We start from the raw sequence: 56014 nt of genomic DNA, 5'->3' as shown, positions 1-56014 counted from the left end.
ATGCCGAACTCAGAAGTGAAACGCCGTAGCGCCGATGGTAGTGTGGGGTCTCCCCATGCGAGAGTAGGACACTGCCAAGCATCAATTAAGCCAAGAGGCCATCCGCAAGGATGGCCTTTTTGCTTTGTATCAACCAAAAATATACGTTTCCCCGCCTCTTCCCATGCAATGAAACATTTTCACCTTCCCGTTGAAGACTCGACTTTGTGCTAAAAAAGCGTTATCTTCGGGCATCTAGAAGTCTAAACGTTTAAACGGATGTGTGAGGATTAAGCAATGCCGATTCGTGTTCCTGATGAGTTACCTGCGGTTAGTTTCTTGCGCAATGAGAATGTCTTTGTGATGACATCCTCACGGGCAAAAAACCAGGAAATCAGGCCGTTGAAAGTGCTGATCCTTAACCTGATGCCAAAGAAAATCGAGACGGAAAATCAGTTTTTACGCCTGCTTTCCAACTCTTCGCTGCAAATTGACATTCAGTTGTTACGTGTCGACAGCCGTGAATCGAAGAACACGCCTGCCGAGCATCTGAACAATTTTTACTGTGATTTTGAAGACATTCAGGATGAGAACTTTGATGGTCTGATAGTGACGGGGGCCCCGTTAGGACTGGTTGATTTTTGTGACGTGGCCTATTGGCCCCAGATTGAACGGGTTATCGATTGGGCAAAGAACCATGTGACGTCCACATTGTTCGTGTGTTGGGCAGTCCAGGCCGCATTGAATATTCTGTACGGTATCCCGAAGATGACGAGAGAGGTAAAGCTCTCTGGTGTTTATCAGCATCAAACACTGCAACAACATGCGCTGCTGACCCGTGGCTTTGATGACACCTTCCTGGCACCGCATTCACGCTATGCGGATTTCCCGACGGAAATTATTCGTCAGTACACGGATCTGGATATCTTGGCAGAGTCGGAGCAAACCGGGGCTTACTTATTTGCCAGCAAGGATAAACGACTGGCATTTGTAACCGGTCATCCGGAATATGATGCTTTAACGCTGGCTGGCGAGTATTGTCGTGATAACGAAGCCGGTCTTGATCCTGTTGTGCCACTGAATTACTTCCCTGACGATAACCCCGAACTCACACCAAAAGCCTCTTGGCGCAGCCATGGACACCTGTTGTTCACTAACTGGCTCAACTACTATGTTTACCAGATCACCCCGTACGATCTGCGTCATATGAACCCGACCCTCGAGTAACACTTCTTCCTTATCGGCGGCTGAATCGAGGCCGCCGACGTCATGCCTACCCAAAAAATCTTCCTTTATATCCTCCCAATTCCAGAAAAAACCATTCTATAACAAGCAATTAACCCATGCTTTCTACATTAATGGAACCGGTTTCCTTACTCAGTATTGTTGTTGTTTTTATTAACCGATTGATAATAAAAGGTTAATAAAATATTTAATAATAAAATGGAAATCGTTTTTGATTTTTATTTATAGTTGAGTATTCTTAGATCCAGAAAGAAGACATCTGACCAGTTGAGGATCCTTTTATTCGTCCTGATCCGTACTGATTTCTGATGAAGATGCGCCGTCTTGGCTTACAGCAACGGTGCGCAATGATGGGAAGGAGCAAGACAATGACGCAACAGATAGTAGGCACGGAGTTAACGTTTACGCAGGGTTTTGGCGCTGCTGAGCGGCAGGTGTTGACGGATGACGCGGTCGAATTCCTGGCGGAACTGGTGAGTAAGTTTACTCCACAGCGCAACAAGCTTTTGGCTGCGCGCGCCTGCTGGCAACAAAAGATCGATCAAGGCGAACTCCCTAGTTTCATTTCGGAAACTGATTCCATTCGTAATGGCGAGTGGAAGATCCGCGGTATACCCGAGGATCTGCGCGACCGTCGGGTCGAGATCACCGGTCCGGTTGAACGCAAGATGGTAATCAACGCCCTGAATGCCAATGTGAAGGTATTTATGGCGGACTTTGAAGACTCACTGGCGCCAAGCTGGGACAAAGTGATCGACGGCCAAATCAATCTTCATGACGCGGTGAACGGCACCATCTCTTATACCAACGACGCTGGAAAAATTTATCAGCTGAAGCCTAACCCTGCGGTCTTGATTGCCCGAGTGCGTGGTTTACACCTGCCGGAAAAACATGTGCTGTGGCAGGGGGAAGCCATACCCGGTGGCCTGTTCGACTTCGCGCTGTATTTCTTCCACAACTATCGTCAATTGCTGGCCAAAGGCAGCGGCCCTTATTTCTATCTGCCAAAAACCCAGTCTTGGCAGGAAGCGGCTTGGTGGAGTGAGGTCTTCAGCTTTACCGAAGATCGTTTTGATCTGCCGCGTGGCACCATTAAGGCGACGGTGCTGATCGAAACCTTGCCCGCGGTGTTCCAAATGGACGAGATCCTGTATCACCTGCGAGATCATATTGTTGGGCTGAACTGTGGCCGCTGGGATTACATCTTCAGCTATATCAAAACGTTGAAAAATCATGCTGACCGGGTATTGCCGGATCGTCAGTCGGTCACCATGGACAAATCATTCCTCAGCGCCTATTCCCGGTTGCTGATCAAGACTTGCCACAAGCGCGGTGCTTTCGCGATGGGCGGCATGGCGGCGTTTATCCCAAGTAAAGACGCCGAGAAGAATGCCTGGGTGTTGAATAAGGTACAGGCGGATAAAGAGCTGGAGGCCAATAACGGCCATGATGGCACCTGGGTAGCGCATCCAGGGCTGGCAGATACCGTTATGGACGTGTTCAGCCGGGTGCTCGGCGAACGCCGTAACCAATTGGAAGTGCTGCGTGAAAATGATGCGCCGATCAGTGCTGCACAGTTGCTGGAACCCTGTGAGGGTGAACGAACCGAAGCGGGCATGCGCGCCAATATCCGCGTGGCGGTGCAATACATCGAAGCTTGGATCTCTGGCAATGGTTGCGTACCGATTTACGGCCTGATGGAGGATGCGGCAACGGCGGAAATTTCCCGTACCTCAATCTGGCAGTGGATCCATCATGAAAAATCTCTCAGCAATGGGCAATTAGTCACTAAAGCACTGTTCCGTCAGATGCTGGCCGAAGAAGTTCTCGTTATCCAAGAAGAACTCGGTGAGCAACGTTTTAGCCATGGGCGTTTTACCGAGGCCGCACGCCTGATGGAGACAATCACGATTTCGGATGAGCTGATCGATTTCCTGACGTTACCTGGCTATGAGCTCCTGGCCTAAATCTGTTCCTGACCATTAACCCTACATTATTGAAAAGGATAAAATTATGTCTACCTCTCGTGCTCAACAGATTCAACAACTGGAACAGGAATGGAAAACGGCCCGCTGGGAAGGTATCACCCGTCCGTACAGTGCAGAAGATGTCATTAATCTGCGTGGTTCGGTTAACCCGGCTTGTACACTGGCGCAAAACGGTGCCGCCAAGCTGTGGGAGCTACTGCACGGTAAATCACGCAAGGGTTATGTCAACAGCCTGGGCGCGTTGACGGGCGGCCAGGCGCTGCAACAGGCCAAGGCGGGTATTGAGGCAATCTACCTGTCTGGCTGGCAGGTGGCGGCGGATGCCAATACCGCGTCTGCAATGTACCCGGACCAATCGCTCTATCCTGTTGATTCTGTCCCGGCAGTGGTTGAGCGGATCAACAATACCTTCCGCCGCGCGGATCAGATTCAGTGGGCCAATAAAATTGAGCCGGGCAGCAAAGGTTACACCGACTATTTCCTGCCGATTGTTGCCGATGCCGAAGCCGGTTTTGGTGGCGTGCTGAATGCTTTTGAATTGATGAAAGCAATGATTGAAGCCGGTGCTGCCGGGGTTCACTTTGAAGATCAACTGGCCGCGGTGAAGAAGTGCGGTCATATGGGCGGCAAAGTGCTGGTGCCAACCCAGGAAGCGATCCAAAAACTGGTTGCTGCCCGTTTGGCGGCAGACGTACTCGGCGTACCGACGCTGGTCATCGCACGTACTGATGCGGATGCCGCAGATTTGCTGACCTCCGACTGCGATCCTTACGACAGCGAGTTCGTGTCCGGCGAACGCACCGCCGAAGGCTTCTTCCGCACCCATGCAGGCATTGAGCAAGCGATCAGCCGTGGTCTGGCGTACTGCCCCTACGCTGATCTGGTGTGGTGCGAAACCTCGACCCCGGATTTGGAGGCAGCCAAGCGTTTTGCCGATGCAATTCATGCCAAATTCCCAGGAAAGCTGTTGGCGTACAACTGTTCACCGTCATTCAACTGGAAAAAGAATCTGGACGATCAGACTATCGCCCGTTTCCAGCAGGAGCTGTCGGCGATGGGCTACAAGTACCAATTCATCACGCTGGCGGGCATCCACAGCATGTGGTTCAACATGTTTGACCTGGCACACGCTTATGCACAGGGCGAGGGCATGAAGCACTACGTCGAGAAAGTCCAGCAGCCGGAGTTCGATGCCGTGGCTCGCGGTTATACCTTTGCTTCACACCAACAGGAAGTGGGCACCGGTTACTTCGACAAGGTGACCACCATTATTCAGGGCGGAGCTTCTTCGGTAACGGCATTGACCGGTTCGACGGAAGAGCAGCAGTTCTGATGCAGTCACGCTGATAATAGGTACCCCAGAGCCTGCTTATGCAGGCTCTGTTTCCTGGCGGGAGGTAAGGATGGCGGCAAAACTGGAGCTGTTGATCGCACAGACGATCCTACAGGGCTTTGATGCACAATATGGCCGCTTCCTGGAAGTGACTGCCGGTGCGCAGCAGCGTTTTGAACGGGCTGATTGGCCGGCGGTGCAGCTGGCGATGAAAAAGCGTATCCACCTGTATGACCATCATGTGGGTCTGGTGGTGGAGCAGTTGAAATGCATCACCGGGCAAAAGTATTTTGACGCGGATTTCCCAAGTCGGGTGAAAGCGGTATATACCGATCTGCTGCCGGAGTACCCGCGCTTTGAGATTGCCGAAAGCTTCTTCAATTCAGTCTACTGCCGTTTATTCAGGCACCGAGATCTGACGCCGGAAAAGCTGTTTGTGTTCAGTTCTCAGCCGGAAGGGCGCTTTCGTGATATCCCGCGCCCGCTCTCACGGGATTTCACCGCCAATGGCGATCTGTCGGAGATGTTATATACCCTGCTGACCGATTTGCCTTTGCGACTGCCGTGGGAAAACGTATCGCGCGATATTGATTACATTACGCTCGCGTTGCAGCAGAACTTCAGTGCACAGCAATTGGCTGGTGCAACGTTCCAGATTGCCAATGAGTTGTTTTATCGTAACAAGGCGGCGTGGCTGGTCGGGAAGCTGCGTGTGGCAGACAGGGTCTATCCTTTCCTGCTGCCGATTCATCACAGTGATTCCGGCGCATTGTTTATCGATACCTGCCTGACCAGCAAGGCGGAAGCCAGCATCGTGTTTGGTTTTGCCCGGTCGTATTTCATGGTGTACGCCCCCCTGCCAGCCGCCATGGTCGAATGGTTGCGCGAGATCTTGCCGAGTAAGACGACCGCCGAGCTGTATATGGCCATCGGCTGCCAGAAACACGGAAAAACAGAATGTTACCGCGAATACCTGACGTTTATGGCGGGTTCTCAAGAGCAGTTCATTATTGCCCCTGGGGTCAAAGGTATGGTGATGCTGGTGTTTACCCTGCCGTCGTTTGATCGGGTGTTCAAGGTGATCAAAGACGAGTTCGCGCCGCAAAAAGAGGTCACGCAGGCACAGGTCATGGCCTGCTATCAGTTGGTAAAAGAGCACGACCGCGTCGGGCGCATGGCCGATACCCAGGAATACGAAAATTTTATCGTCGACAAGGCGCGTCTCAGTCCGGAGCTCTTGGCCGAATTACAACGAGAAGTGCCGGACAAGCTGGAGGATCTGGGCGATCGCATCGTGATCAAACACCTGTACATGGAACGACGCATGACGCCGCTGAATTTGTATCTTGAGCAGGCCAATGAGCAACAGATGCGCGACGCAATTGAAGAATACGGTAATGCGATCAAGCAATTGGCCGCCGCCAATATTTTTCCCGGCGATATGCTGTTCAAGAACTTCGGCGTGACCCGACACGGACGGGTGGTGTTCTATGACTATGATGAGATTTGCTATATGACTGAGGTGAATTTCCGCGATATACCGCCGCCGCGTTACCCGGAAGATGAGCTGGCTAACGAGCCATGGTATAGCGTGTCGCCGAATGATGTGTTTCCAGAGGAGTTCAGGCATTTCCTGTGTGGCGACCGCCGTATCCGGCAGGTGTTTGAAGAGATGCACAGCGATCTGTTTGAGGCCAACTATTGGCGCGGGCTACAGCAACGTATTCGCGATGGCCATGTGGAAGACGTCTTTGCTTACCGCAAAAAACGACGTTTCAGCCAACGCAGCGGTGTGGCGTTGCCCGCGACATCGGCAACGGCCTAAGGGCGCGGTTGGTATACCGCGCCCGATACGATTAGGCTTTCGCACCTGCAACGGCGGCACGTGCCAATTCGGTGATGCGTGCGTAGTCGCCTTTTTCTAAGGCATCTGCCGGCACCAGCCAGGAACCGCCGATGCACAGCACGCTTTTCAGCGCCAGGTAGTCACGGTAGTTACTCGGTGAAATGCCGCCGGTTGGACAGAAGCGCACCTGTGGGAATGGGCCGCCGATCGCCTGCAGTGCTTTTACGCCCCCGTTGGCTTCTGCCGGGAAGAATTTAAACTCACGCAGGCCGTGGTCCATGCCCAACATCAGTTCCGAGACGGTGCAGATGCCGGGAATTAACGGGATCGAACCCGCGGTAGCTGCCTTCAGCAAATCGGCGGTCAGTCCCGGGCTGATGGCAAACTGCGCGCCAGCGTCGGTCACTTCCTGCAGCTGCTGCGCGTTAATGACGGTACCGGCCCCGATAATTGCGTCTGGTACTTCTTTGGCAATGGCGCGAATCGCATCCATCGCGCAAGCGGTGCGCAGCGTCACTTCCAATACACGTACGCCACCGGCAACCAGGGCTTTTGCCAACGGCACCGCGTGCTCCAGTTTGTTGATGACAATCACCGGTACCACTGGGCCTGACATCAGGATCTGCTCTGCGCTTGTTTTCCAATTGTTCATTAACGGTTTTCTCCAGTTTGACCGCCGCCGTTGGGCTACACGGCCATGCGACGGGTTAAAATTTAATGCAGCAGGCGCCTTGTTCAGCACCGGAAAGCTGGCTGCGTAAGGCACCGAACAGTTCACGGCCACAGCCGATATGTTCCGCACTCAGGTCAGGCTGATAAGGGGCGCGCTTAGCCAAAATGTCGGCATCGACCAATAATGCCAATTCGCCGGTGCGGCCGTTCACGCGGATCACGTCGCCGTTTTGCACCTTGGCGAGCATGCCGCCGGTGTAGGCTTCCGGGGTCACGTGGATGGCAGAAGGGACTTTGCCGGAAGCGCCGGACAGGCGGCCATCGGTGACCAGCGCGACTTTAAATCCGCGGTCCATCAGCACGCCAAGCGGCGGCATAAGTTTGTGCAACTCGGGCATACCATTGGCCTGTGGCCCCTGGAAGCGGACAACCACCACGCAATCGCGATCCAACTTGCCAGCCTCAAACGCCGGTACGATGTCATGTTGGCTTTCAAAGACGACTGCCGGCGCTTCGATAATCTGGTTGTCTGCCGGGACCGCCGAGGTTTTCATGACGGCTCGGCCAAGGTTGCCGGCCAATACCTTGGTGCCGCCGTGGTGTTCAAAAGGCTCGGCGATGCTGGCGATCACTTGGGTATCGAGTGAATGATCCACGCCTTCACGCCAGGCCAACTGGCCGTTATCCAGCCACGGTTCTTGGGTGTAACGCTGTAGACCAAAGCCGGCAACGGTGTGTACATCCTCGTGCAGCAGGCCGTGCTTAAGCAGCTCGCGCACCACCAGTGCGACGCCGCCTGCGGCTTGGAATTGGTTGATGTCCGCCGGGCCATTCGGATAGATGCGGCACAGCAGCGGCACGGCGTCTGACAACTCGGAGAAGTCATCCCAGTTAATGATAATGCCGGCGGCGCGAGCCATCGCCACCATATGCATGGTCAGGTTGGTAGAGCCGCCGGTGGCCAGTAGCGCAATAATGCCGTTCACCACCACTTTTTCATCCACCAGTTGGCCAATTGGCAGGTAGTTGCCTGCGGTTTCGGTCAGGCGGGTCACCTGACGCGCAGCGGCATCGGTGAGTGCATTGCGCAGTGGCGTATCCGGATGAACAAAGGAGGCTCCTGGCAGGTGCAGACCCATCACTTCCATGACCATTTGGTTGGTATTGGCGGTGCCGTAGAAGGTACAGGTGCCGATGCCATGATAAGACGCTGCCTCGGCCTCCAGCAACGCCAGGCGATCGGCTTTGCCTTCGGCGTAAAGTTGGCGTACGCGCACTTTCTCTTTGTTCGGCAAGCCGCTGCTCATCGGGCCGGCTGGCACAAACAGCGACGGTAAATGACCAAAGGACAGGGCAGACATCACCAAGCCTGGCACGATTTTGTCGCAAATACCGAGGAACAACGCGCCGTCGAACATATTGTGTGACAGGCCGATGGCGGAGGACATGGCGATCACGTCACGGCTCATCAGCGACAGCTCCATACCATCCTGACCCTGGGTCACACCGTCGCACATTGCCGGAACACCACCGGCCACCTGACCAACCGCGCCTACCGCATGCAATGCCTGCTTTAGCCGTTGCGGATAGTTTTCGTAAGGCTGGTGGGCGGACAGCATATCGTTATAGGCGGTGATGATGGCGATATCGCTGCGCACCATATTTTTCAGCGCGGTTTTGTCATCCGGTTGGCAGGCAGCGAAGCCGTGCGCCAGGTTGCCGCAGGCCAGTTGTGCGCGGTGTACGGTGTGTGAGCGAGCTGCATCAATGCGTGCCAGGTAGGCGGTGCGGCTCTGTTTAGAACGGTCGATAATGCGTTGTGTGACACGGGACAGGATTGGATTGATCATACCTTCCTCACATGGCTATTGTTATATATGCCGTCTGTGGCGGTGCCCCCGGTGTGGAATTGCAGCCCTGGTGTGCAAAGGCCGGGGGCGATGTTGTGGGTATTTAAAACAGCGTGAAAGCAATCATGCCGATGATGCCACCCACGCTACCCAGAATGGTTTCCATCACCGTCCAGGTTTTCAGCGTTTGCAGCTCATTGGCGCCGGTAAATTTACCGAACAACCAGAAACCGGCATCGTTGACGTGGCTGAGTACGATGGACCCGCCGGCAATACAGATAGCCAACGCGGCCAGTTGCCCGCCGCCGAGGCCCAATTGGCTGGTTACCGGTAGCACCAGGCCGACAGTGGTCAAACAGGCTACGGTAGCAGATCCTTGAATGACGCGTACCATGGCGGACAGCGCGAAAGCGGCCACGGCGATCGGCAAGCCGGTGCCGATCATGGCGTCACCCAAGGCAGGGCCAACGCCGGAATCCACCAAAATTTGTTTGAAGACGCCACCAGCGCCCGTCATCAGCAGGATAATCCCGGCAGGCTGCACCGCCGCAGAGCAGATGGCCAGCGTTTGTTCGTTGGTCATGCCGCGCGGTTTTGCCAGGCCGTAAATCACAATCAGGCAGGCGATCAAAATGGCCGTAAACGGGTGGCCAATAAACTCCAGCCACTGTTGTAACTGTGAGCCTGGCGTTACCAGACGGGCACCAATGGTCTTCATACCGACCAACACCAGTGGGCAGAGAACCAACGCCAGACTAAGGCCAAATGACGGCAGGTTGGCGGTGTTCAGCGTCGGCTCGTTTTCATCCTTCGGCATTGACCAGTTAACGTAACGGCTGATAAAGCTGCCGTATAATGGGCCTGCAATCAGCATGCCGAGGACGGCGGCGACCAGGCCGATGGCAATCATCCAGCCGAAGTCGGCCTTCATTTGTGAGGCCAGCAGCATCGGTACCGGCCCCGGCAGCAAGAATGACGCAGCGGCGGCGACGCCGGCAAACAGGGGAATGGCCAGCTTAACGATGTTGCCGTCGGTGCGGCGCGCTACGGCAAACACGATGCCGATCAGTAGCACCACGGCTACGTCAAAAAACAGCGGCAGGGCACAGATCAATCCGGCAATGCCGAGTGCGTAATGGGCTTTACTTTGGCCGAAACGTTTCAGCAAATGTGCCGCAATTTGATCGAGCGCACCGACTTCATGCAGTATCTTACCGAACATCGCGCCCAACGCGACGACAATAGCCAGGAAGCCCAGCGTATCGCCCATACCTTTCTGCATGGTATCGGCGATGCGGTCCAGCGGCATGCCGGAGAAAATACCTGCGGCAATAGACACCAGCATTAACGCGACGAAGGCGTGCATGCGTGCCTTCATCACCAAAAACAGCAGTAAAAGAACCGAGCCGACTGCAGTACCGACCAGCGTTACAGTATTCACGCGCAGACGTCCTGTGGCAGGAAGCTCTGAATGTGCTTCAGGGTATCGGCGATAACGCCTTCCAGGGGTTGGTTGATGTCGACGGACATGACGTCGCTCTCGTCGGCCCCCGGCTGTTCCAGCGCGGCAAACTGTGTCACCAGCATCTGTGGTTTAAAGAAGTGGCCATTACGGGCCGCCAGACGGGCTTCGATAACCGGGAAATCACCGTGCAAGTAGATGAACGACAAATTGCCATTACCGGCGCGCAGGCGATCGCGGTAGTGTTTTTTCAGCGCTGAACAGACGATAACCGAAACATTATTCGTGCGTTGCATGGCGAAAGCGGCGTCGTTGAGTGCGGCCAGCCAGGGGGCACGGTCGTCATCGTTGAGTGGTTCGCCAGCGGCCATTTTTAGGATGTTGCTGCGGGGGTGCAGAAAATCACCGTCGAGGAACCCGGCAGACAGCTGTCGGGCGGCGGCGGCGGCCACGGCGGACTTACCGCTGCCGGAAACGCCCATAATGACGTAAATACGGTTTTGATTATTGGTCATGGCTTAGCTCCAAAACGACACGTGGCGTTACCGCGCGCTTATTGTTACCGGTAACATGTTATCGGTAACATTGTCGGAGGAAGTTTCGCCAGTTGCAATCGCCTTTAACAGGCAGGATCGTTAACTGTGATCGGCTTCAAGTTTTTACTGGGCGAGAGAAACAGGATTGGGGCAGTGTTTTACATGCTGACAACAACGAGAAAATCATGGGCGCAGAGTTTGCGCCCAGTGCCGGGATTGAGGCTTAACGTACGCCACCATACTCCAGGCTGATTTCTTTTGCTGCGTGGATCACCAATGCGCCCAGCTCGATCACCCGGTTGTCGGTGATGCGTGACACCGGACCGGAAATAGAGATAGCGGCAAAGGCCTCGCGATGTTCATCGAAGATGCAGGCTGCCACGCAACGTAGGCCGAGTGCATGTTCTTCGTCGTCAAACGAAAAGCCTTGTTTGCGGATTTGCGCCAACCCTTCCTTCAGGTTGTGCGGTGTCAGGGTGTGCTGAGTATAGGTTTGCATACCTTTCTTATGCAGCAGTTGGGTGACCTGCTCATCCGGCAGGGTAGAAAGAAAGGCTTTGCCGGCACCGGAAGCGTGCATTGGCAGTTTTCCGCCGATCGGCGCGGACATACGCATCAGCGCGGTGCATTGAACCTGATCGATAATAATCGCCTGGTACTCACTGGTATCCAGCACGGCCAGGTTGACGGTTTCGCCGGACTCTTCCATCAGGCGGCGTAGCGTTGGGTGTACCATGGCCAAGAGATTGCGGCTCTGCAAGAAGCTGCTGCCAACGACAAAGGCATGAGAACCGAGGGTCCACAGGCCTAAATCACCGACCTGCCGTACAAATCCTTGCTGTTGCATGGTGGTGAGCAACCGATGGGTCGTAGAGTTGGGTAACCCGGCTTGTTGAGCCAGATCGGTCAACGCGACGTTGCCCTGAGCTTCAGCAATGTATTCCAATAACTTCAGGCCACGGGTTAACGACTGCACCTGGCCGGTTGCCGCACTGGCGCTCGGGGATGCAGCACGGGGCTTTTTGCCACGCTTGGCGGGAGCAGGGGTGACCATAATCCACATTCCTTTTTCCGTATGATGGAATTCATTTTCGTTTTTTGCGTATGAATTGCAAGTCGTCAATCTGCTCATCGGATCTGTTACCCGGCAACCTGAAAAACTCTCAATTGCCGTGCGCCACTTTGCCCCTACAAGCTGTGCTAGGATGGTCGATACCCGTCGTCTTTCAAGCCGCAACTTGAAATCCATAGGGTATGCAACATTTGAGTGTCGGTGAAAGAGTGTGGCCTGAAAGATAAAGGGGATCATGGGTGACTAATCGAGTAGAACAACTGCGCCAGCAGTTAGCGCAGCGCATTTTAGTGTTGGACGGCGGCATGGGCACCATGATCCAGAGCTATCGTCTGGAAGAGAGCGATTTTCGCGGTGAGCGTTTTGCCGACTGGCAGAGCGATCTGAAAGGCAATAATGACCTGCTGGTGTTGACCAAGCCCGACGTGATCACCGCCATTCACTACGGCTACCTGGAAGCCGGGGCCGACATTCTCGAAACCAATACCTTCAACTCCACTTCTATCGCGATGGCCGACTACCATATGGAGTCGCTGTCCGCCGAGATTAACTATCAGGCCGCCTGCCTGGCACGTGCCTGTGCTGATGAGTGGACTGCGCGCACGCCAGAGCAACCGCGCTATGTGGCCGGGGTACTGGGCCCGACCAACCGCACTGCCTCTATTTCTCCGAACGTTAACGATCCGGCGTTCCGTAATGTTTCTTTCGATGAACTGGTGGACGCCTACCGCGAATCGACCCGTGCGCTGGTGGAAGGCGGCGTCGATCTGATTATGATTGAAACCATCTTCGATACCCTGAACGCCAAGGCTGCCGCCTTTGCGGTGGAAACCGAATTCGAAGCCCTGGGTGTCTCGCTGCCGATCATGATTTCCGGCACCATCACCGATGCCTCCGGCCGTACCCTGTCCGGGCAGACTACCGAAGCCTTCTATAACTCGATGCGTCACGTCAAGCCGCTGAGCTTTGGTCTGAACTGCGCGTTGGGCCCGGACGAACTGCGTCAATACGTTGCCGAACTGTCGCGTATCTCGGAAAGCTACGTCACTGCGCACCCCAACGCCGGTTTACCTAATGCGTTCGGTGAATACGATCTGGACGCGCAAGAGATGGCGAAACAGGTCGGCGAGTGGGCGCAGGCCGGCTTCCTGAATATTATCGGCGGCTGCTGTGGGACCACGCCGGAGCACATCGCCGCCATGGTCAAGGCCGTGGCGGGCGTGCCGCCGCGCCAACTGCCGGAGATCCCGGTAGCTTGCCGTCTGGCGGGTCTCGAACCCTTGAACATTGACGCCAAAACGTTGTTCGTCAACGTTGGTGAGCGTACCAACGTCACCGGTTCAGCGCGCTTCAAGCGATTGATCAAAGAAGAAAAATACAGTGAAGCGCTGGCCGTTGCCCGTCAGCAGGTGGAAAGCGGCGCTCAGATTATCGATATCAACATGGATGAGGGGATGCTCGACGCCGAAGCGGCTATGGTGCGTTTCCTTAACCTGATCGCTGGCGAGCCGGACATTGCCCGGGTGCCGATCATGATTGACTCCTCCAAATGGTCAGTGATCGAAAAGGGCCTGAAGTGCATCCAGGGCAAAGGTATCGTTAACTCTATCTCGATGAAAGAGGGCGAAGAGGCCTTTATTCACCATGCCAAACTGGTACGCCGTTATGGTGCTGCCGTCGTGGTGATGGCGTTTGACGAAGTGGGTCAGGCCGATACGCGTGAGCGCAAATTCGAGATTTGTCGCCGTGCCTATAAGATTTTGACCGAGCGTGTTGGTTTCCCGCCGGAAGACATTATTTTTGACCCGAACATTTTTGCCGTCGCTACCGGTATCGAAGAGCATAACAACTATGCCGTCGACTTTATCGAAGCGTGCGCCGACATCAAAACTCACCTGCCGCATGCGATGATTTCCGGCGGCGTGTCCAACGTGTCGTTTTCATTCCGCGGCAACGATCCGGTGCGTGAAGCGATCCACGCGGTATTCCTGTACCACGCGATCCGTAATGGTATGGACATGGGGATTGTCAACGCAGGGCAACTGGCGATCTACGATGATCTGACTGCCGAGCTGCGTGATGCGGTAGAAGATGTGATCCTCAACCGCCGCGACGACGGGACCGAGCGCTTGCTGGAACTGGCGGAAAAATACCGCGGCAGCAAAGGCAACGACGTGGCGGTGCAGCAGGCGGAATGGCGCGGCTGGGCAGTAGAAAAACGGCTGGAATACTCGCTGGTGAAAGGTATCACCGAGTTTATCGAGCTGGATACCGAAGAAGCCCGGCAGCGGGCGGATCGTCCGATCGAAGTGATCGAAGGGCCGCTGATGGCGGGCATGAACGTGGTTGGCGATCTGTTCGGCGAAGGCAAAATGTTCCTGCCGCAGGTGGTGAAGTCCGCTCGCGTAATGAAACAGGCGGTGGCCTATCTGGAACCCTACATTGAGGCCAGCAAGCAGAAAGGCTCTACGGCGGGCAAAATCCTGCTGGCGACGGTGAAGGGCGACGTGCACGACATCGGTAAAAACATCGTTGGTGTGGTGCTGCAGTGCAACAACTACGAAATTGTCGATCTGGGCGTGATGGTGCCGACGGAGAAAATCCTGAAGACTGCGCGTGAGCAGAACGTGGACATCATCGGCTTATCCGGGTTGATCACGCCGTCGTTGGACGAGATGGTCAACGTGGCGAAAGAAATGGAGCGTCAGGGCTTCACTCTGCCGTTGCTGATCGGCGGTGCGACGACCTCCAAGGCGCATACCGCCGTCAAGATCGAGCAGAACTACAGCGGCTCGACGACTTACGTGCAGAACGCATCCCGTACCGTGGGCGTGGTGTCGGCATTGCTTTCCGACATACAGCGCGACGATTTTGTGGCGCGAACCCGTAAAGAATATGAAACCGTGCGCATTCAGCACGCACGTAAAAAACCGCGCACCCCGCCGGTTGATCTGCAGAAAGCGCGCGATAACGCCATGGTGTTGGACTGGGAAAACTATCAGCCGCCAGTACCGAAGCAGTTGGGCGTCTACCCGGTCGAAGCCAGTATCGAGACGCTGCGCCAGTACATCGACTGGACACCGTTCTTCATGACCTGGTCGCTGGCGGGTAAATATCCGCGGATTCTGGAAGATGACGTGGTGGGCGAAGAGGCCAAACGGCTGTTCGCCGACGCCAACCAGATGCTGGATATGCTGGCCGCTAATGGCAGCCTCAACCCGCGCGGTGTGTACGGGCTGTTCCCGGCGAACCGGGTTGGTGACGACGTTGAAGTGTATCGCGACGAAAATCGCGAAGAGGTGCTGGTGGTCAGCCGCCATCTGCGCCAGCAAACGGAGAAAACCGATTTCCCGAACTACTGCCTGGCTGACTTTGTCGCGCCGAAAAGCAGCGGTAAGGCTGATTACTTCGGCGCTTTTGCCGTGACGGGGGGGCTGGAGGAAGATGAGCTGGCGGCGGCCTATGATGCACAACACGATGATTACAACAAAATCATGGTGAAAGCATTGTCGGATCGCCTGGCGGAGGCGTTTGCTGAATACCTGCATGAACAGGTGCGTAAGCTGCACTGGGGTTTTGCTACCGAAGAAAACCTGAGCAATGAAGAGCTGATCCGCGAAAATTATCAGGGTATCCGTCCGGCGCCGGGTTATCCGGCCTGTCCGGAGCACACCGAAAAAGCGGAAATTTGGCGCTTGCTGGACGTTAACCGCCATACCGGTATGGTGCTGACCGAATCTTTCGCCATGTGGCCAGGGGCAGCCGTGTCTGGTTGGTATTTTAGTCATCCGCAGAGCAAGTATTTTGCGGTGGCGCAGATCCAACGCGATCAGGTAGAGGATTACGCGACGCGTAAAGGCATGAGCGTCAGTGAGGTTGAACGTTGGTTAGCGCCTAACCTTGGCTACGACGCCGACTGATTCATCTTCTCTTTGGGGGCGCGGTTCGCGCCCCTGTCATTGCGCTTCCACGTCAATGTGCAGCGCGTCGTAACGCCAATATTCCAAATCACAATCAATCACCCGGTCGTGCTGATCGCGGTTAACCCGGGTAATAAACAGCGCCGGGCTGCCGTAGGTCACTTTGAGCATTTCTGCCGCTTCCTGTGGCAGCAGTGTCGGCAGCATATCGAAACGGACTCGCCCATAACGAATCCCATAGCGCTCGGCATACAGCCCTGTGAGCGACTGGGTTAAGTCTTCGTCCAAAATACCGGCAAAGTAGGCGGGATTAAGGTAATGCTCGCAGTACAACACCGCGCGGCCGTCGATATAGCGTAGCCGACGAATACGGTAAACCTCGGTGCCAGCCGGCAAAGTGAGCTTTTGACTCAAGGCAGCGCACAGCGGCACGGTGGCGGTGTCGATAACCTCTGTATGGGCATCACGCCCCTGTTGCTGCGCCATGGCATGAAAATGACTGCGCTGTAAGGGGTTATACACCAGCCGGGGCGGCGAGATAAACCAGCCGCGCCTGACCTGACGGTAAATGACACCCTGAGCCTCCAACTGGCCGAGCGCTTCCTGCAAGGTGATGCGGGTGGTGGAGAATTGCTCGCTGAGGGTGCGCTCAGAAGGCAGCTTGCCACCGGTGTTAAATTCCCCCTCGGCGATACGGGCAGCCAGTGTCTGGCAAATGGCTGCCACGGTTGTTGTTCCTTCACTCATGCCACAGATGCCCCATTTCAGTGCGTTTATACCCGTCGACTTTCAAGCTGCAGCGTCGCTCACCCCATTGACTGACTAAAGTAAGCGCCTGGGGACGAGTGAGCTGGATGCCTGGCCGCAACTTGACGTTCATAGGGTATACCCCGCTAAAGGTAGACCAGCGACAGGCTCCGGGACGCGCTAAATGCGATAAAAATGCTGCTTTTTTAGACTGACATATAATTATCACATTCGTCCGTTAGATTGGCTTGGTTCTTGCTGGACTAGTCCAGCGCCTCTACACACTACCACCCGGAGCATCAGTTATGAAACGTTTGTGCGCTTCTGTGTTAAGCAGTGCCATTGTACTGACCAGCCAGATGAGCTGGGCCGCAGATACCGATCTGGCGGCGTTGGAGCAGGCAGCCAAGAAAGAAGGTGAAGTTAACAGTGTCGGCATGCCGGACAGCTGGGCAAACTGGAAAGGCACCTGGCAAGACTTGTTGAGCAAATATGGCCTGAAGCATGTCGATACCGACATGAGTTCAGCGCAGGAAATCGCCAAGTTCGATGCAGAGAAGGGCAACGCCACTGCGGATATTGGTGATGTGGGCGCGGCATTCGGTCCGATTGCGGTCCAGAAAGGGGTGACGCAGCCGTACAAACCCTCCACCTGGGATCAGGTACCGGCCTGGGCGAAGGACAAAGATGGCCACTGGGCGCTGGCCTACACGGGCACCATCGCCTTTATTATCAACAAACAGCAGGTAAAAGAGATCCCGCACAGCTGGGCCGATCTGCTGAAGGGCACTTATCAGGTCACTATCGGTGATGTCGGCACTGCCTCGCAGGCGGCTAGCGGCGTGCTGGCGGCTACCTATGCCATGGGCGGTAATGAGAAGAACCTGAAGCCGGGCCTGGAGTTCTTCGGCAAGCTGGCCAAGGCAGGGCGTTTGAGCCTGACTAACCCCGTGATCGCCTCGCTGGAAAAAGGTGAAGTGCAGGTTGGCGTGGTATGGGACTTTAACGGTCTGAATTACCGCGATCAGATCGACAAGACCCGTTTTGAAGTGCTGATCCCGTCTGACGGCTCCATCACTTCCGGCTACACCACCATCATCAACAAGTACGCCAAGCACCCGAACGCCGCCAAGCTGGCGCGTGAATACATTTTCTCTGATGCAGGCCAGATCAACCTGGCGCGTGGTTATGCCCGACCAATCCGTGCGGAGCATCTGACGCTGCCTGACGATGTAAAAGCCAAGCTGCTGCCAGCCGAACAGTATAAAAACGCTCACCCAATCGCCGATCCGGCTGCCTGGGAACAAAGCGCGAAAACGCTGCCGCGTCAGTGGCAGGAAAATGTCATTATGTTTATGCAGCAGTGAGTTAAGCCATCATGAAAACGATCCTCGTGCTGTTGGACGGTCTGAACTACCAGGTGGCGCATGACGCTATGGGTTATCTGCAGGCCGAATGTGCGGCAGGACGTGGACGGTTGTATCAAGTGGAGAGCGAGTTACCCTCGCTCTCCCGACCGCTGTATGAATGCATCCTCACCGGCGTGCCGCCGGTGGAGAGCGGTGTCGTGCATAACCAGGTGTCGCGTTTGTCGCACCAGCAAAGCGTGTTCCACTATGCGCGTGCTGCTGGCCTGACGACCGCTGCGGCCGCCTACCATTGGTTCAGTGAGTTATATAACCGTACCCCGTTCGACGCCGCGCGCGATCGCCATACCGACGATGCTGAATTACCGATCCAGCACGGCCATTTTTATTATGACGATCGCTACCCGGATTCCCATCTGTTTGATGACGCCGAAAGCTTACGCCTCCGCCATCAACCCGACTTTTTGCTGATTCACCCGATGAACATCGACGACGCAGGCCATCGCTTTGGTCTGTCTTCACCGCAATACCGCAATTCGGCCCGCAATGCCGACGGCGTGCTGTCGCGCTATTTGGCAGGCTGGTTAGCCGACGATTATCAGGTGATGATCACCGCCGATCACGGCATGAATGATGACCGCAGCCACGGCGGTGTTTTGCCCGAAGAGCGCCAGGTGCCGCTGTTTGTCTTTGGCAGTGCATTCAGCCAGAACGATGCCAACCCGCAGCAAACCGACCTGTGTGGCACGCTGTGTGAGGTGCTGCAAGTGACACACGACAAGCCGCGTTGCCGTGCGTTGTTGGTATAAGGGCGAATAACATGAAAGCTAAGTGGATTGCCGCGCTGTGCTTGCTGCCGTTCATCCTGTTGTTCGGCGCGTTCCAAATCGCACCGCTGGTATGGATTGCGGTCAACAGTTTTTTCAGCCAGAGCAGTGGCTGGGGGCTGGGCAACTATGTTGATGTGCTGACCTCGCCGTTCTATTTGCAGGCGTTTCAGTTCTCGCTGGAGATTTCCCTCTGGTCGAGCGTTTACGGACTGCTGATTGCATTAGTTGGCAGTTACTCACTGCGCCAGCTGGGCCAGACCCGATTTCATGACTTCGTGATGTCGTTCACTAACATGACCAGCAACTTTGCGGGCGTGCCGCTGGCGTTCGCCTTTGTCATTCTGCTGGGGCTAAATGGCTGCCTGACGTTGTTACTCCGTAAATACGGTTTGATGGAGGGGTTTAACCTTTACTCCAAAACCGGGCTTATCGTGCTTTACACCTACTTCCAGATCCCGTTGGGCGTGCTGCTGCTGTACCCGGCGTTCGACGCATTGCGCGAAGACTGGCGTGAATCAGCGTCGTTGCTGGGGGCCAGCCCGTGGCGCTATTGGCGACATATTGGCCTGCCCGTGCTGGCACCGGCGTTGATGGGCACCTTTGTCATTCTGCTGGCGAATGCGCTGGGCGCTTATGCCACGGTATACGCGCTGACCACCGGTAATTTCAACGTGATTCCGATCCGTATTTCGGCATTGGTCGCGGGGGATATTTCCCTTGATCCTAATCTGGCCAGTGCGCTGGCGATGCTGTTGGTGGCGATGATGGCGTTCATCACCTTGATTCACCAATGGCTATTGCGTCGGAGCTACCTCAATGCACGCTCATAACGTTCTGGAGGGCCGACATGTCCCGTTTTGAAACCGGTTATCACCGCGTAGTGAGCAGCTTACTGCTGCTGATCCTGCTGTTGCCGCTGGCGGCGACGCTGATTTACGCACTGGCCACCCAATGGGGCGCCACCATCCTGCCGGACGGTTTGACCCTGAAATGGCTGGTCGCGCTATGGAGCGATCCGCGCTTCCTGCTGGCGTTGTGGCATTCGCTATTGATTTGTTTCGGCACCCTGGTGCTGGCGGTGGTAGTGATATTGCCGATGATGTTTGTTATTGCTTACTACTTCCCAAAATTGGATGCCGTGATGAACGTGCTGATTCTGCTGCCGTTCGCTGTCCCGCCGGTGGTGTCCGCGGTGGGGTTGATGCAACTGTTTGCCACCGATCCGCTGCCGTTGCTCGGAACACCGTGGATCCTGATCGGTTGCTACTTCGCCATTGCGCTGCCGTTTATTTACCGTGCTATCAGCAACAACATGCAGGCGATTAACCTGCGGGATCTGATGGATGCTGCACATCTGCTAGGTGCCAGTACCTGGCAAGCCGCACTGTTGGTGGTGCTGCCTAATCTGCGCAAGGGCGGCATGATTGCCGTTTTGCTGTCGTTCTCTTTCCTGATTGGCGAATTTGTTTTCGCCAACCTGCTGGTGGGTAGCCAATATGAAACGCTGCAGGTCTACCTCTATAACATGCGTAACGGCAGCGGCCATTTTACCAGCGCACTGGTCATTTCTTATTTCGCCGTGGTGCTGATTGTTACCTGGTTGGCGAATTTACTGAATAAAACTAAGGGTTAACCGCATGGCTTATCTCAACGTCACCCGACTTAACAAACACTACGGCCAAACCCAGGTGTTTCAAGATATTGACTTCACCGCTGAGGAAGGGGAATTTGTCACCCTGCTCGGGCCGAGCGGCTGCGGCAAATCCACGCTACTGCGCTGCCTGGCGGGGCTGACGTCAGTCGATAGCGGACAGATAGTGCTGCAAGGTCAGGATCTGGTGCCGGTGCCGCCGCAAAAACGCGGTATTGGCATGGTATTCCAAAGCTATGCGTTGTTCCCGAACATGACTGTTGAAGGCAATGTGGCGTTTGGCCTGAAGATGCAAAAATTGGGCGGCGCGCAGATCCAACAGCGGGTGCAGGAAGTCCTGGCGTTGGTGGAGTTGACCGAGCTGGCCAAGCGTTATCCACATCAGCTTTCCGGTGGCCAGTGCCAAAGGGTGGCGCTGGCGCGCTCGCTGGTGACGCGTCCGCGGTTGTTGTTGCTCGATGAGCCACTCTCGGCGCTGGATGCCAGGATCCGCAAACATCTGCGTGAACAGATCCGCCGGATCCAGCGCGAACTGAACCTGACGGCGATCTTCGTCACCCACGATCAGGAGGAGGCGTTAACGCTGTCGGATCGCATTGTGCTGATGAACAAAGGGCAAATTGTGCAAAGCGGCGATGCGGAAACCCTGTATACCCAGCCGGCCGATGTCTTCGCCGCTGGATTCATCGGCAATTACAATGTGTTAAGTGCTGAACAGGCGTCTGTTTTGACCGGCAGCGCATACCACGGTAAGGTGGCTGTTCGCCCAGAGTCCATTGGCATACTCCCAGCAGGGCAGGGAATTGCTGCGGTTATCCTGAACCACAGCCTGCTGGGCAACGTAGTACGCTATCGCGTGCAGGTGCGTGGTGTTGAGCTGCTGGTGGACGTGCTTAACCGTTCAGTTGCTGATTTGCATGCTGACGGCAGCGAAATTGGGCTACACTTAGAAACTGTTACATTACGGGAAGTTGCATGACATCGCTGCGGCATTCAATGATAACTCCAGGGTAATTCCTGCCGTTGCGTTAACCCTCCAATAGCGGTCTGCAGCCTGTTGCCGCTGTCCTGCCCTATGCACGCCTGGCAGGCAGGATAGCTTGCTATACCCGTCGCCTTTCACGCAGCAGATGTGTTGGCCGCAGGGTTTCCCCCCAGCCACTTACTTGAGTAAGCTCCTGGGGATTCACTCGTTTGCCGCCGTTCTGCAGCCCGAAATTCACAGGGTATGGATTTGATCTTTCCTGCCGGCGTTAATGGAGCGTATTTTCCGTGTTGACCCTTCTTCACCTGCTTTCCTCTGTGGCGCTGTTGGTGTGGGGCACTCACATCGTGCGCACCGGGATCATGCGGGTTTATGGCGCTAATTTGCGCCGGGTGTTGAGCGACAGCGTGGAGAAAAAACCGCTGGCGTTCGTCTCCGGCATTGGCGTAACCGCGTTGGTGCAAAGTAGCAATGCCACCGCGCTGCTGGTCACGTCGTTTGTCGCACAGGGACTGGTGGGACTCACGCCGGCATTGGTTATCATGCTCGGCGCCGACGTCGGTACTGCGCTGATGGCGCGAATACTGACTTTCGATCTTTCCTGGTTGTCACCGTTGCTGATCCTGGTCGGCGTGTTCCTGTTTCTTAGCCGCAAGCAAACCCGGGTAGGTCAAATGGGCCGGGTGTGCATTGGTCTCGGGCTGATTGTCCTGGCGCTGGAGCTGATCGTCGCCGCTGCCACCCCTATCACCCAGGCAGCGGGCGTGAAGGTGCTGTTTTCATCACTGACCGGTGATGTGATGCTGGATGCCCTGACCGGTGCCTTATTCGCCATTGTCAGCTATTCCAGTCTGGCTGCGGTATTGCTGACAGCGACGCTGACGGCGTCAGGCGTGATCTCGCTGAAGGTCGCTCTGTGCCTGGTGATCGGTGCCAATCTTGGTAGCGGCCTACTGGCGGTGATCAATACCAGTGGCCAGAATGCTGCAGGACGTCGGGTTGCGCTTGGAAGCCTGCTGTTCAAGCTGATCGGTTGCGTGCTGGTCCTGCCCTTTGTCTCTTATCTGGCCGATATCATGACTCGTTTGCCCGGAGAGAACGAAGAGTTGGTGATCTATTTTCACGTCTTTTATAACCTGATCCGTTGCCTGGTGTTAATTCCGTTGGCTGGGCCGATGGCGCGTCTGTGCGAAACGTTAATCGCGGACGTGGCTGCAGACGATCCGCGATTGCGGCCGCGACACCTTGATGCCAGTGCGCTGGACACGCCGACGTTGGCGTTGGCCAATGCGGCGCGAGAAACGTTGCGCATGGGTGACGTGGTGGAACACATGATGATTTTGCAGCGTGAAGTGCTGCACGGTAAGCAAGGACAGGATAAGGAGGTGCGGCGGCTCGACGACGATGTCGATGTGCTATATACCGCTATCAAGCTGTATTTGGCGCAGATCCAGAAGGAGGATTTGGGCGAAGAAGATTCCCGCCGCTGGGCTGAAATCATCGAAATGGCGCTTAATTTGGAGCAAGCGGGCGACATTATCGAACGCATGGCCGGTGATGTGGGGGCGAAATCGCACGCGGCGCGGCGTGCGTTCTCAACGGAAGGCTTGGCGGAATTGGACGCATTGCATGAGCGGCTGATTGCCAATCTACGGCTCGGCCTGTCGGTGTTCCTGTCGGGTGACGTTACCAGCGCCAAGCGGTTGCGCCGTTCCAAGCATCGTTTCCGCATTTTGGACCGCCGCTATGCGCATGCACACGTTGACCGTCTGCACCAACAAAACGTACAGAGCATCGAAACCAGTTCGCTGCATCTTGGGCTGCTGGGAGATATGAAACGCCTGAACTCGCTGTTCTGTGCGGTGGCCTATAACGTGCTGGATCAGGATGAAAAGGATGATGAGCGTGAGTGGGAGGATACGCCGAGCACGCTGTAAAAAATGCCCCCGGTTTAGCCGGGGGCATGACGCCGGTTATTTACCGCAACTTACTTACCTGAAAAGACGCCAGCCTTAGCGTCGGCAGCTTGGCTATTGCCGTAGCCGCCGACCGGCGTTTCCAGGTTCACCACGCTTTTACCCGCGATCCCCAGCAGCCCGCCAGCAGACGCCGCGGCATCAAGGTGCCCACCACCCTGATAGCGATTGCCTTTCACATCCTGCTGTTCCTGCTTACCGTTACCCAGTGTTACCTCGCCTTGTTGGCTGCGGATTTCACCACCGGTCAAATGGGTCGTACCCTGTACGTTCAGCGCTACGCCATTTTTCCCGGTGATGGCGGATTTCACGCCAACGGCATCGTTGTTGACGACATCGGCGTTCACCTTGAATTGGCCTTGCAGCCCGGCGGGACCGGTCAGGCTCTCCTTGGATTTGTTGCCGAGGAAGCGAGCGCCGCGATCCCATAGCGGTGCCTTCTCTTTTTCACCCACCAGGTTTTCCGGCAGCGTAACCTTACCGCCGTCGGCCTTGCTGAAGCTGACGGCACCGGTAGTGTCCTGCTTCGGATCGAGACGACGAGCCACGCTGTTGTACTTGTCGGTGGTAGCGTCAGCGACCTTGTTGATGCCGCCCTCCAGCTTCTCCTTCACCTTACCGGCATAATGTGGCGTGCCCACTTTTGACAGTTTGGATGTGATGCTGCTGGCCGGATCGTTGGTGTGGTTCAGACCGACATCGACATTGACCTTCACGCTGCTTTCACTGTCTTTGCGGCTCTCGACGTGCAGATCGCCGCCAATGTTGCCCTGTACACTTTCAGCATTGATCTGAGCGCCGGCTAAGGTGGTATCTTTACCACTATTGAGCGTGACTTCTCCGGCATTGATTAGGCTGTTGCCCTGGGTGGTTTTTTGTAGCTTATCCACGCCGACTTTCACTCCGGCTCCCAGAGTATGGGTGTCGCTGCCGCTGGTGGTATCAATCTTGCCGTTTGTGTCTTTGTTGAACGATTGACCGCCTTTGGCGTTAGCCTTCAGCCCCAGATTCCAGTTATTTTTCTGTTCCTGGTTTTGTGCCGATTCCAGCACCACGCCGCCGTTTTTGGCGTTCAGCTCAACGTGGCTACCTTTGACCTCGGTACCTTGCAGATGCACTGCACGCTCGTCATTGCCGTTGGCGGTAATGTTCACTGCGCCGCCGCTGGCGATCTTGCCACCTTGCTGAGTCGTAGAGGACTCATCCACTTTGGCAATGTCAAATGCGCCACCGAGGGAAATACCGCCCGCGCTCTTTTTGTCGCTATCGGTGCTGTTGCCGCCAATATCGATATTGCCGGAGAGGGTGTCGTCCTTACGCGTCTGCTGCGATTCGGCCGCTTGCAGGGCGACCTGCTTGCCTGCCTTCAACGAGATATCCCCCTGGCTTGCGACATCGCTGCCTTGCAGCGTCAGACTGCGGCCGGCATCCAGTTCTACCCCCTGTTTGCCGGTGATGTTGCTGACTTGCGCGCTGCTGCTGTCGCTTTCCCCTTTGCTGTGACTACCGCCAAGCCCAACACCGACGTTTTTGGTTTCCGGCGTGGAGCCGCCTTTGGCTGATACTTTGACATTAAAGCCGCTGTGGCTTTCATGGCTGCGATCGGTAGCTTGCTCAAAACGGATGTCGCCACCCTCCGCTTTTACCTTGGCTTTACCCTTGCCAGCATCCAGCGAGGTGCCCTGATACACCGCGTCCTGCTTGACCTTAACGTCGATGCCGTTAGCCGCGGTGATGCTGCCGGTGACTGCTTGGCTGCCGTTACTTTCGCTGTGCTTGTTACCCCCTTCACCTTTGGCATCGACGGTCAGATCGCTGCCGGTGGTGGTATAAACGCGTACGCCTGCGCTACCGCGGGTTTCGCTGCTGCTTTCCTGCTGGCTGTTTTGCGCCGCTTCGCTGTGGTGGCTGTCTGCCGCAAGCGTCACGCCGCCTTGAGTCGCCTGGTATTTCGTTCCGTTGTCCTGCAGCTTACCGGTGGTTTTGACATCAATTTCCCCGGCGGTGATGCTGCTGACCACGGCCTGCGAGCTGCTGCTACGCTTCTCGCTGCTGCCGCCATTGGCACCAATATCCAGTCCGACATTCGGCGCGCCGATGGTGCCAATATCGTTAATCACGCCGTTAGCGTCCAATTTGGCGACTTTCCCGACGGCACGTTCAACCGGACGGGTGACAGCGCTGTAATCCACGTTGGCGCCGATGTCTACGCCGACGTCGGTTTTGCGGGTGTTGCTGCTTTCGCTGTTGACGGCGGCCAGATGGTCAACACTGTTGGCATTTTCATGATACCTACCGCCAACCTGGTGTTGAGCGCCTTGCTGGGTCAGTTTGTCTTTGGCATTAATCGTCAGATTGCCCGCAATGTCGCTGCCAGAAACCACGGCTTTGCTGCTTTGGGCGTGCGTTTTGCTGTTCTCGTAACCGCCTTCAATACCAGAACCGACTTTGTCGATGCCGCCGGTGTAGTAAAACCCGCCGCCGATTTTGGTTTGCTCGGTATCGCTGGTGGTTTTGTTTTCGGCTGCGAGGAAGGCGACATTGTTGCCGCTGATGCTGGCATCGTCTTGCGTGGTCACCAGTTTAGATCCGCTGAAGATGACGTCTTTGTCCGCTTTCAGCGCTACGCTGCCGCCGCTCAACGTCGAGCTCTGTTGCTCGCTGCGGGTCGTTTTTTCACTGTCGCTGGTATGTTCGATGCGGAAACCGGCGCGGTATTGCTTATCGCTTTTCTCGTTGGCATAGCCGTTGATGGCGAGCGCGGTTTTTTGTTCATCGATGCGTTGCTGCTGCTCCCCGCTACTGACGTTGATATTGCCGCCAGCGTTGATATCCAGCTTACCGGTGCTGGTCACCTTGCTGCCTACCACATCGGTGTCCCGTTTGCTGACCAATTGCAGGTTGGTATCGGAAACCAGTTCACTGGCGGTGGATTTTTGGTGGCTATTATTGGACTTCTGCGAGCTGCTGGTAATGTTGAAGGCCGTGCCGGTGCGGGCATCAACCTTGTCAACGGTGGTGCTGAGGGCGTTATCGATCCGCAGGCCGCCAGCGGTGGCTTCGACAAAGCCGCCTTGTTTGCCTCGCACTTTACTGCCGGTAATGGTTACGCCCTGGTGACCGTTCAGTCGCAGAGTACCGTCGGCGGTCAGTTCGGAGGCGTTGTTGACTTCGTGGCGGTTGCTGTTGTCTTGATCACTGCCGCCACCGATACCACCCCATGAGGTTTTATTGTCGCGAACGGCCTTCGCGTTGGCGGTTTTTTGTACACCTATGGTGATGCGTTCGTTGGCGTTCGCCGTCAGGTTGCGCCCCGCGTGTACTTTGGCACCCTGCGTCCCCAACGTGTTGCCGGCCGTCAGCGTCAGGTCGCCACCGGCCTGCAAGTCGCTGGCCTTCAGGTTTTCGGTTTCGTTGCTGTTGCTCCAACTGCCGGTGCGCAGGCTGGAGGTATGGTTACGTTGATACCCCCGTTCGCTGGTTTTATCCCGTTCGATCAACCCGCTGAGCTGTACATCGCGCTTGGCTTCGATGTTTAGCGCGTCACCCGCCGTAACACTGGCGCCAAGCAGCTTTACATCCTGTGTGGTGGCGCTCAGCGTGGCATTCTTGCTAGCGTTGATGCTGCTGCCCGCTTGTTGATGCTGCTCATTTTCACGGGTGACATCGTACTGCCAGGAGTAGAACCATTGATCGTTGGTGTGGCCCTGAGTCTGCTTTAATTGCTGACCGTCAAGCGTCAGGCTGGCACCTTGCAGCTTGATCTCTTCGCCGCGAATGTCGGTCGCGGTCAGGTGGTTGTTGTTATTGGCTACCAGGCTGATGTTTTTGCCTTTGAGTTCAGTACGGGTCAGTTGTTGGCCCGTGCTGCGGTCATTGATGTAGATGCCGCCACGGTAGTTTTGGTAGTTCTCACCGCTGTTGCGGTTACTGCTCACGTCACGAATCTGGCTTTCTGCGCGGATGTTGTCGGCTTTCACCCGGATCTCGTCGCTACCTTGTAGCTTGCCAGCCAGCTTCACGCCGCTGCCGGCTGCCGTGTTGATGATGTTGATGCGTCCGGCTTGCATACTGCCAAGATAGTAGCTGTCGAGCGCGCTGACCGGTTGTGTGCTGCTGAGCACCTGCGCATCGCGCGATACGCGGTTATGTCCGCTAATGGCGTTGATATCGGACACCCTTTTTCCGCTTTTTTTATCGAATGCCGGGGTGACCATGACCTCGCCGCGACTGTCGATGCGTGGGGCGATCAAATCCAGTACGCCGCCGGCGTTCAGTTTGCCGTCCAGACTCAGGGTATTGCGATTACCCAGCGTGCTGTAACCCTGCAGCATGCCGTTTTCCACCAGCGGATTACCCACCACCAGTGAGGAACGGCTGGTATTGATGAAGCCGCAACCACTGCAACTGATCCCATTCGGGTTGGCCAACACATAGTCGGCTGCCATGCCAAAGATTTCTTGCTGACCGTGTAACAGCGACGGGTTGCGGCTGATCACTTCATTAAGGATCACGCTAGCCGCTTGGTTATTCAGGTTGGGGTTGGCACCCAATTGGCCCGCCAGTTGAGACAATCCGGCGTCGAGCGAGTTATTCAGTACTGCGCCGGGTTGGTTGACGTTGAAATCCTGATATTGGTTGTGCGACAGCCCGTGATCGTTGGGCGTCACAATATTGACCACCTGCGCGCCGTTACCCGCGGTGGAAACACCCGGACCGTTAGCGCCGTTGGCCGCAACGATCTCACCGGCATATGCGGTACCGAGTGAGGCGAAAATGATCGCCAGTGAGGCGGCCAACTTACCTGCCGCTGAAAGCCTGAAATTATTATTTTTCATCCATGTATCTCCATATATCACTGTGTTACTGCAAAACCACTGATTAAAATGTGTACGAAAAACGTGCCAGCACCTGGATGGGATCGTCAGGCATTGCGTGGCTGGACAATAACCAACCACGGCTGGCTTCGACGTCGAGCGTTGCTCGCTGATAACGCAGGGTGGCACCGGCGCTCAATCCGGCGCTGCTTTGCCAGCCCGAAGGCCGATTGTCACGGGGGAGCACCCGGCCGACGTCGCCGCCGATACGTGGGGTAAGCGTGCTTTGACCCAGGTTGAAGTGACGAGACAGGGTATTTTGTAGATACCAGCCGTTATCACCGGACAGCGTGCTGCGGCTGAAGCCACGGACTGCGCTACGATCTGTCAGGCTGAGCCATTCCACACCGGGTAAACGATCGCGGCTGTATTGTCCGTATAGCAGGTGACTCAGTTGGTAATGGGAGCCTGCCAACGTGAAACGTTGAGTGAGATTGGTGAACAGCTTGGCTTTGGTGAATTGGGCATCGGGCTGATTGGCGCCGTTGGGACGATCTGCGCCAAACCAAGGCAATCCTTGCTCTACGCTAAGGTTGGCGCTGATCAGGCCGCTGGGTAGGATTTGCAGGTGGTTGACCCCGAGTTCAAACAGACTGAGCGTCGGACTACCGAGGTTGATACGGGCGGTGTCAAAATAGTTGGCAATACGCTTATGGGTCAGTTGGCCGCTCAGCGCGTTAATCTGGTCGCGATCGCGGTAGAACACATAATCGCTGCGCAGGCCATATTGTTGGGTCTGGCCATGCAGTTTATAGCTGTTGAACACCAGCTGTTGGCGATTCAGGTATTGTGAATAGCTGGCAAAGCCGCTGAAGGTAAAAGCACCGTAAGGCAGGGAATAGAGCAGGGTATAGGCGCGATTATAACGCTGCGACGGATCTTTCAGCGTACCGGCAACGTTAAGGCTGACGAAGTCGGACAGGCCGAACGGGCTGTCTAGCGTTGCCGTACTACGGGCTAACCACTGACCGGTATTTTTTTGACCATAATTGTCCAGTGTGGCAGACAACAGCCAGGGCTTGGTATGTTGGTTGTGCAACCGAATAATTGATCCACCGGTTTGGCTGCCCGGTAATATATCCAATCGGGTTTTGTTCGATTGCAAACGATTGGCTTGATCCAATCCCTGATCAAGCTGGGTTAATTTCAGGGGTTGCCCTTCCAATCCAGGGAATAATAATTGGCTATTGACCCAGCGATCGCTGCCTTCTATTTTCTCGATGAATCCTTCTGTGATCCGTAGCCCTAATTCTCCCTCAGCATTGGGGCGAATAAATTGTACGCGGGCAGTGATATAGCCTTTATCAAGGTATAAACGGGTTAATTCACGCGTCAGCAGGTTGATGTCATTACTGCTGATACAACGCTGTGGTAATGCGGTCAACGCTGCCAAATCTTTCTCTGACAGTAAGGTAATACCCTGCAGGTACACTCCACCGATTGGCAAACATTGGGCCGATCGCGGCAGCGCGGGGACAGCAGGCTCTGGCTCTGCCAGTAATTGCTGCTGTTTAAGCTGTTGGTAGCGTCGTTGTTCTATCTGTTGATTCACCTCACGCGTACTGTCTTGCAGCGCACGGCGTGATTCACCCATCGGCGAGAAATGTTCCATTTCCGGCAGGGAAGCGGCAGGGAGTGCGGTACTGAACAGCAGCGCCAAAGCAGCGGTTTTTTTTATCATTGTAATCCATTATGAGAAGCCGCAGAGCGGCCTGCTCAATCCATGAGGTCAATAAACGGACGGCCAGCGGCCAGCCCGAGACAGCGAGTGACGATCACATTGCGGGGTTCTTTTTTGCTTGTGGCAAATAAGAATGTGGGTTTTTATATTTCTAAATAATAATTAGTCTGCTTGTTTTTTATTTTTATAAATCTGTGTTTATTACCCATAAGGAGGTAATTAAAAAAGTAAATTAATCGTTATTTACCGTTCCCGTCGTTAAACGGTTATCGGCAGCATTAAGAAGAATCTGAATTTTTATTTATCGGTGCGATAATAGAGGATGGGGATAATTCTGACAATCCGACCAGTGGAAATACGAAATTTCGTAGGAAGATGGACGCAGTCATTGAACTGCGTCCCGACGTGAAATTATTTTTTGTTGATCGGCCGACCGGACCAGTAACCTGCCAACAGCGAACCGGACAGGTTATGCCACACAGAGAACAGAGCTCCCGGCAGTGCAGCCAGCGGTGAGAAGTAGATTTTGCCTAGCGTGGCAGCCAACCCGGAGTTTTGCATACCCACCTCAATCGCCAGTGTACGGCAGGTGGACTCATCAAAGCCGAATAGCTTACCGCCCCAATAACCGCTCAGTAACCCGATCGCGTTATGCAGGATCACCGCGATGATCACGACCAGCCCAACCGAAGCAATGTGGCTCTGGCTACCGGCCACCACAGCGCTGATGATGGCCAAAATACAGATCATAGAAAGTGCAGGCAGGATCGGCTCAATGCGTTTGACTGTTTTGGTAAAGGTGTGATGGACGATCAACCCCAGACCGATAGGGATCACCACGATCTGCAGAATACTGAGCAGCATCCCCATGACGTCGACGCTGATCTCGGTATCGACATACAGACGGGTCAGCAGTGGCGTGGCGAATACGCCTACCAGTGTGGAAACCGCCGAGATGGTCACGGACAGCGCCACATCACCTTTTGCCAGATAGATCATCACGTTGGAAGCGGTCCCGCTGGCGACGCTGCCGACCAACACCATGCCGGCGGAAAGATCCGGTGGCATATGAAACAGCATTGCCAGTAACCAGGCCGCCAGCGGCATGATCAGGTAATGCAGGAAGATCCCCGCCGCCACGGGACCAGGACGAGATAATACGCGCTTAAAGTCATCCAGCCGCAGCGTGACGCCCATGGCGAACATGATCAGCATCAGCAATGGGCTGACGTAGGGGCCGATCCCGGTAAAGGTGGTGGATGTGAAGTAGGCCGCGACGGCGAGCAGCACCGCCCACAGGGGGAATAATCGGGTAAATTTTGCCAGCATGAATGCGCTTTTCCTTCAATAGGCTATCTTACTTGCCATTTTGAGTCCGGGCAGTGCTCGGAATCCTTACGTACTTTGTGTACGTTCCGGTTCCCGTGCGCTGGCCGAACCCAAACTGGCTACGACGATATACGCCTATTGGCGCAGATATTATTAAAATTATTCGAACAGATTGTGATGCAGGGTGCGTACGACTTGCTCGGCGTCGTTACCCGGCACCAGGAAGCACAGGTTATAGCTGCTGGCACCGTAGCAAATCATGCGGATATTAAACGGGTCGAGCACGCCGAACACCTCTTTACCCACGCCGCAGGCCTGGGAAAGCTTATTGCCGATCAACGCCACCAGAGCCAGATTTTCTTCGACTTCCACCCGACACAGCGACGATAGCTCGGTCAGCAGTGAGGTCGTTAACAGGCTGCCGCCCGTGGAGGTTGAACCCGTTGTATCCATGGTCAGCGCGACGCTGACTTCGGAAGTGGTAATCAAGTCTACCGAGATATTGTGGCGTGCCAGAATGTTGAACACTTCGGCCAGAAAACCGCGTGCGTGCAGCATGTTAAGGCTGTGCAGCGTCAGCAGGGTTTGTTTACGGCGCAGCGCCAATGCACGAAAGAGCGGTGGGTTCTCGGTGGTGTTGCACACCAGGGTACCCCCGGCGGAAGGGTCTTTACTCGAGCCGACAAACACGGGGATATCGCTGCGTACCGCAGGCAATAGGGTGGCTGGGTGCAAAACTTTTGCACCAAAGGTCGCCATTTCTGCCGCTTCTTCGAAACCGATTTTATCAATGCGCTTCGCTGCGGGTACTACGCGTGGATCGGTGGTGTAGATGCCCGGTACGTCGGTCCAGATATCCACGCGACTGACGCTCAGCGCTTCACCCAACAGTGCTGCAGTGTAATCGCTGCCGCCACGGCCCAGCGTCGTTGTGCGGCCTTTGGGCTCGCTGCCGATAAAGCCTTGAGTAACCACTAAAGCTTCCTGCAGGCGTGGCTTGAGTAACGTTTGGGCTAATTGACTCAGCGCTGCGCTATCCGGTGTGGCGCGCCCGAAATGGTCATCGGTGTGCATGACTTTACGGACGTCAAACCATTCCGCCTGTACGTTGCGAGCGCGAAGGATCTCAACGAACAGCAGGGTAGACATTAATTCGCCGTGGCTGACCAGTTCGTCGGTCAGTGCCGTTGAGGTCGCCAGCGCCGCGGCCTCAGACAGCATGGCGATGTTCTCCAGCATGCGGTCGATTTCATCGCGGATCACGTCCGGATTGTCGAGGCGATCAAGAATGGCGTATTGAATTCGGCGAATTTCATCGAGCTGATAGTTGCGCTTGTCGGCATCACTGCCTTCGGCCAGAGCCACCAACAGATTGGTGACGCCCGCGGACGCGGACAAGACCACCAGACGCACGGCCGGATTGGATAGCACGACGTCGGCGCTGCGATTCATGGCTTCATAATCAGCAACGCTGGTGCCGCCGAATTTGGCGACAACGGTGGAATTCTGGGGTGCTGCTTGGTTCATGTAAAAACCTCGTGTCAGGGTGGCTCTATTCAGAGAGCGCTTTTTTCGTAGCCTTGGCACAAGGGAGGAGCGATAAACAGGGGGCAGGCGTAGAGGTTAACGCTACGATACACCCAGAAGCGCCCCACCTTGCTGACTGCCCTTACGGACAATCCCTGGTGACAACTCAGGGGATTCAGCCCCTGTAGCCGATATGATGAATGCCGCGCATCACCTTACCTCGGCGTCGCTCCCCCTCAAGCGTCGTCATTGGAGAACGGCTCCTCTGACACTCTACCTGGGCGACGCACCTCTTCTGGCTTGCACACGGGATGTGCAAGTAGGCTGTTAGGAATAGCCGGTAATCGCGCTGCTGTCAACGTCCAGACGTTGAGGGATTTTCATCTTGTACCAGCGCAATCAGCGTACAGGGTATCGCCGGGACGAAACCGGTGCCTATCGGCTGCAACGTGCCGTCTTCCCGCTGACTGAATAACGGAATAACACCCTGATGTTTTTCAAGATATTCCAACCAGCCAAAGTTCTCGTTCAGCTTGGTGGCCTTGATGGTGGCACCCTGGGCGATCAGACTGCTTAACCGGCCGTAAGTGGCCTCTTGGTTAAACAAAACTTCATGCCGACGGAAGCGTGAGCTTTCGCCACTGTTGCCGCGGCCTTTCAGCGGGGCGCCGGAGCGGATAGCAAACACCTGCCCGTCGCCAAAAATATGGCCGAAGTGATAGACCGCCAGTGCATTCTGATGGCGGTTGGGCGACAGTGCCAACACCTGCGCGGTATCGCTGAGATCAAGGAAGTTTTCGGCGTGTTCGGAGTAAGCATGTCCATAATACGCGGGAATGCCGTCCATTCGTGCCTGGCGGTAATATTCCCAGCTACTGTCGGTGACAATGACCGGGATATTCATTTTCATCAGCGCCTGCGCCAGCATGCGTGCCACGCTATTGGCTCCGACGATCAGCACCCCACGGGGTTTTTGTTGCTGTACCCGCAACCAGCGCGCCATTATGCCGCTGGTCAGGCTTTGCAACACCACGGTACCAATGATAACGGCGAACACCACCGTGACCAGACGATCGGCGCCGGGGTAGCCGCTGCGTTGCAATGTCAGGGCGAACAATGAACTTACCGCTGCGGCGACGATGCCGCGTGGGGCGATCCAGCACAGCAGAAGGCGATCGCGCCAGTGCAAGGACGAGCGCCAGGTTGATACCGCAATACACAGTGGGCGCGCGATAAACTGCACCACCAGAAGCAGACCCAGCAACGGCCAGCCCATGTTCCACAGTGCCTGGATATCAAGCCGTGCGGCCAAAATGATAAACAGCGCCGAAATCAGGATTGCCGACAGTTCTTCTTTGAAGGCCAATATGTCACTGGTATCCACATCCCGCATATTGGCCAGCCAGATGCCCATCACCGTAACGGTCAGCAGACCGGATTCGTCAGCGATGGCGTTAGACACGCCAAAAGCGGTAAGCATAATGGCCAATACTGCAAGGTTTTGCAGGTAGCGTGGCAGCCAAACACGGCGGAGTGCCAGGCCCAACAGGTAACCGAACAATGCGCCAGCGACCATGCCGACAGCGGCGGTAATGCCCAGCGTGTAGAACAGGTGGGTATAGGATTCCGAATGCTGCTTCAGCACGATAAATTCAAACACCAGCAGCGTAAAGATGGCGCCGACCGGGTCGATCACGATGCCTTCCCAGCGCAGCACCTGATTGATATTGGCATTTGGCCGCACGACGCGCATCAGCGGGGCAATGACGGTTGGACCGGTGACGACGGTGACTGCGCCGATCAGTGCCGCCAGCTCCGGCGGAAAGTCGAGCAGCCACCAGCAGGCTACGCCGATCACCAGGAAGGTCATCAGCATACCAATGGTGACCAAATTGCGCACCACGCCGCCGAGACCGCGTATCTCTTCGACGCGTAGCGTCAGCGCGCCTTCAAACAGAATAATGGCGACCGACAGCGACACCAGCGGGAACAGAAGATCGCCGAACAATGCATCCGGTTGAACCAGATGGACCACGGGGCCTAACACAATGCCAAATACCAACAGTGGCAAAATAGCCGGCAGGCGCAACACCCAGGCGACCCACTGCGCCAGCAGCGAGCTCAATCCAATAACCACCAACATCAATGGGGCAGATAATTCCATAATCATGTCCTTCGTCTTTCAAACTACAGCCTGGTTGGCCGCGCATCCTTAGCCTAATTACGTCAATGACGTGGTGATAATCTGCCACAGTTTAGTGACAGTTAAGTAACCCTGATAACAGGCTATTATCCAAAAGTATAGGGGAAGAGCTGAAACGATGCGGCTGGGTTTAACAGTTAGCACCTATCGCAAGAAAAGAGATCATAATCACAGTCGAACAGGCTACAATCGGACAACCACGTCACATTTATTCTCAAGCCTAAGAGTGTTGCTATGAAAAATATCAATCCTAGTCAAACCGCTGCTTGGCAAGCCCTGCAGCAACATTTTGAACAGATGAAAGACGTACAGATCGGCGATCTGTTTGCTCAGGACAGTGAGCGTTTCTCCAAGTTTTCCGCTACCTTCGACGATCAGATGCTGGTGGATTACTCTAAAAACCGCATCACCGCGGAAACCCTGGAGAAGCTGCAGGCACTGGCGAAAGAGACCGATCTGCAAAGTGCGATCGCGTCCATGTTTGCCGGTGAGAAAATTAACCGCACCGAAGACCGTGCGGTGCTGCATGTTGCCTTGCGCAACCGTAGCAACAGCCCGATTATCGTTGACGGCAAAGATGTGATGCCGGAAGTGAACGCGGTGCTGGCTAAAATGAAACAGTTCTGCGACCGCGTGATTGGCGGTGACTGGAAAGGTTACACCGGCAAAGCCATTACCGACGTGGTGAACATCGGTATCGGTGGTTCTGATCTCGGCCCTTATATGGTGACCGAGGCACTGCGCCCGTACAAAAACCACCTGAATATGCACTTTGTTTCTAACGTTGACGGGACTCATATCGCCGAAACGCTCAAGGCGCTGAATCCGGAAACGACGCTGTTCCTGGTGGCGTCCAAAACCTTCACCACGCAAGAAACCATGACCAACGCCCACAGCGCGCGCGACTGGTTCCTGGGCACTGCGGGCGATCAAAAACACGTGGCGAAGCATTTCGCGGCGCTGTCCACCAACGGCAAGGCCGTCGGTGAGTTCGGTATCGATACTGCCAACATGTTCGAATTCTGGGACTGGGTCGGTGGCCGTTATTCCCTGTGGTCGGCAATTGGTCTGTCGATTGCACTGTCAGTGGGTTACGAGAACTTCGAACAGTTGCTGAGCGGCGCGCATGCGATGGACAAACACTTCGCACAAACCCCGGCAGAGAAAAACCTGCCGGTGCTGCTGGCGCTGATTGGTATCTGGTACAACAATTTCTTCGGTGCAGAAACCGAAGCCATTCTGCCGTATGACCAGTACATGCACCGTTTTTCTGCTTATTTCCAGCAGGGCAATATGGAGTCTAACGGTAAATATGTCGATCGTAATGGCAACCCAGTGGATTACCAGACCGGTCCTATCATCTGGGGCGAGCCAGGCACCAATGGCCAACATGCGTTTTATCAGCTGATTCATCAGGGGACAAAACTGGTGCCTTGCGACTTTATCGCGCCGGCCATCAGCCACAACCCGCTGAGCGACCACCACGCCAAACTGCTGTCGAATTTCTTCGCACAGACCGAAGCCCTGGCGTTTGGTAAATCGCTGGACGTGGTAGAAGAAGAGTTCGCGGCCCAAGGCAAAACGCCGGAAGAGGTTAAACACGTTGCACCGTTCAAGGTGTTTGAAGGCAACCGCCCAACCAACTCCATCCTGCTGCGTGAAATCACGCCGTTCAGCTTGGGGAGCCTGATTGCGCTGTATGAGCACAAGATCTTCACCCAGGGCGCGATCCTGAACATCTTCACCTTCGACCAGTGGGGTGTTGAGCTGGGCAAACAATTGGCAAACCGCATTTTGCCAGAACTGGCAGGTGACGAAGCGGTAAGCAGCCATGACAGCTCAACCAATGCGCTGATCAACCGCTTCAAAGCATGGCGTTAAACACCATTTGAATTGATGCCAATAAAAAACCCGCCGCGGCGGGTTTTTTTACGTCTGAAGGATTACAGATTGATGGGTACTTCGAAACTGATACCTGCACCTACGTCATCGGCGGTGCTGGCATGGCTATTGGTGTACCACAGGCTGGTATCAAACTTGACCTCGGAGGGCAAGGTATAGCCCCAGCCGAGCTGAATGCCTTTCAGTGTGTCAGATTTCGGGAACGCCTGGTTAATTGACTGGCTGTTCGGGTTCACCTTGGCGTACACCAGACGGGTACTCCAGCGTTGGCTGTCGTCCAGTACCAGCTCTACCCGGCCGGACAGCATTTGGCCGTCACCGCCCATTGCATGGCCAAGTGGGTAACCTTGCTGGTAGTAGCCGCCTTTATAGGTGTAGTGGGTGTATACATAGTTTTTACGGCTCATGTCGGAGCGGGTATCAGCCCCTTCGATGGACCAGTTGATGGTGGTCGTGCCCCATTCCGGGTGGCCTTCCAAGCCCAGCAGGTAGGTATTTTGTGAAGGCAGGAAGCCTGCTTCATCTTCACCGACTAACTGACCGTACAGGCTGACAGGCAGGCCAATCAGCGGTTGCATTTTCAGCTTGAAGTCAAAGCCTGCAAGCTGGTTACCGGGATCGTTGCCTTGGCCTGAGTCATCGTTGTCCTTGCCAGTGAAAGCATCCCAGAAAGAGCTAAAGGACTGTGGTCGACCGCTGCCACCCCATTGCATGATGCGCGAAGCGCCCAACTCAAGGAAGTTGGTCGGCATCATGGTAAAGCGACCACCAATCAACTTGGTATCGGGTACGGAAGAGTACTGTGACAGCTGGCCGGCGGTAATCTGGTACTGCCAACGGCCAATCCAGGACAGCCAAGGAGTTTCAAACGGCGATTGGTCGGCGCGTTGCAGCATGAAACCGGCGACGGGACGGGCTGCGTCTGAACGGATCAAGCTGCCGTCATAACCTGGGCCCCACCACTGGGACACTTCACCGAAGGATAACCACTGGTTCCAGATTTTCACTGCGCCGTAGGAGCCGTTCAGGTTAAATTTGGAACCGTCACTGACGCGTTGGTCGCCTTCGACAGAGCCTTGAACGCGTACGTCCCAGAACTCACCGTTGGCACCCGCGCCAATAGTCAGGCGGTCATCGGCATATTCGTTTTGACCAAAGCCCTGTGGCGTGCCGGGTTTGTCGGTCGAGGCGTAACCACTGACACGAATATTGGCCTTGAGGGCATCAACCCGGCGTTGAACACGGTCGATGACATTTTTCTCGGTATTGGTAACCGGTTTGGCTTGCGAGATAACCGAGCTGATCTCTTCCTGGCTCAGCGGCCAAGTGGACAAGCTAACGTTAATGACACCACGGTCGGACAACCAGGCCAGGTCGTTACGCAGATCGTTATCAGGAGTGACCAAGCCGGCGGCGTGACCGGTCAATGCACAGGTAAACAGGCCCGCCGCGACCAGTCCATTAAGTTTAGCGCGCATAAATATTCCCTTGTTAATTCAAGTTGTTTGTTTTATGTAAAGTTCTATGACCCATGATAGTGGACATTTCAATTTGCTACAAATATATCCCTATGAAACATTTTCTTTTAACTAATTGAATAGTATTTATTTTTTTATGATTCTGAAGAGATATTAATTTTTAAGATAATGCCTATGTTAGGATCCGCGGATAATTTTAATGGTATTTATGGGGAACAATTATGGCAAAAACCTCCCGCTCCGTAATGGTGGCCAAAGGGCTGCAACGGGTGCTGAACGTTGGGCTGCTGCTGCTGGCGGCGATCCTGATCGTCTTTCTGGTGAAAGAAACCATTCATTTGGCGAAGGTTTTGTTTGTAAACAACGAGGAATCGACGTCCTATCTGCTGATTGAAGGGATTGTGATTTACTTCCTTTACTTTGAATTTATCGCCTTGATTGTGAAGTATTTTGAGTCGGGCTATCACTTCCCGTTACGCTACTTTATTTATATCGGCATCACTGCCATCATCCGGCTGATCATTGTGGATCATGAAAACCCAATAGATACGTTAATTTATTCCGCCGCGATATTGTTGCTGGTGGTGACGCTGTATCTGGCCAATACCGACCGCTTAAAGCGCGAATAAATATCCTTCATACTTGAAGCAGCAGCAGCAGCAGCAGCAGCAGCAGCAGCAGCAGCGTTAGCTACCGGTGTGTACCCCCGTCACCTATCAGAGTAATCTCCTGGGGATTTATCCGCTTGCTGCCTTGTTGCAACGCCCATTATTTTGGCGGTTCCATAAAAATGGCGGCCCGTTGGGGCCGCCGAAGACACAGGTATTGATCGGAAAAAACTGAAGTACATCAAACGTATTGCAGCGGCACAAACTTAACCTTTCACCCCACCGGCCGTCAGGCCTCCCACCAACCAGCGCTGTGCCAGCAGGAATACGGCGGTAATCGGGATGGCCGACAGTACCGCCGCAGCGGCAAAGTCGCCCCACAAATAGTTTTGCGGGTTGAGATATTGCTGCATGCCCACCGCCAGCGTGTAGCTGTTGACGTCACGCAGCAGCAGAGAGGCGACCGGTACTTCGGTGATCGCAGCGATAAACGACAGAATAAACACCACCGCCAGAATCGGTACCGACAGCGGTAACAGCACCAGGCGGAAGGCCTGCCACGGACTGGCACCGTCCAGTGCCGCCGCTTCTTCCAGCGAGTTGTCGATAGTTTCGAAATAGCCCTTGATGGTCCAGACGTGCAGCGCAATGCCGCCCATATAGGCGAAGATCACCCCACCGTGGGTGTTCAGACCGATAAACGGGATGTATTGGCCCAGACGATCGAACAGGGCATACAACGCCACCAATGACAGTACCGCCGGGAACATCTGGAGAATCAGCATGCTTTTCAGCAGTGTACTCTTGCCGCGAAAACGCATGCGGGCAAACGCGTAGGCGCAGGTAGTGGACAGCGTGACGATGCCGATGGCGGTGATCACTGCGATCTTGATCGAATTCCACAACCACAGCAGGACCGGGAACGGTGGCGGGGTGACGCTGCCGTCGGCGTGGGTCACACTCATGCCGAGCGCCAACCGCCAGTGGTCCCATGAAATCTGTTCCGGTATCAGGCTGCCGGTGGCGAAGTTGCCGGAGCGCAGCGAGATAGTGACCACCATCAGTAGCGGGAACATGATCAGGGCGATAAAACACAGCATCAGAGTATGGGTCATCCACAGGCGCAAGCGCTGGGATTTGGGTTGGACCATGGCCATTATTTTTCTCCCTAGTCGAAGTTCATCTTGCTGGCTTTAAGATTCAGGATCGCCAGGGCGCCCACCAGCAGGAAGATCAGTGTGGCAATGGCGGCTGCCAGCCCGAAGTCCTGCCCGCCGCCGCCTTCGAAGGCGATACGGTAGGTATAGCTGACCAACAGGTCGGTATAGCCGGCCGGTGTGGTGGTACCAATCATGTCAGGCCCGCCGTTGGTCAACAGTTGAATCAAGACAAAGTTATTAAAGTTGAAGGCAAAGCTGGCGATCATCAGTGGGGTCAGCGGTTTGATCAGCAGAGGCAACGTGATACGGAAAAAGTTCTGCATCGGGGTCGCGCCGTCCATTGCCGAAGCCTCGTACAAATCGTCTGGAATCGCCTTCAGCAGCCCCATACACAGGATCATCATGTAGGGATAGCCCAACCAGGTATTGACGATCAAAATCATGCTTTTGGCCGTGATGGGGTCACTGAACCAGGCCGGTTTAATACCAAACAGATGGCTGAGCATCATGTTGATCTCACCAAAGCTTTGGTTAAACAACCCCTTGAAAATCAGTATCGAAATAAACGACGGCACCGCGTAGGGCAGTATCAGCATCACGCGATACACCGCTTTGCCTTTCAGCGCCTCCCACTGCACCACACAGGCCAAAACCATGCCTACAGCAACAGTGAGGATTACGGTCATCACCGAGAACACGATGGTCCAGATAAAGATCGACACGAAGGGTTTCTTGATGCCTTCGTCCTGTAGGACGCGCAGGAAGTTTTTCCAGCCGATGGTGACGGTGTACCCTGGGCTGAGCGTCTCCTTGGCCCAGTTTCCGTCAGCATTTATGGCTTGATAGAAGCCAATGTCCGGGTTCGGTCGGTATTGAATATGGGTTTGTTGGTCGGTCAGCGTATTGCTGCCCTTATCCAGCGCATAAAGCGGGGAGGTGCCGGAAAATTGGCGCAGGGAACTCATGCGCAATTCGCCGCCGTCCGGCAGTAACGCGACCAGTTGGCTTAACGCTTGGCGGTTTTGCGTGATCACCCGCAGCGTGGCGCGTTCGCCCGCCGGTTCTGCACTTTCCTCCGTCAGTTTCAGCGTTTGCGGTGCATTGGTATCAAAGCTGAAGGGATCGGAAATAAGCCGTTGGTCGCTGTCCGGGTGGGTTAACTGCAGGCGCCAACGTTGATTTTCCACCGGATAAAGCCCGAAGGTAAAGGTTTTGCCGGTTTGGAACTGGCGCTGCATCAGTACCGACTGAGCTCGTTCAAAGGTGAGCTGGTTGGTACTGCTGTAGTTGGTGAAGGCGATGGCGATGGTACAAATTAGCGGAAACAGGACAAACAGCCCCATTCCGGCGATACCAGGATAGACATAGCGCCAGGCGTAAGCGCGGCGATTGGCAAAAACATACAGCCCGGCGCTGACTAATATGAGCGTCAGAATGGCAAACAGGTATTCACCCTGTGCATACATCAACACAATCAGATAGCAGGTCACCAGACTGAACAGGCCGATGACCAGCCATTTCAGGATGTCACTCTGCCACCACTTCGACTTTTTGCGCGCAGGCGACCCGGCGTGAGCTAATTGCATAGGGCGTTCCTTTCTGTGAAGCAACAGCGGGACACTTCCCCCCTCATACTTGAAGCGGCACCTGTGTTGGCGGCGTCCGCTCACCCCGGTCAGATAACTCTCTGTGCTGCCGGGATGTGCGTACTTGCCGTCGCGGTGTCACTCCAATTACTTCGGGGATGTTAATCCCGCACAACGTTGTGTGTTACTTGGTGATACGGGTCTGTACGTCATCCAACGCGGCTTTCACCGTCTGGCGACCGCTGACGGCGTTGATCACCGCACTGCGTTCGGCATACCAGAAGGCGCTCATCTGCGGGATGTTAGGCATGATCTCGCCGTTTTGGGAGTTCTCCATGGTGGCGGCAATCTTAGGATCTTTCGCCAGTTGTTCCTGGTAAGACTTCAGCGCCACTGCGCCCAACGGCTTGTCCTTGTTGACGTCAGCCAGGCCTTCGTTGGTCAGCAGGTAGTTCTCCAGGAATTCGGTGGCCAGCTCTTTATTCGGGCTAGCGGCGTTGATCCCGGCGGTCAGTACGCCGACGAAAGGTTTGGATGGTTTGCCTTTAAAGGTCGGCAGCAAGGTTACGCCGTAGTTGATTTTGCTTTGCTCGATGTTTGACCATGCCCAAGGGCCATTGATGGTCATGGCGGTCTGGCCTTTATTGAATGCGGCTTCAGCAATCGAGTAATCGGTATCGGCGTTGATGTGTTTGTTTTTCACCAAATCGACGATGAACTGCAGGCCAGCCTGAGAACCGGCATTGGCGACGCCTACGTCCTTGATGTTGTACTTGCCATTCTCATATTTGAAGGCGTAACCGCCGTCGGCGGCAATAATTGGCCAGGTGAAGTAGGGTTCTTGCAGGTTCCACATGATGGCGCTTTTACCTTTGGCACGGAGTTCTTTGTCCAGTGCCGGAATTTCTTCCCAGGTTTTAGGGGCTTGCTTGATCAGGTCTTTGTTGTAAATCAGTGACAAGGCTTCAACGGCGATCGGGTAACCGATCAGCTTGCCGTCATAACGCACGGCATCCCAGGTGAACGGGAACAATTTGTCCTGGAAAGCTTTGGACGGGTGGATCTCGGCCAGCAGGCCAGACTGCGCGTAACCACCAAAACGGTCATGAGCCCAGAAGATGATGTCCGGGCCGTCGCCGGTCGCCGCAACCTGCGGGTATTTCTCTTCCAGCTTGTCCGGATGTTCGATGGTGACTTTGATACCGGTGTCTTTCTCAAACTTTTTGCCGACTTCGGCCAGGCCGTTATAGCCTTTATCGCCGTTGATCCAGATAACCAGTTTCCCTTCCTCGATCTTGGCGAAGGCGGAAGAAGAGAGCACCAACGTGGTCAGAGCCGAAAGTACCAGCGTACGGGCGGTGGTAAAGCTGCGAGTCATAATCCAATCCTTCTTTTTTGTGGGCACGTAAATCAAGGAGAGAGGTTTCGCGGTAATAGTGGGTCACAAAGCGGCACATTCTCATCCTCCCCCCCTCTACGCCCCACGCTTGCATAGTGTGATCCAGTTAACGTTGCTCCTTATTCTGTGGTGTCAGACACAAAATAGGGGGACGATTTTTGCCAGGTAGATCACAGATTTGTCTCAAGCGTTGAACTTCTCATCGTTGCGGTCGTTCTCTCATCCTCCCATCTCCTCCCCCATGAAAAATTCTGTTACGGATGATTACCCTTTGTGGGGTTTACCGCACTATCGGCCACATTGATTTTTATCGCCACGTGCAGCAGGGAACCGGATTTATGTCGCCAATGCCTACCGCCACTCAGCCAACCCTGTACCGGATCCATCCGGTCAGTTTCCGTGATGGAAACGGGGACGGTGTGGGCGACGCTCACGGCATGATTGCGGCGTTGCCGTACTTGAGCACGTTGTCAATTGACGGTTTGGTACTGCCGCAAGCGTTGGCGACACAAGATGCAGCCGCTGTCGCAACCCAAGGGCTGACGCTGTGGTATTGCGACGGGCCAAACCATATTCGTCGTGCCGCTGCTGCGCATCAGCAGTATCTCCTTAGCCCATTGGCGTTAGAGGTCGTGCCTTTCAGCGTGGAAAAGCTGGTTGAGGTATTGAATGCTCGCCGCGTCACCTTGGCAGATAGCCTGTGGAGTACCGGTGACGCTGACCAACCTCGCGTGGTCAGTCACTGGGGGCAGGGCAACTTGCGCTCCGCCGATGCTTTTTTGACGCTGCTGGCGATGTTGCCCGCGCCTATTTGCCTGTATCAAGGCGAAGAGTTGGGACTGCCGCACGCGGCCGGGCTGCAGGATCCTCTGGGTGCGCAAACGCCGATGCCATGGCATGAAGCGCCCGAACAGGTGACCTCTGGCGAAATCCACTGGTACCAACAGGTGGCGATCGAACACCGCGCGCTGGCCATCAGCCGCCAACAGTATGACAACCAATCCACCTTACGTTACTGCCAGTCCCTGCTGGCATTGCGCCGGTTGCCGGTTATCCAACAGGGTGAACTGAGCATCGTAAGCCAACGTAATGGCGTAGTGCGTTTACTTATTACCCATCAGGATCAATGCCTTGAAGCGCTGATTAACCTGCAGCCTTATACTCAGGCGGCCGCACCGTCTGAGGCGACCTTGCCACTGGCATGGCAGCACGGTGCGCAGCAAGAGGGTCATCAATGGGTTTTGGCGGGTTTTGCGTCCGCCATTTTCACACGAAATGTTAGCTGCGAAAGCAGGGGAGTAACGCATGGCTAGTGTCACATTGCGCAGCGTTTATAAGGCCTTCGGCGAGGCCGTGATTTCCAAAGACGTCAATCTGACCATCAATGACGGCGAATTTGTGGTGTTTGTCGGGCCATCGGGCTGCGGCAAATCGACGCTGCTTCGCATGATCGCGGGGCTGGAGGACATCACCTCCGGTGACCTGATGATCGGCGATAAACGCATGAATGAGGTGCCGCCGTCTGAGCGCGGTATCGGTATGGTCTTCCAGTCCTACGCGCTGTATCCACACCTGTCCGTGGCCGACAACATGTCGTTTGGTCTAAAACTGGCGGGTGCCAAGAAAGCGGAAATCAACCAGCGGGTTAATCAGGTTTCAGAAGTGCTGCAATTGGCCCATTTGCTCGATCGACGGCCTAAAGCGTTGTCCGGTGGGCAACGTCAGCGGGTGGCGATTGGCCGTACGTTAGTGGCGGAACCGGATGTGTTCCTGCTCGACGAACCGCTGTCGAACCTCGACGCCGCACTGCGAGTGCAAATGCGCATTGAGATTTCCCGTCTCCACAAGCGCCTGCAGCGCACCATGATTTACGTCACGCACGATCAGGTCGAAGCGATGACGCTGGCCGACAAGATCGTGGTACTGGACGCCGGACGTGTCGCCCAGGTCGGCAAGCCGCTGGAGCTGTATCACTACCCGGCAAACCGCTTTGTCGCCGGCTTCATTGGATCGCCGAAAATGAATTTCCTGCCGGTCAAAGTGACCGCTGTGGAACCGCAACAAGTCCAGGTCGAACTGCCTAACCGCCAACTGGTGTGGTTACCCGTAGAAGGTACGGAGGTTCAGGCCGGTTCGAACATGTCATTAGGTATTCGTCCAGAGCATCTGTTGCCTGGCGATGCCTCTGAAGTTCGCCTGACGGGCGACGTACAGGTGGTGGAGCAACTCGGTAACGAGACGCAAATCCACATCCAAATCCCGGCAATTCGTCAAAACCTGGTTTACCGCCAGAACGACGTGGTGCTGGTAGAAGAAGGTGCAACATTCGCTATAGGCCTGCCGCCTCACCGCTGCCATCTGTTCCGTGAAGACGGTACGGCATGTAAACGGCTGCACCAGGAGCCGGGCGTTTAAAGCATCACAGTCTGTATAACAGGAGAATAATGATGACTACCTTGCGCAAGCTTCCTCTGGCACTGGCAATCGCCGCTGGTGTTCTCACAACCCAGGCGATGGCCGTCGATTTTAAAGGTTACGCTCGTTCTGGTATCGGCTGGACCGGTAGCGGTGGTGAGCAGCAATGCTTCAAAGCCACCGGTGCCGACAGTAAATACCGTCTCGGTAACGAATGTGAAACCTACGCCGAATTGAAGCTGGGTCAGGAAGTGTGGAAAGAAGGCGATAAAAGCTTCTATTTCGATACTAATCTGGCCTATTCCGTTTCACAACGGTCTGACTGGGAAGACGTTACACCCGGCTTCCGTGAAGTGAATGTGCAGGGTAAAAACCTGATTGACTGGCTGCCGGGCTCCACCATGTGGGCCGGTAAGCGCTTCTATCAGCGTCATGATGTTCACATGATTGACTTCTACTACTGGGATATCTCTGGCCCAGGTGCCGGTCTGGAAAATATCGATCTGGGCTTCGGTAAGCTGTCTGCGGCCGTTACCCGTAACTCTGAATCCGGTGGTTCTTACGGCTATCTGGATAATGAATGGAAGCAGCGCCCAACGGTCAACGACACCTTTGACGTGCGTTTGGCTGGCCTGGAGCTGAACCCAGGCGGCACCCTGGAGTTGGGTGTGGATTATGGCCGCGCCAACGCGCAGGACAACTTCCGTCTGGCGGACGGCGCCAGCAAAGACGGTTGGATGTTCACCGCTGAACATACCCAAAGCATTCTGAGTGGCTATAACAAGTTTGTGCTGCAATATGCCACCGATTCAATGACCTCACAGAACAATGGCCGTAGCCAAGGCGCCACTATCGACAACAATGGCAAGATGATCCGCGTGCTGGATCACGGTGCTATCGACTTCAACGATAAATGGGCAATGATGTATGTCGCTATGTTCCAGGATATCGATCGCGACAATAACAACGGCACCACGTGGTACACCGTGGGCGTGCGTCCAATGTACAAGTGGACGCCTATCATGAGCACCTTGTTGGAAGCGGGTTACGACAACGTCAAATCCCAGCGTACCGGCGATCGCAACGGCCAATACAAAGTCACCCTGGCGCAACAGTGGCAGGCAGGCAACAGCATCTGGTCACGTCCGGCTATCCGCGTATTTGCTACCTACGCCAAGTGGGATGAGAAATGGGGCTACGCTAACAGCGACTCCGGCGCCGGTTACACCTCAGGCACCGCTTATAACGACACCAGCATGCACACTTTCAGCCGCGGTAATGACGATGAAGTCACCTTCGGCGCTCAGATGGAAATCTGGTGGTAATGTGATAACGGGGAGAGCCATGCGCTCTCCCCAACCTGTATTCGCCGACACTGACTCTCTTGCCTGAGGCACGTCGGATACAATGGGGTATAACAATGAAAAAGAATCTGCTGTCACTCTGTTTGTCACTGGCGCTTACCCTTGGTGCGCCATTGGCGGCCAATGCCGATACGCCGGCCAATGTCTCCGTCGCACCAGCCATTAGCCCCAGTACGTTGCAAAGCCTGCCTTGGCAACCGCTGGTACCACCGGTTAGCCAGGATGTGAAACTGGATAATGTCAGCCCGCAAATCAATCAGGGCGATATTCAGGGCGCCATCGCCGCCTATACGCTGCCAGCCGATCGTGGCTCGCTGGAAGTTACGCTGAGCAGCATCAGCAAGAACAACGCAATTTATGCACCAAGCGTACTGGTACTCGATGAGCACCTGCGCCCGGCGGCGTATTACCCGAGCAGCTACTTCCCGTATCAGCCGCCCGGCGCGATGTCGTCGGATCGCCTCGAAGGCACGCTGAAACTGACCCCGGCGCTGGGGCAGAAACAAATCTACCTGCTGGTGTACACCACCCGTCAGGATCTGGCAAAAACCACGCAACTGACCAACCCGGCGAAAGCCTATGCGCAAGGTGTGGGTAACGCAGTACCGGATATTCCCGATCCTATTGCCAGCCACAGCGCCGGCGGCACCATCAAACTGAAGGTCACCGCAGAACAGGGCAGCGGCAATATTATGATCGGCATGCTGCAACCGGCACCGACGGCGACGCCAGTGGTGGTGGGATCTACTGCTGCAGTTGCCGCAGCACCGGCTCCGGCGCCAACCAAGCCGGCGGAACCGATGTTGAATGACACAGAAACCTACTTTAACAATGGCATCAAACAGGCCGTGAAGGCGGGAGACATTGATAAAGCGCTGAAGCTGATGAATGAGGCGGAAAAACTGGGTTCCACCACAGCACGTAAAACGTTTATTAGCAGCGTGAAAGGCAAGGGGTAGTACCCGACGCTGCCGATGCTGGCTCAATGATTGGTGCGCCTCGGCGCACCTTTTTTCATTCGCGGGCCAGCGTTTGGTCGATCAGCGCCAGCAGACGGGAATTATCGACCTGTTGCATCACTCGTACGGGCTTGCCCGTGGGCAGCGGCATGCCGACGGTCAGGCGCAAACTGTCTGGCCGCCAACGTCGCGAACTGCCACGTGTCATGGCGCCTTCCAGCGCGACATCCACAAAATATTCTTCCGTCGTCACCAGTGCCGGCTCCAACAGCCAGGCAATCACCAGCGCATCATGAATCCAGCAGCCCGGTAGATGGCGCGTATGGCGGGAATAGTCGATCCAGGGCTGGGTCGTCGTCCGCAGATAGCGACACAGTGGCGTATCTGGTTGAGTCATGCGCGCCAGATCTGCCTGAGTCAACATCGTCTGTGTCGTGACGTCTAAGGGGGCCAGTGTGATGTTGGCACCGCTCGTCAGTACCTGTCGCGCGGCTTCAGGATCCAATCCAAAATTGGTGTCCTTGATATAGCCTTCCACATTGAAAACCCCGCCCATAATCACGATTTCCTTCACGGCCTGGGCCATTTGAGGATACAGCTGCAAAGCATGCGCGACATTGGTGAGCGGGCCGATCGCTGCCAGGGTGATTTCACCGGGGTTATTGCAGATAAGCTCGCCGATGGCGACGACGGCATTCGGTGTGGTTGTCGTTGTGGCGCGCGGATAAGGCGTTTCTCGCCACAGACGGGCTAAATCTGGATCGGTAATCGCACGATCCAGATGAGCACGCCAGGGTTCTGGCGGCTCACTCAAGGCACAGGCGGCGCCAGCTACGACGGGGACCTGATAGCCGGTTTGTTGCAACAGATGGTGTGCCACCGCGAAGCCGACGTCGCGTGGCGTGTTGCCCGCCACAATGCTGATCAACTCCAGCGAGAGTCGCGGCGTGGCTGCCAGTGCCAATGCCAGAGCCAGTCCGTCATCCACGTTGGCACCGGGGATGCCGTTGCCGGGATCGCAATCAATAATCAAACGCATAGCAGTTACCTAAATCAATAAACTAGCAGCCGCACGATCGGCGGATATGCAGCTGGAAGGCGAATTCATGCAGCTCCGGTTGTGCGGCTCCGGCAGCCAGCATGGCGATTGCCCGTTTCGCCATGGCATCTATTGGCTGTTCGACCGCGCTGAGGGGCGGAATGCTGAATTCGGATTGCTGGGTGCCGTTAAAGCAGATGATAGCCAGATCGTCCGGCACGCGCAGCTGATGTTCCGCCAGCGCCGACAGGCAGCCGAGCGCTTGCTGTTCGTTGGAGGTGAAGATGGCCCGTGGTCGGGGCGCTTGCAGCATTTTCTGACAGGCCTGATAGCCGCCCTGACGCGTGTAGGGGGTTTCAAAAATCCATTCCTCACGCGGGGTAATGCCCGCCCCGGCCAAGGCATCACGCCAGCCGTTTAGGCGGTCCTGGGCGTTAAGCATGCTCAATGGGCCAATGAAAATGCCAATTTCCCGGTAGCCGTGTTGTAACAGATGTCGTGTCGCCTGGCAGGCGGCATCGCGCTCATCGACGCGTATGGCGCAAATGCCTGCATGGCTGTCGATAGTGTCAATCATCACACAAGGCGTGCCGGAGGCACGGATCAGATCAAACCATGGGTGGCGATCGACACTGGTGTAGAGCAACCCATCAACCTGACGGCGCAGCAGATGATTAATCAGATCCTGTTCGCGCTGCCGGTCGTCGCCTGCGTCACCCAACAGCAGCACGCGTCCGTGGCTGAATGCCTCGCGTTGCAGCGCCCGTGCCAGCGTGGCGAAAAACGGATTGGAGATGTCAGGCACCACTAAACCGTAGGTCAGGGTATTACCGGAAGCCAGCGCGCGGGCAATGTCGTTCGGCCGGTAACCGGTTTGTTCGATGGCCGCCAGTACCCGCAAACGGGTGGCTTCCGCTACCGGACGCGGACCGTTGTTGATCACGTAACTGACGACCGCGACCGAGGTGCCCGCAACGCGGGCGACGTCGGCGCGGGTGATACGCCGCGCGGATTGATTATCCAAGTTGGGTTCCTGTGCGCCCTGATTACACTGCGTCCTGCGGCAGGTTAAGATCGCGGCCGCGGGTTTCCGGTGCAAAGAAGGTGGTGATTAAGCCAATGCCCGCCATTACAACAAAATAGCAGGCAACAGGCCACCAGTGACCGAAACCCGCCAGCAGCGCAGTAGCAATCAGCGGTGCGGTGCCGCCGGACAGGATCGATCCCAGTTCCTTGGCGAACGCCATTTTTGAATAGCGATTTTTGACACCGAACAGTTCCACGCCGTAGGCGGCCTGCACGCCAAAAATACCGAGTGACGCAATACACATACCGACCACAATCACTGAAATCACTATCGCCGGTTCGCGGCTGTCGAGCAACCAAAATGCCGGGAAAGCATAGAGCACCAGCAACAGGCAGAACCAACGGTAGGTGACGCGGCGACCGAAACGGTCAGACAGCCAACCGGCAAGCGGGATAACCAGGAAACCGCACAGTGAAGCAATCATTACCGCCAGCGCCGGCACTGACTTATCCACCATCAGCACCTTGGCGACGTAACCCACGATAAACCCCTGGCACATATAGGATGGGCCGTTTTCGCCAATACGCAGGCCGAGCATGATCCAGAAGGCTTTGGTACGTTGCAGGTAGCTGCGGTTATCCGGTGCGACAGGGGTGTTATCCAGCATCCGCTGACGATTTTGCTGCAGCTCGCGTTCAAATACGGGGGTTTCACGCACGTGACGGCGCAGGTACAACGCTCCCCCGGCAATCAAGATGCTGGCGAGGAACGGAATGCGCCAGCCCCAGGCGATCAAATCCGCTTTGTCCAGTTGCAACACCAACAGCCACACCAGCGAGGCCAGTAACGTGCCGCTATTGGAGCCGACGGCAATGATTGAAGCGACCAGACCACGGCGCTTGGCCGGTGCGTATTCTGCCAGCATCACCGCGCCACCGGAAAGCTCGGCCCCCGCACCGAAGCCCTGAGCAAAACGCAGGATCACCAGACAAGTGGGTGCCCAGACGCCAATTTGTGCGTAGGAGGGGATCAGCCCGATCAGCGTGGTGGAAACACCCATCAGCGCGACCGTGGTGAGCAACACCACTCGACGGCCTTTGCGATCGCCAATCCAGCCGAACACTAACGCGCCGATAGGCCGGGCGATAAACCCGACGGAATAGGTAGCGAAGCTTGCCAATAATGCGACCATTGGGGTGGCTTCGGGGAAGAACACGTCGCCGAACACCATGCCGGCCGCCAGACCATACAGGGCAAAATCGACATACTCCATGGCGGTGCCGAGCCAACAGGAGAACGTGGCGCGCCAGAATTGACCGCGCCCCTCTTTGGTAGCCAAACGTTCATCGGCCGCCAGCGTCTCACTGGCGGCCTGTGGGGTTGCAAGCGTTGTTTCGCTCATGGCATTGATATCCTCTTTTAGTCTGCGCCACGCCTTGATCGCGTGATCGCGGTAAAGATGGTTTCCCTGGTGTCGGCAAGAAGGTTTGCTGACAAAGTGTTGGACTGATGGCGATTCAACGCTGCGATGCAAGGGTATCTACGCGCGTAGATAAAACAATGCTGCAGAGGTGAAAGTTTGCTGACGATCACAGAATACCCATCGCTCCGGTGAACGAAGGTAAAGAAAACAGATGGCAGAAAGATGACATTGCGGTGCTTTTTCGGTGGTGATTTTGCGGTGTGTTACATCACGAATCAGCCTGCCGCTTTTGGATTTCTGCGTTACAATGGGCATCTGTTAACAGTTTGTATGGCCTGTCACCGCCGTCACGCGTGGCGTCAGGCATGGAGTAGAACAATGTCTGGCAATAGGGATTCCATCCTGCCGTCGCTAACGTGGTTATCTGCGCAACATCCTCCCGTGCCCGCTGCCGTTAGCGACTGGTTGATGGAGTTAGGGTCCATGACTCGCCGTTTTGAGCGTCACTGTGGGCGTGTGCACGTTGAACCGCAGCGCGAATGTTTTGTCACCCGCGATCAGTTGGGTGACGAGGCCGAACACTTGCCGGACAGCCCGCGCTACTGGCTACGTGAAATCGTGTTACTGGGCGACAACCAACCTTGGTTGCTGGGGCGAACGGTGATCCCGCAGGAAACGCTTACTGGCCCGGACTTGGCGCTGGTGGATTTGGGCACGCTGCCACTGGGGCGTTATCTGTTCAGCAGCAATGAGCTGACTCGCGATTATATTCACATTGGCCGGCAAGAGAACCTGTGGGCGCGTCGTTCCCGCCTGCGGCTGGCGGGCAAACCGCTGTTGCTGACTGAACTATTTTTGCCTGCTTCGCCACTGTATACGGCAGAGAGTACGGACCCAGAATGATGAGGAGAGACAATACCTTGGAGGGAAGCGTGATTCAAAGCAAGTGGCGGGCTTATAGCCATCTGATGCGCATCGATAAACCGATTGGCACTTTGTTGTTGCTGTGGCCGACGCTGTGGGCACTATGGCTGGCGGGGCAGGGTGTGCCATCGCTGTCTATCCTGTTGGTGTTTGTGGTTGGGGTATTCCTGATGCGTGCCGCCGGTTGCGTGGTGAACGACTACGCCGATCGGGCTGTCGATGGCCACGTGAAGCGTACCGCCGGGCGCCCGATGCCGAGTGGCAGGGTAAGCGAGAAAGAGGCCAAAGTGCTGTTTGTGGTGCTGGTGCTGATCTCCTTTGGGCTGGTGCTGACGTTGAATGCGATGAGCATCTGGTTGTCGCTGGCGGCGCTCGCGCTGGCATGGGCCTATCCGTTTATGAAACGGGTCACACATCTGCCGCAGTTTGTGTTGGGTGTCGCCTTTGGCTGGGGCATCCCAATGGCCTATGCTGCGGTGAGCGAATCATTGCCGCTGAGCTGTTGGCTATTGCTGTTGGCCAATATTTGCTGGACGGTGGCTTACGATACAATGTATGCCATGGTCGATCGTGACGATGACCTGAAGATTGGCGTGAAATCCACCGCCATTTTGTTTGGTCGCTACGACAAGCTGATCATCGGATTGCTGCAGTTTGCCACCTTGCTACTGCTGGTGTGGGTGGGGTACCTGGCGCAGTTGAGCGGCGCGTTTTATTGGTCGCTGTTGCTGGCGGGTGCCCTATTTATCCATCAGCAAAAGCAGATTGCCGGTCGCGAACGCGAGGCCTGCTTCAAGGCGTTCCTGGATAATAACTACGTCGGGCTGGTACTGTTTATCGGTATCGCGCTGAGTTATTGGCAGGCTTAACGGGCTACTGGTAATAAAAAAGGCACCCTTGGGTGCCTTTTTCGTTTCCGTATCAACGGATTACTCGTCTTTTTCTTCTGCTTCTTCGAGCGCAACCGACGGTGCGTTGGTTTCCGCTGGCATGCTGACACTCTCAATGGTCAATTTGATTTCTGGGGTGATCAAATCGCTCAGCATGCTATACACCTCCATGGTGTGCTCACGTACGGCATCGCCAATATCGTTGATATAGCCTTCTTCGCGCAGCGTTGCGACCAGGGTTGAGAATACCGCTTTGTCGAAGAACTCCGGTGCGTTGATGCCGTGCAGCACTGACAAACGCTGGGCCATAATCCGACTCTCTTTCTCCAGTGCTCCGCGATTAATGCTTGGATTCGCACTGAGGATAGACATGGTGATGGCATAGCGTTGCAGCGTTTCACGGATACCGGCTGCCAGCAATTGCAATGGCCGGATGCGTGCTGGATTCAGTACCAGAGCGTCACCCTTATCGCAGATCAGTTGCTGACGGATCATTTCGTCGATGAGCGGGCGCAGCACTTCCGCCAGTTGTTCTTTGTCGTTGTGCAAGAACAACTCCGCCTTCAGCATGGGGTAAATCAACCCGATCTGGCGCAGCAGTTCGGTGCGAGAAACCCGGCGGTGATGCATCACGATGGTGGCGATCAGTGAAGGCAATACCAGCAGATGATGGATATTATTGCGGTAATAGGTCATCAGCACTGCCTGCTCGCGCGGCAGAATGATGATATCGCCGATATTATCCTTCTCGACCTCAAACTTATTCATGTTCAGCGCGTGATCCAGCAGCTCATCCGGCGTCTGGGTCGGTACGGTGACATCGCTGGCATAAGGCACGTTGCGCATCAGTTGCAGATAGCATTCCAGCTGTTCTAACAGCTGTTCGCGGGTCAGCGAGCGCTGGCGTGAAGCCAGTAGCGCCGTAGAACACAGGTTCATGGCGTTAGCCGCGGCGGCATTGTTGATACGCACCATGATCTTGGCAGCCAGATCGTTGACCGTCGGCGTTAACCAGCTTGGGCGCTGGGATTCGATCGGGTCAATCGCGTCGCGCCACTGGGGCACATTCTGGTTCAGGTAAGTGGTCAACGGCAGTGGATCACCGAAGTTGACATAACCCTGGCCGAGATTACGCAGCTTGCGCAGACCACGCAGCATCTGCAGCAGGCTCTCTTTTTCTTTGGTCGCGCCACGCAACTCTTTAGCGTAGGTGCCCACCTCCATCACGTGCTCGTAACCGATGTAGATCGGTACCAGTGTGATCGGGCGAGAACCGCCACGCAGCATCGCCTGAATGGTCATCGACAGGGTGCCGGTCTTCGGTTCCAGCAGGCGTCCGGTACGAGAACGGCCACCTTCGACAAAATACTCCACGGAGTAACCGCGGCTAAAGAGTTCGCCGAGGTATTCGCGGAACACCGTCGAATACAGTTTGTTGCCTTTGAACGTCCGGCGGATAAAGAAGGCGCCCAGGCGGCGGAAGATGGGGCCAGCCGGCCAGAAATTAAGGTTAATACCGGCGGCAATGTGCGGCGGCACCAAGCCTTGGTGGTACAGCACATAAGAAAGCAACAGGTAGTCCATATGGCTGCGGTGGCAGGGCACATAGACGATCTCATGACCATCTTGCGCTAACTGGCGCACGCGTTCAGCGTTGGTGACGTTGATGCCTTGATACAGCCGGTTCCAGGTCCAGCTCAACACGCGGTCAGAAAGGCGCACCGTTTCATATGAGAAGTCGGCGGCGATCTCTTCCATCAGTGCAATGGCGTTCTGCTGGGCTTTCTCATGGGAAATTTTCTTGCTGCGTGCTTCGTCTTCGACCGCTTTTTCGATCGCTTTGGACGCCAGCAGTTTGTTGAACAGGTCCTGACGGGCCGGCAGACTTGGGCCAACGGCAGCCAGACGCTGACGCGAGAAGTGCATTCGCGCCACGCGCGCCAGTTTTTGTGCGATGGTTTTGTCCGTGCCGTGTTCAGTCGCCATGCGACGCAGTGAGACGGTGTTGGAGAAACGCACAAAGCTGTCGCGGCCGAGCCACAACACGGCGAAGAACTTCTGTACGCCGTTGAGCAGACGTAGATGTGGCGTGCCGTGGCCTTCGCGGCCTGGGGAGCGACCAAACATCACCGAAACAGGCAGCATCTGAATATCGAGATCCGGATTACTGCGGTGCAGATCCAGATAGTCGTGAAACAGTTTTACTGACTCTTCTTTCGGTGTGTAGTAGCGGAACACGCGCGGGCCGTCGTGAATAAACACGTGGCTAGGCAGCACGGTGCCGTCTATCTCCAGCGGATTGAGAGGATCGGGCAGATCCTGCGCCAGGCACTGGGTGCGCAGCGTCAGTAAATCCGCCTTGGAATTATAAGGTAAAACATACAAAATCGGCCGTGAGGGATCCAACCCTAACTCCGTGACCGGATCTGAAGGGATAACCTTACTTCTTACCAACAATTTAAGTGGTAAATTCAATAGTTTATAATAAATTTTACGCCAACCTGACATAACAACGTGAAGCCTCTTGTTAGCAATGCGTCGCAAGCATACCAGAAACCGGGTAGCAGATCTGTGGTGTTGGAAAACCGAGAGCCGGAAGCATTTCCTGGCCTAGACTCTTTAATTATGACTTACCTCTGTGAAAGGCACTAAAAAACATGGCAAACCAAGCAACCGGCCTGACCCGTATTATTAAAGCCGCCGGCTACTCTTATAAAGGCTTTTCCGCTGCCTGGCAGCATGAAGCGGCGTTCCGCCAAGAACT

Annotated in this window: 39 protein-coding genes, 1 rRNA gene and 1 riboswitch (1 of these 41 cut by a window edge); of the genes, 21 read left to right on the top strand and 19 right to left on the bottom strand. The window is 55.4% G+C overall.

The annotated features are described in order from the left end of the window. The 5 genes from rrf to aceK form a co-directional block, all read left to right on the top strand. Positions 1-80: ribosomal RNA gene (gene rrf, locus AC2FCQ_RS21720) — 5S ribosomal RNA — on the top strand; the annotation flags it as partial. 196 nt (positions 81-276) lie between these two features. After that, positions 277-1206, top strand: coding sequence for a homoserine O-acetyltransferase MetA (metA, locus tag AC2FCQ_RS21715; RefSeq protein ID WP_209636939.1), 930 nt, complete (start codon positions 277-279; stop codon positions 1204-1206). A 386-nt stretch (positions 1207-1592) separates the two neighbouring features. Then, positions 1593-3191, top strand: a complete 1599-nt coding sequence (gene aceB / locus AC2FCQ_RS21710; RefSeq protein WP_490307753.1) for a malate synthase A — start codon at positions 1593-1595, stop codon at positions 3189-3191. Between the two features lie 46 nt (positions 3192-3237). Next, a complete protein-coding gene (gene aceA / locus AC2FCQ_RS21705; protein WP_265556923.1) occupies positions 3238-4545 on the top strand; it encodes an isocitrate lyase in 1308 nt (435 codons plus the stop codon). A gap of 70 nt (positions 4546-4615) precedes the next feature. Then, positions 4616-6370: a bifunctional isocitrate dehydrogenase kinase/phosphatase gene (aceK, locus tag AC2FCQ_RS21700; RefSeq protein WP_490307754.1), complete on the top strand. Its 1755-nt coding sequence runs from the start codon at positions 4616-4618 to the stop codon at positions 6368-6370. 31 nt (positions 6371-6401) lie between these two features. Here the strand turns inward: aceK and AC2FCQ_RS21695 are convergent, their stop codons facing one another. From AC2FCQ_RS21695 to iclR, 5 genes are all read right to left on the bottom strand, one after another. Then, the gene (locus tag AC2FCQ_RS21695) at positions 6402-7043 is read right to left on the bottom strand and encodes a bifunctional 4-hydroxy-2-oxoglutarate aldolase/2-dehydro-3-deoxy-phosphogluconate aldolase (RefSeq protein WP_209636947.1); all 642 of its coding nucleotides are present in this window, start codon (positions 7041-7043) and stop codon (positions 6402-6404) included. Between the two features lie 55 nt (positions 7044-7098). Then, positions 7099-8913, bottom strand: coding sequence for a phosphogluconate dehydratase (edd, locus tag AC2FCQ_RS21690; protein ID WP_209636949.1), 1815 nt, complete (start codon positions 8911-8913; stop codon positions 7099-7101). A gap of 103 nt (positions 8914-9016) precedes the next feature. Further along, entirely contained in the window at positions 9017-10354 is a 1338-nt protein-coding gene (gene gntU, locus AC2FCQ_RS21685; RefSeq protein ID WP_265556926.1) for a gluconate transporter, read from the bottom strand. After that, entirely contained in the window at positions 10351-10890 is a 540-nt protein-coding gene (gntK, locus tag AC2FCQ_RS21680; protein WP_209636952.1) for a gluconokinase, read from the bottom strand. The genes gntU and gntK overlap by 4 nt, the downstream gene beginning before the upstream one ends. A 244-nt stretch (positions 10891-11134) precedes the next feature. Then, on the bottom strand, positions 11135-11965 hold the full coding sequence (gene iclR, locus AC2FCQ_RS21675) for a glyoxylate bypass operon transcriptional repressor IclR (protein WP_209636954.1): 831 nt from the start codon (positions 11963-11965) through the stop codon (positions 11135-11137). 257 nt (positions 11966-12222) lie between these two features. Here iclR and metH point away from each other — a divergent pair, with 257 nt between their 5' ends. Further along, complete coding sequence (metH, locus tag AC2FCQ_RS21670; RefSeq protein WP_490307755.1) at positions 12223-15903, top strand: methionine synthase; 3681 nt, start codon at positions 12223-12225, stop codon at positions 15901-15903. Between the two features lie 36 nt (positions 15904-15939). Here metH and AC2FCQ_RS21665 read toward each other — a convergent pair whose 3' ends face one another. Beyond that, the gene (locus AC2FCQ_RS21665) at positions 15940-16650 is read right to left on the bottom strand and encodes a UTRA domain-containing protein (RefSeq protein WP_490307756.1); all 711 of its coding nucleotides are present in this window, start codon (positions 16648-16650) and stop codon (positions 15940-15942) included. Positions 16651-16955: 305 nt separating this feature from the next. On the opposite strand from AC2FCQ_RS21665, the gene AC2FCQ_RS21660 reads away from it, so the two are divergent. The 6 genes from AC2FCQ_RS21660 (at position 16956) to AC2FCQ_RS21635 (ending at position 23420) form a co-directional block, all read left to right on the top strand. Beyond that, on the top strand, positions 16956-18017 hold the full coding sequence (locus AC2FCQ_RS21660; protein ID WP_209636960.1) for an ABC transporter substrate-binding protein: 1062 nt from the start codon (positions 16956-16958) through the stop codon (positions 18015-18017). An 11-nt stretch (positions 18018-18028) separates the two neighbouring features. After that, positions 18029-18826 (top strand): alkaline phosphatase family protein, encoded by a 798-nt coding sequence (locus tag AC2FCQ_RS21655; RefSeq protein WP_209636962.1) that lies wholly within the window; start codon positions 18029-18031, stop codon positions 18824-18826. A gap of 11 nt (positions 18827-18837) precedes the next feature. Next, on the top strand, positions 18838-19677 hold the full coding sequence (locus AC2FCQ_RS21650) for an ABC transporter permease (protein WP_209636964.1): 840 nt from the start codon (positions 18838-18840) through the stop codon (positions 19675-19677). A gap of 17 nt (positions 19678-19694) precedes the next feature. Beyond that, complete coding sequence (locus AC2FCQ_RS21645) at positions 19695-20480, top strand: ABC transporter permease (protein WP_265556929.1); 786 nt, start codon at positions 19695-19697, stop codon at positions 20478-20480. A 4-nt stretch (positions 20481-20484) separates the two neighbouring features. Further along, positions 20485-21477: an ABC transporter ATP-binding protein gene (locus AC2FCQ_RS21640; protein WP_209636968.1), complete on the top strand. Its 993-nt coding sequence runs from the start codon at positions 20485-20487 to the stop codon at positions 21475-21477. 293 nt (positions 21478-21770) lie between these two features. Then, a complete protein-coding gene (locus AC2FCQ_RS21635) occupies positions 21771-23420 on the top strand; it encodes a Na/Pi cotransporter family protein (RefSeq protein ID WP_265556930.1) in 1650 nt (549 codons plus the stop codon). Between the two features lie 50 nt (positions 23421-23470). On the opposite strand, the gene AC2FCQ_RS21630 is transcribed toward AC2FCQ_RS21635, so the two are convergent. The 5 genes from AC2FCQ_RS21630 to AC2FCQ_RS21610 all read right to left on the bottom strand — a co-directional run bounded on the left by AC2FCQ_RS21630 (position 23471) and on the right by AC2FCQ_RS21610 (position 35037). Continuing rightward, a complete protein-coding gene (locus AC2FCQ_RS21630; RefSeq protein ID WP_490307757.1) occupies positions 23471-28297 on the bottom strand; it encodes a hemagglutinin repeat-containing protein in 4827 nt (1608 codons plus the stop codon). A 43-nt stretch (positions 28298-28340) separates the two neighbouring features. Beyond that, positions 28341-30017, bottom strand: coding sequence for a ShlB/FhaC/HecB family hemolysin secretion/activation protein (locus AC2FCQ_RS21625; protein WP_490307758.1), 1677 nt, complete (start codon positions 30015-30017; stop codon positions 28341-28343). A 411-nt stretch (positions 30018-30428) separates the two neighbouring features. After that, positions 30429-31346, bottom strand: coding sequence for a ketopantoate/pantoate/pantothenate transporter PanS (gene panS / locus AC2FCQ_RS21620; RefSeq protein WP_490307759.1), 918 nt, complete (start codon positions 31344-31346; stop codon positions 30429-30431). 159 nt (positions 31347-31505) lie between these two features. Then, on the bottom strand, positions 31506-32873 hold the full coding sequence (gene lysC / locus AC2FCQ_RS21615; RefSeq protein ID WP_265556933.1) for a lysine-sensitive aspartokinase 3: 1368 nt from the start codon (positions 32871-32873) through the stop codon (positions 31506-31508). A gap of 109 nt (positions 32874-32982) precedes the next feature. After that, positions 32983-33176, bottom strand: a riboswitch (Lysine riboswitch). 52 nt (positions 33177-33228) lie between these two features. Then, positions 33229-35037 (bottom strand): cation:proton antiporter, encoded by a 1809-nt coding sequence (locus tag AC2FCQ_RS21610; protein WP_490307760.1) that lies wholly within the window; start codon positions 35035-35037, stop codon positions 33229-33231. A 273-nt stretch (positions 35038-35310) separates the two neighbouring features. Between AC2FCQ_RS21610 and pgi the strand changes: the two genes are divergently transcribed. Then, the gene (pgi, locus tag AC2FCQ_RS21605; RefSeq protein WP_490307762.1) at positions 35311-36957 is read left to right on the top strand and encodes a glucose-6-phosphate isomerase; all 1647 of its coding nucleotides are present in this window, start codon (positions 35311-35313) and stop codon (positions 36955-36957) included. Positions 36958-37019: 62 nt separating this feature from the next. Here the strand turns inward: pgi and AC2FCQ_RS21600 are convergent, their stop codons facing one another. Further along, positions 37020-38456 (bottom strand): capsule assembly Wzi family protein, encoded by a 1437-nt coding sequence (locus AC2FCQ_RS21600; protein WP_404760553.1) that lies wholly within the window; start codon positions 38454-38456, stop codon positions 37020-37022. A 221-nt stretch (positions 38457-38677) separates the two neighbouring features. Here AC2FCQ_RS21600 and psiE point away from each other — a divergent pair, with 221 nt between their 5' ends. Further along, positions 38678-39085 (top strand): phosphate-starvation-inducible protein PsiE, encoded by a 408-nt coding sequence (psiE, locus tag AC2FCQ_RS21595; protein ID WP_020837183.1) that lies wholly within the window; start codon positions 38678-38680, stop codon positions 39083-39085. Between the two features lie 245 nt (positions 39086-39330). Here the strand turns inward: psiE and malG are convergent, their stop codons facing one another. From malG to malE, 3 genes are all read right to left on the bottom strand, one after another. Next, positions 39331-40221: a maltose ABC transporter permease MalG gene (malG, locus tag AC2FCQ_RS21590; RefSeq protein WP_490307764.1), complete on the bottom strand. Its 891-nt coding sequence runs from the start codon at positions 40219-40221 to the stop codon at positions 39331-39333. 11 nt (positions 40222-40232) lie between these two features. Then, positions 40233-41810 carry a maltose ABC transporter permease MalF gene (malF, locus tag AC2FCQ_RS21585; protein WP_209636985.1) on the bottom strand — a complete coding sequence of 526 codons (1578 nt, stop codon included), beginning with the start codon at positions 41808-41810 and terminating at the stop codon, positions 40233-40235. 184 nt (positions 41811-41994) lie between these two features. Continuing rightward, entirely contained in the window at positions 41995-43188 is a 1194-nt protein-coding gene (gene malE, locus AC2FCQ_RS21580; RefSeq protein ID WP_037416088.1) for a maltose/maltodextrin ABC transporter substrate-binding protein MalE, read from the bottom strand. A gap of 359 nt (positions 43189-43547) precedes the next feature. Between malE and AC2FCQ_RS21575 the strand changes: the two genes are divergently transcribed. The 4 genes from AC2FCQ_RS21575 to malM all read left to right on the top strand — a co-directional run bounded on the left by AC2FCQ_RS21575 (position 43548) and on the right by malM (position 47947). Next, positions 43548-44522 (top strand): alpha-amylase family glycosyl hydrolase, encoded by a 975-nt coding sequence (locus tag AC2FCQ_RS21575; RefSeq protein ID WP_245209954.1) that lies wholly within the window; start codon positions 43548-43550, stop codon positions 44520-44522. After that, the gene (gene malK, locus AC2FCQ_RS21570) at positions 44515-45624 is read left to right on the top strand and encodes a maltose/maltodextrin ABC transporter ATP-binding protein MalK (protein WP_209636987.1); all 1110 of its coding nucleotides are present in this window, start codon (positions 44515-44517) and stop codon (positions 45622-45624) included. The genes AC2FCQ_RS21575 and malK overlap by 8 nt, the downstream gene beginning before the upstream one ends. Positions 45625-45653: 29 nt before the next feature. Beyond that, the gene (locus AC2FCQ_RS21565) at positions 45654-46949 is read left to right on the top strand and encodes a maltoporin (RefSeq protein ID WP_209636989.1); all 1296 of its coding nucleotides are present in this window, start codon (positions 45654-45656) and stop codon (positions 46947-46949) included. Between the two features lie 95 nt (positions 46950-47044). Then, positions 47045-47947, top strand: a complete 903-nt coding sequence (gene malM / locus AC2FCQ_RS21560; RefSeq protein WP_490307767.1) for a maltose operon protein MalM — start codon at positions 47045-47047, stop codon at positions 47945-47947. Between the two features lie 55 nt (positions 47948-48002). On the opposite strand, the gene AC2FCQ_RS21555 is transcribed toward malM, so the two are convergent. The 3 genes from AC2FCQ_RS21555 to AC2FCQ_RS21545 are packed head-to-tail and all read right to left on the bottom strand — an operon-like array spanning position 48003 to position 51415. After that, positions 48003-48986 carry a nucleoside hydrolase gene (locus tag AC2FCQ_RS21555; protein ID WP_490307768.1) on the bottom strand — a complete coding sequence of 328 codons (984 nt, stop codon included), beginning with the start codon at positions 48984-48986 and terminating at the stop codon, positions 48003-48005. A gap of 22 nt (positions 48987-49008) precedes the next feature. Next, the gene (locus AC2FCQ_RS21550; protein WP_490307769.1) at positions 49009-50010 is read right to left on the bottom strand and encodes a LacI family DNA-binding transcriptional regulator; all 1002 of its coding nucleotides are present in this window, start codon (positions 50008-50010) and stop codon (positions 49009-49011) included. A 22-nt stretch (positions 50011-50032) separates the two neighbouring features. Next, a complete protein-coding gene (locus AC2FCQ_RS21545; protein WP_209636997.1) occupies positions 50033-51415 on the bottom strand; it encodes an MFS transporter in 1383 nt (460 codons plus the stop codon). Between the two features lie 399 nt (positions 51416-51814). On the opposite strand from AC2FCQ_RS21545, the gene ubiC reads away from it, so the two are divergent. Further along, positions 51815-52339, top strand: a complete 525-nt coding sequence (gene ubiC, locus AC2FCQ_RS21540) for a chorismate lyase (protein WP_209637000.1) — start codon at positions 51815-51817, stop codon at positions 52337-52339. Beyond that, positions 52336-53229, top strand: a complete 894-nt coding sequence (gene ubiA, locus AC2FCQ_RS21535; protein ID WP_209637002.1) for a 4-hydroxybenzoate octaprenyltransferase — start codon at positions 52336-52338, stop codon at positions 53227-53229. The genes ubiC and ubiA overlap by 4 nt, the downstream gene beginning before the upstream one ends. A gap of 60 nt (positions 53230-53289) precedes the next feature. Here the strand turns inward: ubiA and plsB are convergent, their stop codons facing one another. After that, positions 53290-55758, bottom strand: coding sequence for a glycerol-3-phosphate 1-O-acyltransferase PlsB (gene plsB, locus AC2FCQ_RS21530; RefSeq protein WP_209637004.1), 2469 nt, complete (start codon positions 55756-55758; stop codon positions 53290-53292). 149 nt (positions 55759-55907) lie between these two features. Between plsB and AC2FCQ_RS21525 the strand changes: the two genes are divergently transcribed. Beyond that, on the top strand, positions 55908-56014 hold the beginning of the coding sequence (locus AC2FCQ_RS21525) for a diacylglycerol kinase (protein ID WP_061807784.1). The gene runs 262 nt beyond the window's last position; 107 of the gene's 369 nt are visible here — the first part of the coding sequence; its start codon is at positions 55908-55910; its stop codon lies beyond the right edge, outside the window.

The sequence above is a fragment of the Serratia sp. CoH_134_PS_4 genome (genome assembly GCF_058190535.1).
The sequence above is the reverse complement of the archived record's forward strand: the minus strand, read 5'-3'. Positions and strand labels throughout refer to the sequence as shown.

What these genes read in the sequence shown, in the direction of transcription:
- metA (WP_209636939.1), top strand. Translation starts at nt 277, where the DNA reads ATGCCGATTCGTGTTCCTGATGAGTTACCTGCGGTTAGTTTCTTGCGC.
- aceB (WP_490307753.1), top strand. Translation starts at nt 1,593, where the DNA reads ATGACGCAACAGATAGTAGGCACGGAGTTAACGTTTACGCAGGGTTTT.
- aceA (WP_265556923.1), top strand. Translation starts at nt 3,238, where the DNA reads ATGTCTACCTCTCGTGCTCAACAGATTCAACAACTGGAACAGGAATGG.
- aceK (WP_490307754.1), top strand. Translation starts at nt 4,616, where the DNA reads ATGGCGGCAAAACTGGAGCTGTTGATCGCACAGACGATCCTACAGGGC.
- AC2FCQ_RS21695 (WP_209636947.1), bottom strand. Translation starts at nt 7,043, where the DNA reads ATGAACAATTGGAAAACAAGCGCAGAGCAGATCCTGATGTCAGGCCCA.
- edd (WP_209636949.1), bottom strand. Translation starts at nt 8,913, where the DNA reads ATGATCAATCCAATCCTGTCCCGTGTCACACAACGCATTATCGACCGT.
- gntK (WP_209636952.1), bottom strand. Translation starts at nt 10,890, where the DNA reads ATGACCAATAATCAAAACCGTATTTACGTCATTATGGGCGTTTCCGGC.
- iclR (WP_209636954.1), bottom strand. Translation starts at nt 11,965, where the DNA reads ATGGTCACCCCTGCTCCCGCCAAGCGTGGCAAAAAGCCCCGTGCTGCA.
- AC2FCQ_RS21665 (WP_490307756.1), bottom strand. Translation starts at nt 16,650, where the DNA reads ATGAGTGAAGGAACAACAACCGTGGCAGCCATTTGCCAGACACTGGCT.
- AC2FCQ_RS21660 (WP_209636960.1), top strand. Translation starts at nt 16,956, where the DNA reads ATGAAACGTTTGTGCGCTTCTGTGTTAAGCAGTGCCATTGTACTGACC.
- AC2FCQ_RS21655 (WP_209636962.1), top strand. Translation starts at nt 18,029, where the DNA reads ATGAAAACGATCCTCGTGCTGTTGGACGGTCTGAACTACCAGGTGGCG.
- AC2FCQ_RS21650 (WP_209636964.1), top strand. Translation starts at nt 18,838, where the DNA reads ATGAAAGCTAAGTGGATTGCCGCGCTGTGCTTGCTGCCGTTCATCCTG.
- AC2FCQ_RS21645 (WP_265556929.1), top strand. Translation starts at nt 19,695, where the DNA reads ATGTCCCGTTTTGAAACCGGTTATCACCGCGTAGTGAGCAGCTTACTG.
- AC2FCQ_RS21640 (WP_209636968.1), top strand. Translation starts at nt 20,485, where the DNA reads ATGGCTTATCTCAACGTCACCCGACTTAACAAACACTACGGCCAAACC.
- AC2FCQ_RS21630 (WP_490307757.1), bottom strand. Translation starts at nt 28,297, where the DNA reads ATGAAAAATAATAATTTCAGGCTTTCAGCGGCAGGTAAGTTGGCCGCC.
- AC2FCQ_RS21625 (WP_490307758.1), bottom strand. Translation starts at nt 30,017, where the DNA reads ATGATAAAAAAAACCGCTGCTTTGGCGCTGCTGTTCAGTACCGCACTC.
- panS (WP_490307759.1), bottom strand. Translation starts at nt 31,346, where the DNA reads ATGCTGGCAAAATTTACCCGATTATTCCCCCTGTGGGCGGTGCTGCTC.
- lysC (WP_265556933.1), bottom strand. Translation starts at nt 32,873, where the DNA reads ATGAACCAAGCAGCACCCCAGAATTCCACCGTTGTCGCCAAATTCGGC.
- AC2FCQ_RS21610 (WP_490307760.1), bottom strand. Translation starts at nt 35,037, where the DNA reads ATGGAATTATCTGCCCCATTGATGTTGGTGGTTATTGGATTGAGCTCG.
- pgi (WP_490307762.1), top strand. Translation starts at nt 35,311, where the DNA reads ATGAAAAATATCAATCCTAGTCAAACCGCTGCTTGGCAAGCCCTGCAG.
- AC2FCQ_RS21600 (WP_404760553.1), bottom strand. Translation starts at nt 38,456, where the DNA reads ATGCGCGCTAAACTTAATGGACTGGTCGCGGCGGGCCTGTTTACCTGT.
- psiE (WP_020837183.1), top strand. Translation starts at nt 38,678, where the DNA reads ATGGCAAAAACCTCCCGCTCCGTAATGGTGGCCAAAGGGCTGCAACGG.
- malG (WP_490307764.1), bottom strand. Translation starts at nt 40,221, where the DNA reads ATGGCCATGGTCCAACCCAAATCCCAGCGCTTGCGCCTGTGGATGACC.
- malF (WP_209636985.1), bottom strand. Translation starts at nt 41,810, where the DNA reads ATGCAATTAGCTCACGCCGGGTCGCCTGCGCGCAAAAAGTCGAAGTGG.
- malE (WP_037416088.1), bottom strand. Translation starts at nt 43,188, where the DNA reads ATGACTCGCAGCTTTACCACCGCCCGTACGCTGGTACTTTCGGCTCTG.
- AC2FCQ_RS21575 (WP_245209954.1), top strand. Translation starts at nt 43,548, where the DNA reads ATGTCGCCAATGCCTACCGCCACTCAGCCAACCCTGTACCGGATCCAT.
- malK (WP_209636987.1), top strand. Translation starts at nt 44,515, where the DNA reads ATGGCTAGTGTCACATTGCGCAGCGTTTATAAGGCCTTCGGCGAGGCC.
- AC2FCQ_RS21565 (WP_209636989.1), top strand. Translation starts at nt 45,654, where the DNA reads ATGATGACTACCTTGCGCAAGCTTCCTCTGGCACTGGCAATCGCCGCT.
- malM (WP_490307767.1), top strand. Translation starts at nt 47,045, where the DNA reads ATGAAAAAGAATCTGCTGTCACTCTGTTTGTCACTGGCGCTTACCCTT.
- AC2FCQ_RS21555 (WP_490307768.1), bottom strand. Translation starts at nt 48,986, where the DNA reads ATGCGTTTGATTATTGATTGCGATCCCGGCAACGGCATCCCCGGTGCC.
- AC2FCQ_RS21545 (WP_209636997.1), bottom strand. Translation starts at nt 51,415, where the DNA reads ATGAGCGAAACAACGCTTGCAACCCCACAGGCCGCCAGTGAGACGCTG.
- ubiC (WP_209637000.1), top strand. Translation starts at nt 51,815, where the DNA reads ATGTCTGGCAATAGGGATTCCATCCTGCCGTCGCTAACGTGGTTATCT.
- ubiA (WP_209637002.1), top strand. Translation starts at nt 52,336, where the DNA reads ATGATGAGGAGAGACAATACCTTGGAGGGAAGCGTGATTCAAAGCAAG.
- plsB (WP_209637004.1), bottom strand. Translation starts at nt 55,758, where the DNA reads ATGTCAGGTTGGCGTAAAATTTATTATAAACTATTGAATTTACCACTT.